Genomic DNA, 51,446 nt, shown 5'->3' on the forward strand with positions numbered 1-51,446 from the left:
AGAGCAGCCACTGAAAAGCCCTGCAAGGATAATCGAGCGACTTGACGCCGTTGAAGCACTCTACCGCAAGAGCGTTGTCCTTGCCGATATGACTGACCTGCTTGACAGAGTCTACGACCTGGAGCGCCTTATGACAAAGGTAATGTACAAGAGCGCTAATCCCCGTGACCTCAAATCGCTTTCGGCTACGGCAATGCAGCTTCCTCTTATCAAGCAGGAGCTGGCAAAGCTCTCTGATTCAAAGCTTCTGGCGAGATATAACGACGAGATATCCACTCTTGACGAGCTGGTGAACCTTGTTGAGAACGCTATCATGGACGAGCCTCCTATCTCCGTAAAGGACGGCGGCGTGATAAAAGAGGGCTTCAACAAGGAGCTTGATGAGCTCCGCCATATTATGAACAACGGCAGGAGCATTATCGACGAGATAGAGCAGCGCGAAAAGGAAAAGACAGGCATCAAAAACCTGAAAATAGGCTTCAACCGTGTGTTCGGCTACTATCTTGAGGTTACGCGCTCATACTACGACCTTATCCCCGAGGGCTGGATACGCAAGCAGACTCTCGCCAACGCCGAGCGCTTCATCACCGAGGAGCTGAAAAACGCTGAGAACTCGATACTCGGCGCAAAGGACAAGGCTCTCTCCCTTGAAGCCGATATTTTCGCAGAGGTACGCGACTTCCTTGCGACAAAGCTTGAAGCCGTACAGAAAACAGCCTCGGCAGTTGCCGCTGTGGACGTTCTCTGCTCCTTTGCGGATGTGGCTCTGCGGAATCAGTACGTAAAGCCCGATATCGCCATTGACGGCTCTATCGACATCAAGGCAGGCCGCCACCCTGTTGTGGAGCTTATGCTCACCGACGAGGTGTTCGTGCCAAACGACCTGTACATAGATACAAAGGCTGACCGTATGTCCATAATCACGGGACCTAATATGTCGGGTAAATCTACATATATGCGACAGGCGGCGCTTATAGTTCTCATGGCTCAGATAGGCTGCTTCGTGCCTGCGGATTCCGCTAAGATTTCCGTGGTGGACAAGATATTCACCCGTGTGGGAGCCTCCGACGACCTTACCGCAGGACAGTCCACATTTATGGTGGAAATGAGCGAGGTCTCGGATATACTGAAAAACGCCACCAAGGACAGCCTTGTTATCCTTGACGAGGTGGGCAGAGGTACTTCCACCTTTGACGGCGTAAGCATAGCCCGTGCAGTTGCGGAGTTCATCTGCAATTCCAAGAAGCTGGGCTGCAAGACCTTATTCGCTACTCACTATCACGAGCTTATAGGTCTGGAGGACGAGCTTGAGGGCGTGAAGAACTATAGTATCGCCGTAAACAAGCACGGCGGCACTATAAGATTTCTGCGTAAGATAGTCCGCGGCGGCGTGGACGAGAGCTACGGCGTTGACGTTGCGAAGCTGGCAGGACTGCCTGCAAAGGTAGTCGCCCGTGCAAAGGAGCTCCTTGAAGAAATGGAGCGTCAGCACGCTTCGGAGCGCCCTGCGGCAGAACGCGAGGAATCGGGACAGATAAGCTTCGGCAGTCTGGGGCGTGAAGCGGCACTGGAAATGCTTGAAAAGACTAATATAGACGAGCTTACGGACAGCGAATGCCGCGAGCTCCTCAGCGATATGCTGAAAGCTATTCAGTAGGGAACGCCGCCCTCGGCGTTCCGAGCCTTTAGCCGATTTAGAGCTAAGAGCTAAGAACTAAGAACTAAGAGCTAAGAACTAAGAGCTAAGTAGGGGCGACGTCCCGTCAACTCTCAACTCTCAACTTTAGAAAACGTGTAGGGACGACCAATGGTCGTCCGCAAATATAAAATTATGCATTATGAATTATGAATTGAAACAGAGGTGCAAATCATGCCTGCTTATTTTTCTTTGATAATGGAATACAGCCGCGCAGAGCTGGATTTTGACAATATGAAGGAGCTCACTGCATATATCAAACACGCAGGGCTCGAATTCAAAAACGGCGCATACCATGCCGAAAACGATACCATTGAGGACATCATGGAATGGAACCAGAAAAAGCTTGAAGAGGATTTCGAGCTGGGCTATGACGAGGACTCTTCCAACGATTACAAGCAGATGTGCTTCAATTACGGCGGCTTTTCCGAAGTCCGCGGCTTCATCATGAACGAGGATCCCATACGCGGCGAGTATACCTTTACCCTGCTGATACCGCAGGAGGAAGTTCATGTTGAGGGGGATACCTACAGGAAAGAAGCCGTTGAAAAGCTGAAAGCCCTTGCGGCAAAGCTGTGGATACTGCCGAAAACCCGTACTGTCCAGACTGAGCTGGAGCTGGGCGAGGGTATAGTTCCCGAAATGGATATCAAGGAGGGCGCAGAGCCAAGTGCCTGTCCATTTGCTATCGTATCGGAAAAGCAGTTCGGACGCATGGACACAGCAAAATATACCGCCGAGCATATCGAATACGGCGGAGTGATACTCACTCCCGAATGGGTAAAGCTGGTCTGAGCTGCTGACAGTCAGAAAGGAAGTAAACAATGCCCCCTATCAACGTCCTTAGCAAGGAAATATCAGAGCTTATCGCCGCAGGCGAGGTCATCGAGCGCCCCTCATCGGTCATCAAGGAGCTGGTTGAGAACTCCATAGACTCGGGCGCTTCTCATATCACCGTGGAGATAAAAAACGGTGGAACTACCTATATGCGCGTTACAGACGACGGCTGTGGAATGTCATTCGGCGACGTTCCCAAAGCCTTTCTTCGTCATGCCACAAGCAAGATAAGCGCAAAGGAAGACCTTGACAATATCCTTACTCTGGGCTTCCGCGGAGAAGCTCTTGCCTCTGTTGCCGCTGTAGCCCGTGTGGAGATAATGACCAAGCAGAAAGAGGGACTCTACGGCACTCTCTATACCATTGAGGGAAGCGTGGAGAAGTCCCACGAGGAGAGCGGCTGCCCCGACGGCACTACCGTCATAATCCGCGACCTTTTCTATAATGTCCCTGCAAGGCGCAAGTTCATGAAAAAGGATGTCACCGAGGGCAATGCGGTGAGCACTATCCTCCAGAAAATAGCCATGTCTCACCCTGATATCGCTTTCAGATTTATCCGCGACAACCGCACGGAGTTCAACTCCAGCGGCGACGGGGAGCTGTTTTCAGCGATATACGCAGTTTACGGACGTGATTTCGCCCGTGACCTCATGCCTGTGGACTATGAGTACGAGGGCGTAAAGGTAAGCGGCTTCGTTATCAAGCCACTGTACTCCAAGAATAACCGCGCTTTCCAGAACTTTTTCGTAAACGGCAGATACGTCCGTTCAAGGCTCTGTTCTGCGGCTCTGGAAAACGCCTACACAAACATGATAATGACGGGAAAATTCCCTGCCTGCGTACTGCTCATTGACCTGCCGCCCAGCACTATGGACGTCAATATCCACCCCACCAAGGCGGAGGTGCGCTTCACCAACGAGAAATCCGTGTCCGACGCGGTGTACTTCGCAGTAAAGAACGCCATGATGAAGGACGGTCTCATCTACGAATTCGAGCTGAAACCCCATGCGGACTGGACAAAGGCTGCTCCCGAGCAGGAGGAGATGAAGCAGCAGGAGTTCCTGTTCACTCCCGTTGACAAGATAGAGGAGACCGAGCAGAAGCTTGCCGAGACAACCAAGCCTGTCTATGAAGCTCCTGCCCCTGTGTACACAGCTCCAAAGCCCGCAGTTGAGGAAACTCCCATAACTGCGGATATTACGCCGAGCCCTGCCTATGACGAGCCCGTACAGGCGGCAGCTCCCGTGTATGAAAGAGAAGCGGAGACTGCTCCCGTACAGGAGCAGATACCCGAGCCCGTAAAAGCTCCCGAGTCTGTTTCTGAGCCCGAGCCGCCGAAGACTGTGGAGGGATTCAGCTACATCACACAGCAGGCATTCACCGCAGCGCCTGTTCAGAAGCCTGCGGAGAGCGAAGCTTCCAAGGAGTCGGTATGGACGGAAAAGCCGAAGATTCGCGTTATCGGCGAGGCATTCGGGCTTTACGTTGTTGCAGAGGTCGGCGACGACACCATGATAATGATAGACAAGCACGCCGCCCATGAGCGAATTATATTCGAGCGCTTAAAGAGCCGCAACTGCAAGCAGTACAGCCAGCAGCTCCTTACGGGAGTACGTGTGCTCCTTACAGGTGACGAGTTCAGCGCCCTTGAAACAAATCAGGAGCTCCTTGCGGATTTGGGATTCACCTTTGATTTCTCTGAGAAGCCCTGCGTTGTTGCAACGGCTGTTCCCACCTTCATAATGGAGCTGGATATGGAGGATATCATCTCCGAAATAGCAAACAATCTCCGTATGTACAGCCATGATCCACAGTCTCATGTGCTGGACGATATGCTCCACACAGTTGCCTGCAAATCGGCAATAAAGGGCAACGACAAGAACGATATCGCGGAGCTCCAATCCCTTGCGGAGCAGGTCTACTTTGACGAGAGGATACGCCATTGTCCTCACGGCAGACCTGTCATGTTCACCATGACCAAGAGCAATATCTCACATCAGTTCAAAAGAACCTAGGGAGGCACCATGAAACGAGCAGTTAAAGCATTATTCATCGCAGTATATTTTGCAGTACTTATTTATATTTTTGTCGGTATGGCATTGTCAGGGTACGTTGATTTTGACCATATGAATATTTACTTCGGAGAAGTGCCCGAGGGTACTGCTTTTGCGGATATACTCCTGAAGGACAGCAGTGATGAGCTCCGTCTTGATCTTGATATTAATACTAATTTCAACTATTGTGCGCTGGTTGGGCTGATACCTGACTTTGATATCGGCGAAAACAGCGAAATTGTAAGGTATAACGAGGACGATTATCGAAGCTTAATGTTCAATCATACTGATTATGGCTCTGTTTATCTGGAGGGGCTTGAGATCGCCCGAGGGGAAAATGACGATTATATGTGTTTCGGCGGTTATACTCAGCCAATATTAAAACACTTTCGTCACATAAAGGTCGCATACTGCGATAAGGACGGCAATATCCTCGGTATCACCAAGGAGATCAAGGTGAAAAAAACGCCGCTGAATGATGTTACATATGAAATAAAAGCAGACGGTGATGAACTCAGATGCAGATTTTTTAAGGCTCCGAAGTATTATCTGCTTGCACTTGTTCTTTGGGCAGCGGTACTCTTCGCAGTGTGCGCGGCTGTAATAATTATTAAAGAAAAAATTGCAGAAAGACAGTCCGCAAAAATGAGGATCCCAATACAGTCGGGAGAGGCTGATAATGAAAGTAAAAAACAGGATTAAAAGGACGGCAAAAGCTCTTATTGCGGTATATTTTGCGGTGTTCATGTGCGTTTTCGGCGGAACTGCCGCCTTTGCATGGGATGTTGATACATCTCATCTGGATATAAGCTTCGGGGAAGTTCCCGAGGGTACTGCTTTTGCAGATATACTGGTAAAAGGAAACTGGGAAGAGAACAATATGGATTTCAATGTGTATAATGGTTCGGTTCTCAGAGTTGACAGCAGCTGTGAGCTTGCAAAATATGACGAGGACGGCTATACAAGCCTGTTTCTGAAGCATAAGAGCATTACATTGGAACAAGTCGATCTTTCGCCCCAGTCGAAAAACAAGCACATGGAGTTTGCAGTGGAAGTGGGCACTGAAAAACTGTTCAACCATTACCGTCACATAAAGATAGCCTACTGCGATAAGGACGGAAATATCCTCGGTACTACCAATGAAGTCAAGGTGAAAAAGGTAACATGGGGTATGCCTGCCTATACCATAAAGGCAAACGGCAGCAGTCTGACCTGCGATGTGAATCAGGGACCTGCCTATTTTATGATAGTGCTTGTGCCTGTGATGTTTATAGCTCTTGCGTTAATTATAATCGTATTGGTCATCACAGCAAGGCTTAGCAAAAAGTTAAGGCTTAAAAAGAGCATAAAACGCATACAGTCGGGAGAAGTTGATAATGAACGAAAAGAATAGCAAGCCCTTTGTGCTTGCAGTTGTCGGTCCGACGGCGTCGGGCAAGACATGGCTGGGCGTTGAGCTTGCGAAGATATACGGCGGAGAGGTGATCTCCGCCGATTCCATGCAGATATACAAGGGCATGGATATAGCTTCTGCAAAGCCCACAGAAGCCGAAAAGCAGGGAATACCGCATCATCTCATGGGTATCCTCGACAGGGACGTGAGCTTCAGCGCCGCAGACTATGTACAGCTTGCAAACGAGAAGATACAGGAAGTGCTCTCCCGCGGAAAGCTCCCCATAATAGTGGGCGGAACGGGGCTTTATGTGGATTCTCTCCTTGAAAATGTGAAGTTCTCCGAGGGCGGCAGCGACGAGGCTTACCGCGAGGAGCTCTATGCCTTTGCCCGTGAAAACGGCAACGAGGCGCTCCACGCCCGTCTTGCGGAGATAGACTCCGAAGCCGCAGAGGGCATACACCCCAATAATCTGGTGAGAGTAGTCCGCGCTCTTGAGGTTTGTCATGTTACAGGAAGAAGATTCAGCGACCTCAAGCGCGAGAGCAAATTGGTGGGAAGTCCGTATAATTCCCTGATTATCGGGCTGAATTACGAGGACAGGCAGACTTTATACGACCGAATAGACCTGCGCGTGGACGAAATGGTCAAAGCAGGTCTTATCGAAGAAGCCCGTCAGCTCTGGCAGGAGAGCGGCATGAAGACCGCCGCCAATGCTATCGGCTATAAGGAGCTTATCCCATATTTCGAGGGAAAGGCGGAGCTTTCCGACTGTATCGCCATAATCAAGCAGGAAACGCGGCGTTATGCCAAGCGTCAACTGACGTGGTTTCGGAAAAACGGGCGTATAGAATGGCTTTTTTTGGACAGATTTAATAAAAATGAAGAAATATTAGAAAAATGCAAAAAAACTATAGCAAATTATTTTTAAATGTGCTATAATGAACTGTGTGTATTTCTGTGTACTGTATTTGGAAAAACATTTTACTCACAAAAATACGCAGGCAAACAAATATACCAGATAGGAGAATGTGTATGAACAAAACAATCAATTTGCAGGATGTATTTCTTAACCAGTGCAGAAAAGACAAGATAATGGTTACAATTATCCTGACCAACGGCTTCCAGTTCAAGGGAATGGTAAGAGGTTTCGACAGCTACGTTGCTATCTTCGACTGCGACGGCAAGCAGCAGCTTGTTTACAAGCACGCTATTTCCACTATTATCCCCGCAAGAGCAGTTTCTATCCTCGACGCTTCGGAAAAGAACGACTAAGGGTGATCTGAATGAGATTTGCCAAGTCGGATGGCAGCTTCATGGTCAAGGCGCTTAGAAACGTCGTCCTTGTGCTGCTTCTGATAGTTTTTGTCAGCATAGTTTATAACTTCCGCAACAGAGAGAGCAATACAGTCTCGGCTCTTATGGCGACCTCGGTTTCCTCAAAGGAATACAAGGGCGTATTTATAAGAGATGAAGAGATAATCCTCTACAGCGGAAACGGTGTGCTCAGCTATAATGTGTCCGACGGCGGAAAGGTCGGTAACGGCAGCGTTATCGCAGAAGCCTATCCCTCCGACGAGCAGCTCAGCATAAAGCACCAGAAGGCTGTGCTCAGCAAGGAACTGAATATCCTTGAAAAGATACAGAATCCGGGTACTCTGGAATCTGCCCAGCCTGCCAGCATCTCCGAGAATATCGATGAGAGCTACAGGAGCTTTATCTACTACAGGGATATGGGGGATTACGAAAGCCTTGACACAGTGAAGGACAATCTTCTCATACAGCTCAGTACTTATCAGATAATGACAGATGAGGCACAGGGCTTCGACCAGAAGATATCCGATATAAAGTCAGAGATCGCCAAGCTCGACGCAAAGACGCTCTCCTCCAGCGAGACCATAAAAGCACAGAGATCCGCTTATTTTGCCAGCTATATCGACGGCTATGAGGAGGAGCTCAGCAGCAAGACGCTGGACAAGCTCACCTGCGACGAGGTAGAGAGCATCACTGACAGAAAGTCAACAGCGCCAAATGTCGTCGGAAAGCTTATCGACGGCTACGGCTGGTATCTTGCCGTCGTTGCTGACAACTCCAAGAAGGAGTACGAGATCGGCAAGGATGTCATGCTGAAGTTTGATTCCTCCGCCGAGACTTACCCTGCTGTTATCTATGATATCCGCGATGAAAAGCCCGACAGGAGCCTTATCATCATTTCGTGCAGCAAGTTCAATTACGAGCTTGTCCAGCACAGAGCCGAGATAGTCGAGGTGATCTCCCTTATCGACAAAAATGAGCAGTGCGAGGGACTTAAGGTTCCCCGTGAGGCTATACGCTTTGCCGATATCAAGGAGACCTATACCGACGAAAACGGCAATGAAAAGGAAAAGACGATAAAAAGCAAGGGCGTTTATATCCGTAAGGGCGAGCAGGTGCTCTTCAAGAAGATAGATGTAAGATTTGAGGGAAATGATTACGTCCTCTCAAAGGTACATCCCGAAAGCGAGTATTTGCAGCTTTACGATGATATTATGTTAGAGGGAGTCGATAAAGATGACGAAAAAGAATGATCTCGCTTATATCGACGAGAACCTGCGCATAATAAGAGAGAGGTGCGCCGAAGCAAAGGACAGGTACCGAAGCTCCGACGATAATATCCGCATAATGGCGGTCACAAAGACCGTTGCTCCCGAGGCGATAAATCACGCCGTAGAGCTTGGGATAGACCTTCTCGGAGAAAACAGAGTGCAGGAGTACCTTTCAAAGGCAGATTTTTATGACAAGTCCGCCGAGGTACAGTTTATTGGACATTTACAGACCAACAAGGTCAAATATATCATAAATTCCGTAAGCATGATACAGTCCGTTGACAGCCTTAAGCTGGGACAGGAGATAAGCCGCCTCGCCGTTAAGAACGGCAGGGTAATGGATATCCTCTGCGAGGTCAACATCGGCGGAGAGGATTCCAAGAGCGGTATCGCTCCCGACGGACTTGACGAGCTTATGGACGGGCTCTCGGAGCTCGAAGGCATACGTATAAGAGGACTTATGACTATCCCGCCGCCCTCGGACAGCGATATCTTCCTCGGCAGAATGAAGGAGCTCTACGATAAGGTCTCCTCGGAGCGAAAGGGAATGGATACGCTCTCTATGGGAATGACTCACGATTACGCAGAAGCCATAAAGTACGGCTCGACACTGGTGCGTATCGGAACAGGTCTTTTCGGCGCAAGAGACTATTCAAAGTAACTCGCAGCGGAATGCTGAGATCAACACGGGATACTCCGCATTGATCCTGTGAAGAGAAATATAAAAAACAAATAATGCGGAGAAGGAGTATTAAGATGAAACTTTTTGACGGTATTAAGGATTTTTTCTTTGCTGCAGATGATGATGATTTTGAAGCTGATGTTCCCGTTCGTCACGAGCGTGAGCGCGGCGGTTTCCAGCCTTCCGACCAGGAAGACGCTCCCGTGAATGAGGGTGCACCAAACGGTCTTGGCGGCGGCGGCAGAAGAAACAAGGTCGTTAATATACAGACTACAGCACAGTTACAGGTAGTGCTTGTAAAGCCATCTGCTTTCACAGACGCTAAGCAGATAGCTGACCACCTCATTGCTAAGAAAACAGTAGTTCTCAACCTCGAGACAGCTTCTCCCGAGAACAAGAGAAGAATTATCGACTTCCTCGTTGGCGTTGCTTATGCAAACGGCGGAAGCCTCAAGCCCGTAGCTAATCTTACCTACATCATTACTCCTTATAATGTAGGATTCATCGGCGAGGACTTAGTCGGCGAGCTGGAGAATAACGGCGTATTCATCTGATGAACGAGCCGTCGGATAAGCTTTTTACCGCAAGGCTTGCGGATATGACAGCTCTGTGCGAAAGAAACGGCGCGGCGGTGTTCTCGTCTTTTTTTGACGAGAGACAGTGCGTTGAAGCCGAGGCTTGGTGCAAAGGTCATACAGGCGGGCTCAGGTATCGGCTCTGGGGCGGATACGATGACGCAAGACGGAAAATGCTTGCGGTCTATCCCGATTACTGCGAGGACTATGTGGAGGGGGAGTACCCCTTTGTGTGCCTGACCTTCACTTACCGAAGCGAGGACAAGCTCACCCACAGGGACTTTCTCGGCAGCTTTATGGGCTTGCAGCTCAAACGTGAGATAATCGGGGATATAGTTGTCTCCGAGGGTGTCACTCAGGCGTTTGTCACTGAGGTTGCTGCAAGGAGCATAACCTCTTCTATATCAAAGATAGGCAGAGTCGGCGTGAAAATTGCCGATGACAAGCCCTTTGAACTGGAAAATGCTCAGAAGTTCCAGACTATCAGCGGTACGGTGGCTTCTCTGCGCCTTGACTGCGTGGTGGGACTTGCCGCTCATTTAAGCCGTGAAAAAGCGGCGGCGCTTATCCGTTCAGATAAGGCAGAGGTCAATCATCTGCCTGTTTCATCTGTCTCCTACGAACTCAGGGGCGGAGATGTATTGTCAATTAGGGGAATTGGAAGATTTGTGCTTTCAGATATAAACGGCTCTACTAAAAAGGGACGCATACACATTGATCTTAAAAAATATATTTAGAGGTGAATGAAATGATAACTTCAAAGGACGTCAGAAATAAGAGATTTGAAAAGGCAGCTTTCGGCTACAAGCAGGAGGAGATCGACGAATTCCTCTCACAGCTGGAGGCAGAGCTCGACGAAATGGAGCGCGAGCGTGCAGAGGCTAACAGCAAGATACAGGTGCTCGCTGATAAGGTAAGAGAATATATGAGAGACGAGGACGCTCTCAAGGACGCTCTCCTCGGTGCTCAGAAGCAGGGACATCAGGTCCTCAACGACGCTAACGAAAAGGCTGAGCAGATCATCGCAGAGGCTAAGGAAAAGGCTGCTGCTCTCGAGGACGAGGCTGTTCGTCAGCACGCTGAGGCTATGGAAAAGAACCGCGAGGAGATCGCTAAGGAAAAGGAAGCTCTCATCGAGGCTCAGCAGCAGGTAGCAGACTTCAAGAAGAGCCTGTTCGATATGTACAAGAGCCACTTAGAGCTCATCTCATCTATGCCTGAGACATTCGACAACGAGACAGCTGAAGATGAGACAGAGGACAAGGCTGAAACAGCAGAGGAGATCGCAGCTGCTGTAGCGGCAGAGGTCGAGGAATAATCAAAAATTAAAAAGATCGAAAGGAGGATCCCTCAGTCTTTTGTAAGAGGGATCGGATAGTATGGCACAGGATTATAACAGTACTCTTAATTTACCGCAGACAGAATTCCCGATGCGCGGAAATCTGCCTAAGAGAGAGCCTGAAACTCTCAAAAAATGGGAAGATGAAAGACTCTACTACAAAATGGTAGAGAAGAATAAGGGCAAGCCCTCATATGTTCTCCATGACGGACCTCCCTATGCAAACGGCGAGATCCACCTCGGTCACGCACTTAACAAGTCCCTCAAGGACTTCATCGTTAAGTATAAGAATATGAACGGTTTCTGTGCTCCCTACGTTCCCGGCTGGGACACCCACGGTCTTCCTATCGAGCTGAAGGCTATGAAGGCTATCGGCGTTGAGAACGGAGCTATCCCTGCGGTAGACCTCAGAAAGCACTGCCGTGAGTACGCTATGACTCAGGTCACTAACCAGATGAAGGGCTTCAAGAGACTGGGCTCACTGGGCGACTATGACTATCCTTACTTGACACTTCGTCCCGAGTATGAGGCAAAGCAGGTAGAGGTATTCGGCTCAATGGTAAAGAAGGGCTATATGTACAAGGGCTTGAAGCCTGTTTACTGGTGCCCTGACTGTAACACAGCTCTCGCTGAGGCTGAGATCGAGTACTCTAACGATCCATGCTATTCTATCTATGTAAAGTTCAACGTAACTGATGACAAGGGCATCTTCACAGGACTTGGACTTGACCTTTCAAAGATATATTTCGTTATCTGGACAACAACTACTTGGACTATCCCGGGCAACCTTGCTATCTGCCTTGGTCCTGAGTACAACTATACACTTGTTCACGTAGGCGACGAGTACTACGTAATGGCTGAGGAGCTCGTCAAGACCACTATGGAGACAGCAGGTATCACTGAGTATACCACTGAGCATATCTTCACAGGTGCAGAGCTCGAAGGCATGAAGACAAAGCACCCGCTCTATGACCGTCCGTCACCCATAATCGTAGGCGACCACGTTACTCTTGAAAGCGGTACAGGCTGCGTACATACAGCTCCCGGCTACGGTGTTGAGGACTTTGAGGTGTGCAAGAAGTACGACGATATCGGTATCATCGTATGCGTTGACTCAAAGGGCAGGCAGACTGCTGAAGCAGGCGAATTCGAGGGCATGGACACAGATCAGGCTAACAAGGCTATCGCTGCAAAGCTCACAGAGCTTGGCGCTATGCTGGCTACACAGAAGATCGTCCACCAGTACCCACACTGCTGGAGATGTAACAGCCCTATCATATACAGAGCTACAGAGCAGTGGTTCTGCTCCGTAAACGGCTTCAAGGACGAGGCTATCAAGGCTATCGAGTCCGTTCAGTGGATCCCTGAGTGGGGCGAGGACAGAATCAAGGGCATGGTACGCGACAGAAGCGACTGGTGTATCTCACGTCAGAGAACATGGGGCGTTCCGATACCTGTTGTTTACTGTAAGGACTGCGGCAAGCCTATCTGCAATGACGAGACTATCTCTGCTATCTCGGAGCTTTTCCGCAAGGAGGGCAGCGACGCATGGTGGATAAAGGATACAAAGGAATTTATCCCTGCAAGCGTTAAGTGTGAGTGCGGCTGCGGCGAGTTCACCAAGGAATACGACATCATGGACGTATGGTTCGACAGCGGTGTATCCCATACATCTGTTATGGAGGGCAAGGACTTCCCGAGCCTTTCATGGCCTGCTGACCTCTATCTCGAGGGTGCTGACCAGTACAGAGGCTGGTTCCAGTCATCGCTCCTAACATCAGTCGTATACAAGGGACAGTCACCATATAAGGCTGTCTGCACTCACGGCTGGGTCGTTGACGGCGAGGGCAAGGCAATGCACAAGTCCCTCGGAAACGGTATTGATCCAAGCGAGATAACAGACCAGTACGGCGCTGATATACTCCGTCTGTGGGCAGCTTCTTCGGACTACCACAGCGATATCCGTATCTCAAAGCCAATTCTCGGTCAGCTTTCCGACGCTTACAAGAAGATAAGAAATACTGCTCGTTTCATTCTGGGCAATCTTGGAAACGGTGCAGGCTTCGATCCCGACAAGGACAGCGTAAGCGACGACCAGCTCACAGAGCTGGACAAGTGGGCTCTCATGAAGCTGGATAACCTTATCGACACAATGAAGAAGGGCTACGACGCATTTGATTTCCATATTGCGCTCCACGCTCTCCACAACTTCTGCGTAATAGATATGTCAAACTTCTACCTTGACATAATCAAGGACAGACTTTACTGCGAGAAGGAGGATTCAGTTCTCCGCCGCGCAGCTCAGACGGCAATGTACCGCATAATCAGTGCGATGACAAGACTTGCCGCACCTATCATTTCATTCACAGCCGAGGAGATATGGCAGTTCATGCCTCACTCCGCAGGCGACGACAAGCTCAGCGTATTCCTCAACCAGATGCCTGAGAAGAGCGGTATCGAGTTCACCGACGACTTCAAGGACAAGTGGGAGTTCATCTACAATACACGTCTCGGAGCTAACAAGGCTCTTGAGGACGCTCGTAACGAAAAGACTATCGGTAAGTCTCTCGAGGCTAAGATAATCATCAAGAGCTCTGACGCTGACTACGACAGATATGCTTCACTGGCAGACCAGCTCAAGGATATCCTCATCGTTTCAGGCGTTGAGGTAGAGAAGGCAGGCACAGCCGAGACAGCATTTGCTGTAGCAAAGGCTGAGGGCGACAAGTGCGAGCGCTGCTGGTGCTTCAGCAAGTACGTTGGCACAAATCATAATCACCCCACACTCTGTGAGAGATGCGCTATAGCTGTAGAAGCTTAAAATATCATTCTTTGCCTGTCGGCTTTTTGGTCGACAGGCAGTCTTATTGAAAGGATACACACTTGTTGATAATACTTGCTTTGCTGGTGGCTGTCCTTGTAGGAGCTGACCAGCTCGTGAAATACTGGGCTGTACATGAGCTCAAACCCGTAGGTACTATGGACTTTATCCGTATCGGAGACTTCAAGATATTCGACCTTACCTACCTTGAAAACGACGGCGCTATCTTTGGAAGTATGTCGGGACAGAGGTGGTTCCTCATCGGCTTTACGAGCCTTGTTGTGCTGGCAGGCATAGTGGTGCTCTTTAAGGTACACCGCCGCTCGAAGTTCCTCAGCACAGCCATTGCGCTGTTTATTGCAGGAGGTATAGGCAACCTTATCGACCGTTTCCGCTTTGCTTATGTGGTGGATATGTTCGAGTTCAAACCATTCAAGTTTGCTATCTTCAACGTGGCTGACATCTGCGTTACCTTTGCTTTCATCATGCTTATCTGGTACGCTCTTTTCATCGATCCAAAGATAGAAAAAGCTAAGAAGGCTGCGGAAGCAGAGTCCGAAAAGGCGGAAGAAAATGAGTGAGCAGGTGATACTCACAGCGCTGCCCGAGGATAAGGGAAGCCGCATAGATAAGTACATTTCTGATAATATTGCGGAGCTTACACGCTCTGCGGTACAGGGGCTCATTGAAAAGGGACTTGTTCTCGCGGAGGGCAAGGCTGTCAGCAAGAACTACAAGCTCAGAGGCGGCGAGGAGATATCCGTCGAGATACCCGAGCCCGAGCCTATGGACGCTGTACCCGAGGATATACCCCTTGATATCGTCTATGAGGACGACGACCTGCTGGTGGTCAACAAGCCCAAGGGCATGGTTGTACACCCTGCACACGGCAATTATACGGGAACACTGGTAAATGCTCTGCTACATCACTGCGGAGACAGCCTGTCGGGGATAAACGGCGTTATCCGTCCGGGTATCGTACACCGTATCGACAAAAACACCAGCGGACTTCTCATAGTTGCCAAGAACGACGCTTCTCATCTGAAGCTTGCTGAGCAGATAAAGGAGCACAGCTTCACCCGTGAGTACGAGGCAGTCGCCTGCGGCTATTTCAAGGAGACCGAGGGAACTGTGGACGCTCCTATAGGGCGTCACAAGACAGACCGCAAGAAGATGTGCGTTACCACGGAAAATTCCCGAAACGCTGTTACTCATTACAGCGTAATAAAGCAGTACGGCGGCTACGCTCATGTGAGACTGCGGCTCGAAACGGGACGTACTCATCAGATACGTGTTCACCTCAGCTATATCGGACACCCCGTACTTGGGGACGACGTTTACGGAAAGCCCTACAAGGGCATAGAGGGACAATGCCTTCACGCCCGTAAAATAGGCTTTATCCACCCCACAACAGGGGAGTACATGGAGTTTACAAGCGAACTTCCCGATTACTTTGTATCCATACTTGCAAAGCTGGAAAAAATGTAGGAGTGATACCTTGTTTGAAGATATATCGAAAGTTGTCCTGCTCAGCGACATGGACGGAACTCTCCTCAACTCAAAAAAGGAGATAACCGACACCGACAGAGCCGCTATTGAGCGGTTCACAGCAATGGGCGGACGCTTTACCGTTGCGACGGGACGCACTATCCAGTCCTTTGACCAGTTCCGTTCTGTTCTGGGGCTGAAATATCCTATAATCATGTACAACGGAGCAGCTATCCATGACTATATCATGGGCGAAACGCTGTTCACACACCCTCTTCCCCCTGAAGCTAAGGCTTACACGGCAGAGCTCCTTGAGCTCATGCCGCAGGCAGGAGGAGAGGTGCTGAAAACTGAGGGCACTTACGTTTTCAGCAATACAGACTACCAGCAGCTCCATACAAAGCTGTGCGGTATAGTGCCGAATTATGCGGAGCTCTCCGACATTGAGGACGGCGGCTGGCTGAAAGTCCTGTTCTCGCTGTCTCCCGAGGACGTTGACCATATGGAGCTCCTTGTAAAACAGCTGCGCTATGAGGGCGTGGATTTTGTGAAGTCCTCGGAAATATTCCTTGAAATGCTCCCCAAGGGAGTAAGCAAGGGCTCGGCTCTTGCACAGTATCGCAGGCTCGGCGGCATGGAGGGCTGTACCTTCGTGTCTATCGGCGACTTCGACAACGATATAGAGATGATAGTCGAAGCCGATGTGGGAGCTTGTCCCGCCAATGCGGAGGAATCAGTAAAGGCAAAGGCGGATATCGTACTCTCACGCACCAACGACGAGGGCGCTGTAGCAGAGCTTATTGACTACATAATCGAAAGGTGCAAACAGTAGAACAATGAAGAAGAAGGCAGCAATAATCGTATACATAGTCGCAGTAATCATCGTGCTGGGACTTATCGGGCTGCTGGTTTACAGCAGCATGAACGGCAGGAGCTCAGACTCCGCCGCAAGCTTTACACTCAGCGATGTGGCAACGCTGGCGCTGGCGGTATTCGCAGTACCAATGTGGATAGCGTCGTTTTGCCTGATGAAGGCGCTGAGACTCAGGGGAACTCTCCACGAAAGGCAGAACAAGATGCTCATATCCGTTCCTGCCGTGGCGTGTACAGGCTTTTCAATATTTTATATAATTGTCATAGTAATGATGATTTTCAGGTGAAAGACATAATATGTTTACATTTACAGCAAAAAATGTCTTGCATTTACCCATTTTTTGCGGTATAATATGTGTGTAGCTATAATTGCAGGGGCGGGCGGCTGTCTGAATAATAATTATTAGGGGGCGACCGAGTCACCCGCCTACTGCTGTCAAACTTTATTAAACTTGTATAAAGCGGCGTTAAGCCGTTAAATTTTTGGAGGTCACTATGGACGCAAAGCTTAAAAAAGAATTGCAGAAAACAGCCTGCAAGGTAAGAATGGGCGTTATCGAAGGCACCTACAATGCCAAGTCGGGACACCCCGGCGGATCCCTCTCGATAAGCGATACTCTCACTTACCTCTACTTCAACAAGATGAACAACGATCCTAAGAATCCCGACGCTCCCGACAGAGACAGATTCGTTCTTTCAAAGGGACATACAGCTCCTGCTCTTTACTCGGTACTGGCTCAGAAGGGCTATTTCTCAGTAGAGGAGCTCAAGTCTCTCCGTCACATCGGCGCTCTTTTACAGGGACACCCATGTATCCATATCCCTGGCGTTGATATGTCAAGCGGCTCTCTCGGACAGGGCATCTCCGCAGCCTGCGGCATGGCTCTGGCTGGCAAGATAGACGGCAAGTCATACAAGGTATACACTGTACTCGGCGACGGCGAGATCGAAGAGGGACAGGTATGGGAGGCTGCTATGTTCGCAGCTCACAAGAAGCTCACTAACCTCGTTGCTATCGTAGATAACAACGGTCTCCAGATAGACGGTCCTATCAGCGAGGTATGCTCACCTGAGCCTATCACAGATAAGTTCGCAGCATTCGGCTGGCACGTTATCACTATGGACGCTCACGACTTCGACGACATCGACAGAGCATTCACAGAGGCTGATTCCGTAAAGGACAAGCCTGTGGCTATCATTCAGAAGTCCACAAAGGGCAAGGGCGTTTCATTTATGGAAAATCAGGTAGGCTGGCACGGCACAGCTCCTAACAAGGAACAGTACGAGCAGGCTATGTCAGAGCTTAACGCGCAGTTAAAGGAATTGGAGGACTAATACAATGGCAGATGTGATAAAAAAGGCTACCAGAGAAAGCTACGGCGAGGCTCTTAAGGAGCTTGCCGATGAATATAAGGACTTAGTAGTTCTCGACGCAGACCTTGCTGCTGCTACAAAGACAGGTATCTTCAAGAAGGCTTACCCAGACCGTTTCTTTGACTGCGGTATCGCAGAGGCTAACATGATGGGTGTTGCAGCAGGTCTTGCAACCTGCGGAAAGATCCCTTTCGCAAGCACATTCGCAATGTTCGCAGCAGGCAGAGCTTTTGAAATAGTAAGAAACTCTATCGGCTACCCACACCTCAATGTAAAGATAGGCGCTACACACGCAGGAATCTCCGTTGGTGAGGACGGCGCTACACATCAGTGCAACGAGGATATCGCTCTTATGAGAACTATCCCGGGTATGACTATCATCAATCCATGCGACGATGTTGAGGCAAAGGCTGCTGTAAAGGCTGCTCTCGACTTCAACGGTCCTGTTTATATGCGTTTCGGCAGACTTGCTGTTCCTGTTATCAACGACGCTGCAAGCTACAAGTTCGAGCTCGGCAAGGGCGTTGTTATGAAGGACGGTAAGGACGTTACAATCGTTGCTACAGGTCTCATGGTAAACGAGGCTGTAGAGGCTGCAAAGACTCTCGAGGCTGAGGGTATCTCCGCAAGAGTAGTCAATATCCACACTATCAAGCCTCTCGATAAGGAGCTCATCTGCAAGTGCGCTAAGGAGACAGGTCTCATCGTTACTGCTGAGGAGCACAGCATCATCGGCGGTCTCGGTTCTGCTGTTGCAGAGATAGTTACAGAGTGCTGTCCTGTTCCTGTTATCAAGATAGGCGTAAACGACGAGTTCGGACATTCAGGTCCTGCTGTTGACCTCCTCAAGGAGTTCGGTCTTTCAGCTGAGAACATCGTTAAGACAGTCAAGGCAAACCTTAAAAAGTAATAACGCAGGGGCGGATATTATCCGCCCCTTTTAATTCGTAATGCGTAATTCGTAATTGTTGTGTCCGCTCTGCGGACAAATTTGAGATTATAATAGTCGTTGTACCGATGACCCCTGTAGGGACGTCCGAAGGTGATGATGATGTATATTATGGTGCGCAAATGACGGAACGCCGCCCCACTACAAACTTAGTTCTAAATTCTAAGCTCTTAGCTCTGAGTTCTAAAGAAATTTTCAGAAACTACTTGACAAACATAAATTAATATGGTATAATTATCAAGCTGTGAAAAAACAGTATCGTATTCTAAAGACAGCTGGCAGAGCTAACGCTCAGTAAGTCCCGCCGAGGAATAGCAATTGATAGAATTATCATTGTCCATTCTGCGCTGTCGGAATGGGCTTTTTTATTGCTCTCTGAATACGATGAAAATTCATTCGGAGGTGAATACACACTATGCCAAGCAATGCTGTACTCGAAGCAAAGAAGGCTAAGGTCGAGAAGCTCACCGAGATCATCAAGAACTCCGTTTCAGGCGTTCTTGTTGACTACAAGGGTATCACTGTTGAAGAGGATACCAAGCTCAGAAAGGAGCTTCGTGAAGCTGGCGTTCACTACTTTGTAGAGAAGAACACAATGCTTCTCCGCGCTTTCAAGGAATGCGGTATCGAGGGCTTTGAAGAGGCTCTCAACGGCACAACTGCTCTCGCTGTTTCTAACGACGATCAGACTGCTCCCGCAAGAATCCTCGGTAAGTTCGCTGAGAAGGCAGGCGACGAGAAGTTCAACCTTAAGGCTGGTTACGTTGAGGGTGAGATCTATGATCAGGCCGGAGTTGTTGCTCTTTCCAAGATCCCTTCAAAGGACACTCTTCTCGCTCAGCTCGTTGGCTCTCTCCAGGGCCCACTGCAGAAGCTTGCTGCTACACTCAATGCTGTTGCAGACAAGAAGAAGGAGGAAGAAGCTGCTTAATTGCCGCTTGAACTTCCATTACACATTTGCGGAGACAAGCTCCGCAGCTTAATTAAACCATAGCCCATAAGGGCAAATACTATTAAAAAGGAGATTATTATCATGGCTTCTGAGAAGATCACAAAATTTGTTGAAGATATCAAGACTCTTTCCGTTCTTGAGCTTTCTGAGCTCGTAGACGCTATCCAGGAGGAATTCGGCGTAACAGCTGCTATCGCTGCTGCTCCTGCTGCTGGCGGTGCTGCTGGCGGCGCTGCTGCTGCTAAGACAGAGTTCGACGTAATCCTTGCTTCCTTCGGCGACGCTAAGATGGGCGTTATCAAGGTTGCTAAGGAAGTTCTCGGTCTCGGCCTCAAGGAGGCTAAGGAGATCGTTGAGGCTGCTCCTAAGGCTATCAAGGAAGGCGTTTCTGAGGCTGAGGCTAACGAACTCAAGGCTAAGTTTGAAGAGGCTGGCGCTACAATCGAGATCAAGTAATTTATTACGGATTGTATACTATACAGGGAGTTGTACTATATGGTACAGCTCCCTTTGTTTATTGTGCAAAATCAGGGGCTGCACTTACTGTGTAAAGTGCGGAAAATCGTACAGCCTGTTGACTTGACCTACAACTTATGATATAATAATCTTAGACAGTTGGTAAACATTATGTATAATATTTATCAGCTTCGCAGTTTTTTTCAGCTTTAAAATATAAGAAGTGAAATGCATGGTTTTGGGGGAAATATGCAGAAACGGAGTGGTTTTTTATGAAAAAGCTTTTGGCGTCTGTAATTTCAATAGCTCTGACTATATCGGCTATGCTGCCGATAACAAGTTTTGCTGCCCCTGATACTGCATTTGTGCTCGGTGACAACATAGTAGAGGCTTCTTCAGCAAATGCCGACGCTTATGCTGAGCAGGTAGTTAAGCTTGTGAACAGCGAGAGAACAAAGAACGGCGTTCAGCCTGTTAAAGCTCTCGTATCCATGAATAAGGCGGCTTCTATCCGCGCAAAGGAGATAGTAAACAAGTTCGACCATGTACGTCCTGACGGCAGAAAAGGTATGAGCGCTATAGATGACGCAGGTCTCAACTGGACATATGTTGGCGAGAATATCGCTATGGGCTATACCTCTCCCGAAGATGTTATGGACGGCTGGATGAATTCCCAAGGTCACAGGAACAATATCCTAAAGCCAAGATATAAGTACATCGGCGTTGGTTATTATTATGCCAACGGCTATGAGTACTGGGTTCAGCTGTTTATGGACTCGCCTGTGGAGTACAAGGATTTTCCGACTGTTAAGGTCCAGAGCGGCGACAAAAACAGCGGTACTCTCGAAAAAGGTGACGTCAACGGTGATAAGGCGATAAACGCCATTGACGCTTCCGAAGTGCTTACGGAGTACGCAAATGTTTCCTCGGGACGAGGCTCACATTTTTCCGCAGCTCAGATAACTGCCGCTGATATGAACACAAACGGCACAGTAGACGCGGTGGACGCGTCCATAATACTCGGCATATACGCATCTAATGCCACAAAATAAAACGAAATAGGCTGTGCCTGTGAAAAGACACTGATATAGAATTTTTAGCCATAGTATTTCTGATGAAAGTCAGAAGTACTGTGGCTTTTTTATTGACATTTCAGCTTTATCATGCTATAATTTGTACTAATATAAATCGGAAGATGCGGAGCTGATAAACTGTGACAATAGAATATAGAAAAGCGGTATCAGAAGATGCGGAAATGCTGGTAAATATCTACAATGCTGCTTTTTACAGCGATTACATGAGATATGGCGCGTGTCCGGGGTATGGCAGAACGACAGAAATGATGAAAGAATCAATAAGAGAGTATCCGAAATATATCATACTGTGCGATAATAAGCCTGTTGGCTGTGTTTCTTGCAAAATGCAGGAAATGAGAGTATATGAGATAACTTGCCTGTCATTGTTCCTGAGTATCAGGGCAAAGGATTAGGTACTAAGGCAGTTCAGTTTGTGAAGGAGCTTTATGATGATTGGGAGAAGCTCACTTTAGTAACGCCTTTGGATAAGAAGGAAAATGTTAAGTTCTATACCGAAAAATGCGGATTTCGTATAGTATCCATTGAAACAGACGGCAATGTTGAGCTTGCCCGATTCGTTACAGAAAGATAAATACAATGCCCCTGAGCGTTTTCAAATACGCTCAGGGGCAAAACTTTATATGTTGCAGTTTTTTATCAGAGACTTGAGTGGAATGTTCTTGAAATAACGTCGTCCTGCTGTTCTTTTGTAAGCTTTACGAAGTTTACTGCGTAGCCCGAAACTCTTACGGTGAGCTGTGGGTACTTCTCAGGATGAGCCTGAGCGTCAAGGAGAGTTTCACGGGTGAAAACGTTTACGTTGAGGTGGTGTCCGCCCTTTTCAACGTAGCCGTCAAGCAATTCGATGAGGTTGTCTACCTGTTTCTGATTATCCATATTTATCCTCCCTGCAGCGTGACGCTGCACCCTATCCACGTTGCCGCTCGCTCACTTTTTATTAAGCCGCTGCCCGTACATCGCTTACGGCAGTTTGATAGGAAAATGCGATTTATGCGTATGACAATTAAAATTCGTCGTCCTCGGGCTCAAGCTCCGTGGGCTGACAGCAGGCGCCCTTTGTGCCGCAGATATCCGTGCTTTTAACGGTATCGACTTTCAGCTCCGAGCCGTTTCCGACTATATTTACATGACCGCTTCCCTGCGCCATGAGCTGGTCTATCAGGTCAGCAAGCTCCTCAGCGGAGCTTTTGCTTTCGGGTGCGCACATATTATTCGCCTCTGAGCTTGTCAAGGTCGAGGTCTCCTGCGAATACCTCCATGTCCTTGCCCAGTGCATTAGGAACGATCGAGAATGTGTTGGAGATACCGTCCTGTGCGTGTCTGAAAGGCAGCTTAGCTACAGATGAGAGTGAAGCTACAGCACCGTGAGTGTCTCTGCCGTGCATCGGGTTAGCTCCCGGAGCAAGCGGAACTCCCTGCTTTCTTCCGTCAGGAGTATTTCCCGTCTTCTTACCGTAAACCACGTTTGAAGTGATTGTAAGGATAGACATTGTAGGCACGCTGTCACGGTAGGTGTGATGCTTTCTTATGCAGTCCATGAACTTGCGGACTACAGTTACCGCTATCTGATCGACACGGTCGTCATTGTTGCCGTACTTCGGGAAGTCTCCCTCTATCTCATAGTCGACTACCACGTTCTTTGCAATGCTTGTGACATTGCCTGCCTTGTCCTTTATTTCGATATCCTTGCGGATAGGCTTTACCTTTGCGTACTTGATAGCGGAGAGCGAATCTGCAACAACTGAAAGTCCTGCGATACCTGTTGCGAAATAGCGCTTTACATCTCTGTCGTGGAGAGCCATTTGCAGTCTCTCATAGCTGTACTTGTCGTGCATATAGTGGATAACGTTGAGGGTGTTGACATAGAGTCCAGCCAGCCACTCCATCATATCCATGTACTTCTCCCAAACATCGTCGAAGTCGAGATACTCGCTGTCAACAGGTCTGTACTTAGGACCTACCTGAAGTCCGAGACGCTCGTCCACACCGCCGTTTATAGCGTAGAGCAGGCACTTTGCAAGATTGGCTCTTGCGCCGAAGAACTGCATTTCCTTGCCCACACGCATTGAGGATACACAGCAGGCGATAGCATAATCGTCGCCGTGGACCACTCTCATCATGTCGTCGTTCTCGTACTGTATCGATGAGGTCTTGATAGACATCTTAGCGCAGTATTCCTTGAACTTTCTCGGGAGCTTCGTTGACCAGAGAATAGTCATATTCGGCTCGGGAGCTGTTCCTAAGTTTTCGAGAGTATGGAGATAACGGAAACTGTTTTTTGTAACGAGGTGATGACCGTCAACGTCAACGCCGCCGATAGACTCTGTTATCCATGTGGGGTCGCCGGAGAAGAGTTCGTTGTACTCAGGAGTACGAGCGAACTTTACGATACGGAGCTTCATGATGAAGTGGTCGATGAGCTCCTGTGCCTGTTCCTCGGTGAGTATGCCCTTATCAAGGTCACGCTGAATGAATATATCGAGGAAAGTTGAGGTACGTCCTAATGACATAGCCGCGCCGTTCTGCTCCTTGACTGCTGCAAGATAGCCGAAGTAGAGCCACTGAACTGCTTCCTTAGCGTTTGCGGCAGGCTTTGAGATATCAAAGCCGTATATCTCGCCCAGCTTCTTCAGATCCTGCAATGCGCGGACCTGCTCTGCAAGCTCCTCGCGGAGACGGATGTTCTTGGAAGTCATTCTTACCAGTGAAGTATCTATCTGGTGCTTCTTGTCCTCGATAAGGAGATCAACACCGTAGAGTGCTACACGTCTGTAGTCGCCGATGATACGGCCTCTGCCGTAAGCGTCAGGAAGTCCTGTCAGGATAGCCGAATGACGTGCAAGTCTCATCTCGGGAGTGTATGCGTCGAAAACGCCCTGATTGTGAGTCTTTCTGTACTTTGTGAATATCTCGACTACAGAGGGATCGACCTCATAGCCATACTCCTTGCAAGCCTGCTGAGCCATTCTGATACCGCCGAAAGGCTGTAATGCACGCTTGAAAGGCTTGTCCGTCTGGAGACCTACTATCTGCTCCAGATCCTTTTCAATGTAGCCTGCGCCGTGTGAAGTTATTGTTGATATGATCTTGGTGTCCATGTCAAGGACTCCGCCTGCTTCGCGCTCCTGTCGGGAGAGATCCATGACCTTGTCCCATAGCTTTTTTGTTGCCTCGGTAGGAGGTGCGAGGAAGCTTTCGTCGCCCTCATAAGGAGTGTAATTCTTTTTGATAAAGTCTCTGACGTTTACAGAAGTATGACTCCAGCGTCCCTCTGTAAAGCCGTCCCATTCCTTTTGCCATGTATTGATCATAACACATTACTCCTTTACAATGATCTAAGATAATATTACCACATTGTTTAAATTTTGTCAATCTCCCTATTAACGTCGGTTAACGGAAAAATACCGTTTTTCGTTTTATCAGATTACAAAATGTCAGCTGTCCCCTGAGGCAGCTTAGGTCTCCCTGCGGAGAATTGGAGCATTCGGCTCATGCCGAATTGATCGGTATCAAAAATGTGTGAACTTGTTTGGCTTATTTGTGCATTAGATAGAACTTAGAACTAAGAGCTAAGAACTAAGAGATAAGAACTAAGAGATAAGAACTAAGAGCTAAGTAGGGGACGCCGTCCCCTACAAACTACTCACTACTTACTACTTTCTACTCACTTTTTTAGGCTTCTGGGGTTTCTTGGTTTTTTCGGGCTTTTTGGGCTTCTTGTCCTCGGGAGGTGCAATGCCCTCTGCGGCTTCTTTTGCTTCGAGCACGTTGAAGCTGAGCTTATACAGTGTAGCCGCCAGCGGTACGCCGAGTATCATGCCGAAAATACCGAAAAGTCCGCCGCCGAGAGTAACAGCCGCAAGAGTCCATATACTCGGCAGTCCTACAGAGCCGCCAACTACCTTTGGGTAGATGATATTGCCCTCGAACTGCTGGAGCAGAACTAAGAATATCAGGAAAATCAGCGCATGCATGGGACTTTCCGTCAGGATAATGAACGCGCTTATGCCTGCACCGATGAATGCACCAACGATAGGGATAAATGCGGTAACTCCTACAAGAGTTCCCGACATTGCGGCGTAGGGGAGTTTCAGTATCTTCATGCCGATGAAGCACAGTGAGCCGAGGATAATAGCCTCCACGAACTGTCCAACAAAGAAGCTCTGGAATGTCTCGTTTGCGGTGTGGAAGATCCGTGAGAATCTCGCGTTGGATTCCTCGCTGAAATACGCCCGTCTGATACGGTTTCCGTCGCGGAAGAGCTTATCCTTGCGGAGAAGAAGATAAATTGCGAATATCAGTCCCAGCACAAGGTTCGCCACCGCTGAGGTAAGTCCGCCGATAATGCCCATTGCGGAGCTGAGTATGCCTGCAAGCCCCGATGTGAGAAGCTTCGAGCCCTTTTCGGCAATGGTAGTCCAGTCAAATTCAAGGGAGCTTATCTGCTCTTGTATCTCGGGGTACTCGCCAAGCTTTCCGAGAGCGAAGTCACGGACTTGGGTGAACGCAGGCGGTATCTCGGCGTAGAGAACTCCGAAAGCCTTGGCTATCTCGGGAACGATGATATACATCACGAGGATTATCATTGCTATGGCAATGGCGAACGAGCACACCAGACACACAGGTCGCCGTGTAACTGCGGCGGCTTTTGATGTGCTTTTGGGGAAGTAGTGCTTCTCGAAGTAGTTCATGAGGATATTGAAGATGTAGGCTATCATAAATCCCATGACAAGGGGCTTCATAGCGCCCAGCACCAAGGATACGAAGTTTGCCAGTACGTGGAAATTCTGGCTTATAACGCATACTGCTATTGCCAGTGCCGCGATAAAGATATATTTTTTTATGTCGTTTTTGTTCATAGTGAGCCGAAAAAACGGCAAGCCCTCCAATCATATATCATGTCTGTATTGTACCGCGTAAGCGGAACGTTGTAGTATAATTGCCCGATATGCAGGGAGCAGATCTTTGATCTGCGTATCTGCAAGAGCTTTTTTAATAAAGTATAGTATCATCTTTAATGATATTATACATTATAAATGCGATTATGTCACGATATTAAATGTTAAATTTGTGTGAACAATTGCGGTGGGGAGAATACAAACTCTGTTTTTAAGGGGCGCATGCTAACGGCTAAAGGCTAAGGGCTCGGGCGGATAATATCCGCCCCTACAGGCTTAATAGGTTCTGACCTGTCTGCGCTTTTACGCTATAAGCGCGGAGCCTTTTTCACGCTGAAAAAATAAAAATTGAAATTTTTAGCCGCGTGTGTTGCTATTTTCGTATTTTTATGATATAATACTTTTAGCTTATTATAAATTACAGGACGGAGGTATATACCATGCCAGGTTTAGACGATTACGCTCCTGCTGTCAGAAAGGTCATGACTCTTTTCTATGTCATTGACACTTCGGGAAGTATGCAGGGCAGCAAAATAGGACAAGTAGAATCAGCTCTTGAAGAAGTTATGCAGACATTACAGGAAATAAGCGACGAAAGCGACGACGCTGAAATAAAGATCGCCGTTCTGGAATTCTCCACAGGCGCTTCATGGGTTACTCCCGAGCCTGTTTCTCCCGAGGGATACCGCTTCAAGACCTTTGAAGCCTGTGGCGTTACCGATCTGGGCGCTGCCTGCAAGGAGCTGGACAAGAAGCTCTCACGAAATGAATTCCTACAGACTGCCGCAGGTGCATATCCGCCTGTAATTCTCCTTTTCAGTGACGGCGGTCCTACAGATAACTGGGAGAGCGGTCTTGACGCTCTCAAGAAGAATAACTGGTACAAGCGCTCTATCAAGATAGCATTCGCTATCGGCGATGACGCTGACAAGGACGTTCTTGCACGTTTCTCGGGAAGCTCCGAGACAGTTCTTGACGTCAAGAACAAGGATCAGCTCCGCCTTATGATAGAAAAGGCAAGCGTTATCACCAGCGTATTCGCAAGCCATTCAAGCACAGTTGACAGCGACACAGATCCTGTTGAAATATCAAAGAAGCTGGCTGAGGACGTTCAGACTCAGACTTCAGAGGCTCTCAGCGACGCCAATACCGCCGATTGGGACGAATCGGACTGGTAAGGTGAGGCTATGGATAAAATTCTTTCCTTTGCTCAGACAACTGTAGGCGCTTCACATCTCAGCAGGGACATCGTTTGTCAGGACAGCTCCCTTGCCGCAGACCATGAGAAGTACTCATTCGCGGCGGCGGCTGACGGTCACGGAAGTCCATGCTATCTGCGTACTGAAAGAGGCTCGAAATTTGCAGTTGAATGTGCGGCGGAGTGTGTAGGGGAGTTCCTTGATGGTATCGAGAATGCCGCTGAGGTGCTTGCCGACGAGAGACAGCGCGAGGAGCTCTTCAATCAGCTCTGGCGCAGTATCATCGCACGCTGGCACGACAAGACAGAGCAGGATTTCAGGAACGAGCCCTTTACCGAGGAGGAGTACAGCCGTATCCCCGAGAAGTTCGCGTCCTATATAACGCGATATGAGAGCGGCGAGTATATCGGCGCTTACGGAACTACGCTGCTGTTTGCGGTAGTCACTGAGGACTATGCCTTCGGCGCTCAGATAGGCGACGGAAAATGCGTGGTCATCGACGGCGACAGCAATGTATTTGCGCCTATTCCCGAGGATCCGCGCTGTTATGAGAACGTTACCACTTCCATGTGTCAGGACGACGCGGCGTTGTCGGCAAGATTCTTCTATCTGCCAAAGGGACTTATGCCTGCGGCGGTATTCCTTTGTACTGACGGCGTGGAGAACTCCTACTGGAACGAGGAGCAGCTTTTCAGCTTTTTCCGCGGACTTGCTCTTACAATAGTTGAAAACGGCATGGAGGACGGCGTGGCACAGCTGGCGGACTTCCTGCCTGCAATGACGAAAAAGGGCAGCGGCGACGACGTTACCTGCTCGGGTATAATCAATATGCCGAAGCTGGGCGCTTGCTCGGACGGCATACGTGAGGATCTGGAGGCTGCTGCGGCGGCTATCTCCGAGGAGACATTGCCCGAGGATATCGAATATTCCGACGAGGAATCACAGCAGGTCATCTCAGACGTTGTGACTGAGCCTGCCGAGAGCGAAGAAGCGGCAGAAGAAGCTCCCGAGGAGCAAACAGAGATCAGTGAATAGTTATTAGTAAGGAACGCCTGTCGGGCGTTCCTTTTTTGCGTAAAACGGGCTTAATTCTACTCTATGCTTACTATCAATGCTTACTTGCGGGCGGCGAAACGCCGCCCCTACAAGCTAATGGCTAACGGCTCAAAATTTTTTCAAAAAGGTCTTGACAAATAAGAACAGATGTTCTATAATATAATCACAAGGAATGGAACGTTAGTTCTTAAAGCTATCTTATCAAGGGTGCAGCATATGCTGCTCGTGCTTCTTTTTCTTAATAAGGGGGCAAATCATGACACAGCTTATCAAAAACTACACCAACAGCCGCGACCTCGTAAAACAGCGTATCACAGAGCTTTCCGAGCTTCGGAGAGCCCTGCTGAAAAGGGGGGATAACGCAAAAGTCTCGGAGCTCGACCTCGACCGCCGCATTCAGGTGCTCTATGAGGAGCACGGCGAAATGCAGGCGATCATCTCTCATCTCACTTCGTACAACAGGAGGCGTGAGAGCTTTGGCAAGATGTGATATCAGGTATTCTGACAAAATGAGCGGCAGGGAGGATATGGGCATTAAGCGTATCCTCAGCCGCGGTGAAAAGGACAAAAATGCGTCAAGGCTTCGCAGTATTATGTTAAAAATAATTAATAATGAGCTGACACCGAGACAAAAGGAAATAATTATGCTATACTATTTTAAGAACGCAGATGTAGCGGCTATAAGCGAAAAGCTGGGAGTGTCCCAGCAGGCGGTCTATGCGGCTATGTCACGCGCTAAAAAGACAATGTACGGTATACTGAAATATTACATCTGAGGAGGTTTTATGGATACTCCTGTATATGATTTTTTGCGGAGCTACGCCGCTTCGGGAACTCTGAGGGCTCATATGCCGGGGCATAAGGGGAATGCCGCGGCTGAGCTTGGGGAGCTTTTCAAGCTCGACATAACGGAAATAAAGGGCGCGGACAGTCTTTTTGAAGCTGAGGGCATAATCGCGCAGAGCGAGCACAATACCGCGAAGCTCTACGGCAGTAAGGCTTCGGTTTTCTCGGCAGGGGGCTCTACGCTGTGCATACAGGCTATGCTGGCTCTTATGAAGCAGGAGCGCCGCCGCGTTATAGCGGTCAGGAACGTTCACCGCGCTTTTCTCAATGCGGCGGCTTTGCTTCGTCTGGACGTCCAGTGGATAATGCCCAGATACAGCGGCGGTATCCTGTCGGGCGAGCTTCAGCTCGCCGACGTGGCGGCGGCGCTTGCCGCCGACCACACGCCAGCCTGCGTTTATGTGACCTCACCCGATTACACGGGCAGGCTGGCGGATACCGCCGCACTGGCTCGGCTATGCCACAGCTATGGAGCGAAGCTCCTTGTGGATAACGCTCACGGAGCTCATCTGGCTTTCTTTGAGGAGAGCCTGCACCCCATAGCTCTGGGAGCAGACCTGTGCTGTGATTCAGCGCATAAAATGCTGCCTGCTCTTACGGGAGCGGCAGTTCTGCATACCTCCTGCGAGGAGTATGTCCCGAAGCTGAAACAGGCGATGAGCCTTTTCGGTTCGACGAGTCCGTCCTATCTTATTATGGCTTCGCTTGATCTTTGCAACCGTTATATCGCAGAAAGGATACGTGACGACATCGCCGCGGCTTTGCCGCGGATAGCGGTGCTTCGCGCCGCCTTGTCGGACAGGCTTGTTTTTGCCGAAAGCGAGCCCTTCCATATCACAGTAAAAGCCGCTGAAAGCGGCTTCTGCGGCACGGAAATAGCGGAACTCCTCCGTGAAAGGGGAGTTGAATGCGAATACGCCGACGACGAGCTGGTGATACTTCTCATGTCCCCTTTTTCGGCGGCGGAGGACTACGGGCGGCTTCAAGCCGCGCTGGAAAGCGCGGCGTCGGGAGCTTCGCCGAGAAATAGGAAGTGCTTTGGTTTTCAGCCGAAGCTCCCGCAAATGGCTTTAGCCATTTGTGAAGCCGCCTTTGCGGAGACCGAGGAAATTTCGGTTGAGGACGCCGAAGGACGTATCTGTGCGTCGGTAAAGGTACCCTGTCCGCCTGCAATACCAATAGTGGTAAGCGGCGAGGTCATCGACAGGCAATGCGTGGAGCTCTTCCGCACATACGGCATAAAAACTGTTCTCGTGGTGAAAAATTAACGCAGACTATTGCATTTTGCCTGCATATGTGATAAAATATAGTAAAATATTATTGCGGAGGTAAAGCCATGAGCGATATGAACGAAAAAGAACTCGACGAGCTTGAGGAAGAGGATGAAATAGAGAACTACATCACTCTCACCGATGACGAAGGCAATGACGTATCTTTTGAGATAATCGGCAATGTTGAGTACAAAGACCACCTTTACGCAGTTCTTCTGCCATTCGACGACGAGGACGACGAGGTAGTCATTCTTGAGGTCATTCCGGGAGAGACTCCCGAGGAAGATGACTTTGTTTCCGTTGACGACGATGAGCTTCTCGGCAAGGTTTTCGAGGAATTCAAGAAGAATTACGACGGCGAGTACGAATTTGAATAATTGATTTATGAGCTTCCATGTATTTTGCACGGAAGCTTTTTTTGTCAAATCTTCCAAAGAGTACTGCTTTTCATTGTTCAAAGCTACAAATTGATTCTGTTTGTTTGACTCGTTCACAATTTGTTCTCAATTTTGAGAAAAAAATATGATATTATTTATTATATACATTATGATATAAACTGCTGTAAAAAGCTGTTTTTTGAGGATATGTTTTATTATTGATTTTAACTTGCATGAAGCTATGAAAGCTTCGCAAATAACATTTTAGGGGGACTCGTTATGGACAATTTTAATGTAAACGAGATGACATTAGAAAAAGCGATCGATTTCTTCAAGGACAACGTTGGCGCCCTTGTCATTGCTGACAGTAAAACCAATTCCTACAAGCCCGTTGTCAGAAGAGGTATTTTCAATAAGCTTGTTGCAGAATCAGGCGGCAAGTACCATGATCTCCTTGAGAAACTCTGGTATCATCTTAGCAAGACTTCTGACACTGTATCCGAGAAATATCAGTCGTTTGTCATGACGTCAGGTTCTTTTTCGGGAAAGTATTCCAGAAAAGTTGAAGTAATGGTAGAGGATATAGCCTACATTGTACAGGTATCTATATATCCGTTAAAGGAAAAGGAGACATACCTCTTTATACTTGATGAGCTTGACGACAGCCAGTCCATGGAAGAGACTCTGACTACACAAAAGGTAAAGACCTTCCAGAATACATACCTGTTTTCAATGTATATTGACCTTGTCAAGGATACTATCCACGGTATCAGCGTTACAGAGCTCTCTGACGACGTTATCAATCAGGAGCTTAAATATACTCAGTGGCGAATGATGATAGTTAATGCTATAAACAGTGATTATCGTGACCAGTTCCTTGAATGGAGCGATCCCGATTATCTCAAAGAAAAATTTGATCCGGGACAGACAGCTTCATTTGACTGCCTTATGACGAATCTTGAGGGCATCGAGATATGGGTAAAGCTCATATTCAGCCGTGTGGGAACAAGCAACCCCGACGACTACCGTTATATCTATATGGTGCAGAATATCAATGAAGAAGCACAGGAGCTTAGAAATACCCTTGCTCAGTACGCAGACCGTGCTTCAAAGGATCCGCTTACTGCGATATATAACCACGGAAGAATGGAAACAGAGATAAACAATGCCCTTATAGATAAGGTCGCAAAGGGAGAAGCTGTTTCGATAATGATAATGGATATCGACTTCTTCAAGCACGTAAACGATAATTACGGCCACGCTGTCGGCGATGATACGCTCAGGCACTTTGCGGCTTTGCTGAGCGATTATCTCAACAAGAACAATGGCGTAGTCGGACGCTGGGGCGGTGAGGAATTCGTGGCTGTATGCTACGGCGCAGACCGTGAGAAAGCTGCGGCGATCGCCGAGGATATCCGCCAGAAGGTGGCTGCCGAGAACTTTGCAGTTGTTGGAAATATCACCTGTAGTATAGGCGTTACGACGCTGAATACTTCCGACGATTTTGAGAGAGCCTACAGACGTATGGACAACGCGCTGTATGAGGCTAAATCCAGCGGAAGAAACTGCGTAAGACTTGCATAAAATATCAGGGCTGTACCCCCTTGGGTACAGTCCTTTTTCATATTTCAAGATTTTTTTGAAAAAAATTCAGAAAAGGGTGAGAGTTTTTGCTTTTTCAAACGTCTAATAAGTGAATAGTAAAAATAACAGGCTGTCTGTTTCCTGAAAGGGTTCTGCCCAGCAGACTGCCGTTTATTTACAAAAAGGAGGGTTCACTATGAATAAAAGGAAAATTCTGACGTTCATCACCGCGCTGACAATGAGTCTGACATCTCTGTCATTCACCCCTGCATATGTGGTTGCGGAGGACAGCACCGCAGCAGTTGCCGCTTCCGAGGAGAACAAGGGCATATATTATTCCGATAAGGAAGATGCTTCGATAAGAGTTGAAACTGGCTTCAACTCAGGCATATCGCTTCAAGGCTGCAATGACGATAAGTTTTACGAGATAGGCGAGTCTCCTGTAAAGTTCACCATTGACAACGAGAACATTGCAAAGATAACCCAGATACAGGGATATCTTGTAAATGTCAGGGGCGTATCAGCAGGCGAGACTGTGCTTCGTGCGGAAACTTCCGACGGACAGAAAGCTTCTGTCAAGATAGTCTCTGTCGTAACTCCCGTAACCACAACAACAGCAGTATGGACTAACACTACCACTGCGACTGCGACTTATGCTACAACATCTACCGTTATAGCCTGCTTTGAACCTACAGTAGAGTTTGACACATCTCCTATGAAAGTGGGCGAAGTACGTGAGGGAAAATTCTACAATCCCGAGACAAAAAAGACTGACGGCGGCTCTGTTTATGCTGTTTTTGAGACGGTAAAGGTTGAGTATACAGAGGGCAGCGACACCTTTAAGGTAACAGCTCTTGAACCCGGACGTGCGCATATCAACTTTGGTGCAAAGGGCTGCGCATTTATGGGCAGTGTTGAATTCAAGGTAGTTGATGAAAACGGAGACAGCCCCACAACTACAACAACTAAACAGGCAAATTCTCAGACCACATATCTTACCACTGCGACTACAACATCTACCTCTACTACTACTGTGATATATGATTTTTGGCCTACAGTAGAGCTTGACAAGTCTCCAATGCAGGTAGGCGAGGTGCGCGAGGGACGCTTCTACAATCCCGAGACAAAGAAAACCGAGGGCGGCTCTGTATATTCCGCAAGCGATAATATCATGATAGAGTATACAAAGGGCAGCGACACATTCAGAATAACCGCATTAAAGGCAGGCAAAGCAAGTATAACCTTCTCTGCAAAGGGCTGTGCGTTCAATAACTATGTCAGCCTTGAAGTAACAGGCGAAGATGTTCTTCTTCCCGATTTTGCTCCTACAGTGGATTTCGACACATCTGATATGAAGGTCGGCGAGACACGAAAGGGACGTTTCTATAATCCTATCTCCCAAAAGTCCACAGGCGGCAATATAAAGGCTTCGGACAATGTATCCGTTAAGGTGGAAAAGGACGGCAGCTTTGAGGTAACTGCTTTAAAGGCAGGCTCTGCGAAGCTTGAAATAACCGACAATGACTGTCCGTTCACAGGCTCTGTGTACTTTAATGTTGTTGAAGTAAGTAAGATGAAAGGCGATTCCAACTGCGACGGTCAAATGGATATGTCGGACGTAGTCCTCATTATGCAGGCTCTTGCTAATCCGAATAAATATGGCGAAAACGGTACAGCAAAGGTTCATCTTACAGCGCAGGGCAAGGAAAACGCCGATATGGACGGCAACGGTCTTACTGTAGGCGACGCTCAGAAGATACAGATGAAGCTTCTCGGTCTCGATGATGACAGCGAGCCTTTAACTCCTTTAGCACAGGCTGTAGGCGTTGATACTACCGACGAAGCAATAAAGCTTATCAGAAGCTATGACCTTAACGACTACAATGTAAACGCCCGCGAGACCATGAAGCAGATGTTCGAGAGCTTCAAAAATGACGGCTTTATCTATCGCTTTGCCGACGGCACAGGCGATGACGCAGTAAAGCTCCGTGACGACTATGTAAATCCGCCTGTCTTGCTCGGACCTTATGCGAATTTTGAGGATATAGTCATTCTCTATCATGTAAAGGCATATGACATGAACTATCAGTTATACTACTTCAACAGAGGCAAGGATTACGCAGGTCAGTCTATGTCTGATTATATCAAGAACCGCTTTGGCTTTAATGTAACAAAGGTCATCGACGATAAATACTTTATCTTCGACAGCAGCAAGGACGGTCAGAACGATATCAGCGTGATTTTCGCTTTAGACGACGGACATTACTGCAAGGTAAGATGCTTCGGCACAGAGGCAGAGCTTATGAAGCTTGCAAAGTCACTGAAAAGCGTGAAGCTCCCTCTCGGTGAGAAAAAGATAACCGACCTTAACGATGTAAACGCTCTTCTGATTGCCTATGAGACAGAGCACAAGCTCCCTGTTTCCATGATTACATCAATCAGTCAGGGTGACAAGCAGGTTTATGTATATCTGGGCACATTTGATATCAAAGAGCAGGAAAAGGTCATTGAACAGATGAAGAACTATATGAAGTTCATGAACATCGACGAGGAACTTGTATGTTTTGCAATTCCTCAGACCGTTGCAGACTGAAAGAAAACATGATAAATATAGAGAAAAAGAGAAAAGAAAAAGGGCTTCCCTCGGGAAGTCCTTTTTCGTTATATCAGCCCTGCTTGATAAGGAGCTTTCTAAGCAGTATCTCGTCGTACAGGTCTACGTTCTTGTCGCCGTTGAAGTCGAACTGGTCAGCGGCTTCTTTTGAACTGAAAGGCGAAACGCCGAGTATCATCTTGCGGAGTCTTACAAGCTGTGCCACCTTGTATACCTTGGCAGGCTTTGTGCCGTCGGGCTCAGTGCCGCCTACAAGCTTGCCGTCTGCGTAAACGCAAACGTTGTCACAGCGCTTTGCAAGCTCAACGCCGCTTACGATGTTGTCGTAGTCCTCGCCGACCTCATCAAGGTCTATCATGCCCTTTCGGCTCCAGTCGTTGGAGGAATCCCACTTCTCACCGAAGTAGTTGCCGATGATGAGCTGATACTTCTTGTTTGAGTTGGCAACTGCATAGTCAGGCCACGATATCTCGATGTAGTAGATATCGTCCTTGAACTGCTTTGGCTGTGAGAGCACAGCGGACTTGTCAGTCACCTCGGTCTCAACCTGGTCGTATGTCTTTTGCAGTACGAAACTGCCGGGGATAGTCTTGTTCTCAAATTCTTCAATGCTGAAATAGTAGCGTACAGAAAGGTCAGTGTGTGGCTCAAGGCAGTCCGTATTCACGAAGAATGTCAGCTTTGTAACGCCTGAGCCTGTAGCCTCGGGAGCTTCGGAGCAATAGCCCGATACCCAGAAATCATCGCCTGAGAAGAGCTGTGTGTCATCGACCTTTTCAGCAGGAGGGAAGTTCTCCTCGGGCTTCATGGTCTTGTCGCCCTTGTAGAGGTAAAGACCTGCCGCCGCGCCTACGATAGCCGCATTGTAGTCGATAGTAACCTCGTTGTATATCCAGTCCTTTGTTACGTCGTTGTGCTGGTCGTCGCCGTCGGGACCGCCTGCAAGAGCGCCGTAGAGAACGTGCTTGTGCTCGGCAGGGTCCTCAGCCATTGTAAGTCCCGAAGCCGCACGGTGGTGTGGATATTTTACGGAGTTCTCGCCGTAGCCCACAACATAGCTTCTGCCGAGAGGGTTATCGCCGATGATGTATTCCATTTGTCCCAGAGCCCAGTCCGAGAATGCATAGTCGGGGTTCTTGTCGTTGTACTTGTCCTTGCCCTTGTTGTATTTGTCGTATACAAGAGCCGTGAACTGTACCGCAGTATTGTATCTTGCACTGCCCCATGTATCGAGGTAGAAGTAGCCCGCAGGAGTTATCTTGCCCTTTTTGCCCTCCATAACGGTGTTTATAGCTTTGGCTTCCATTTCCCAGAAGTCGAGGACTTCATACTGACCTCTGCCGATAGCCACACGAGTTTCCTCGCAGACCTCGGGATACATATCCTGAATACGTCCGAAAAGTATGCCAACGCCGTTCCACATATCGTTCCAGCAGAGAACGTATCCGGGAGGCGCATAGTAGTCGATGTATTTCTCGCAGGCTTCGAGGTAGTCGTGGTCCTTTGTGATGAGGTAGAGCCAGCCTGCCGCGAAGCAGAAGTCGTCCTCCCACTTGTTGGAGGTGTAGAAGCTCATAGGACCGTCGCCGCCTGCGCCGACTTTCTTCTCGTTCTTGTTTGCAAATTCAAAGAGCGCCTTTGCGTAGTCGAGACACTTATCGGCGTACTCGGGATCTGTGTCCTTGAAGTTGTAGTAGTTTATAGCCAGAGCCGCCGCGCTCTCCGATACGTCGTCGGTGGTGGGGAGCTCAGATGTGGCAAAGAATGCAGGACGTCCCATAGCGTCTATTTCGGGAGACTGCCAGTATTCATGGTCAACGCTTCCGTCGCCTACCTGATAGCAGAAGGCGAGAACGTCGCCGTTTTTGTCGCGGAAGGTGCTCTTCATGAAGTAGTCGCAGAAGTAGCGGCATATGGTCTCGGCGTGAGCGTCCTGACCTGTTTCCTTGTAGGCGTCGCGGAATTCATAGTAGCCCCATGACACAACAGAAGCCGCATAAGCCTCGGGAAGTCCGAACTTTACGTGGTCGCCTGCGTCGTGGAATCCGCCTGCAACGTCGATGAAGCCGTCACCGTCGGGATCGAGGATATCCTTGTATTTTTCCATGAACGACTCGGGGAGATTAGTTCCGGAATGGTCGTCGTCAATGGGGTGCATAGGCACCTTTGCGTCGTATACATGGCAGTTTCCGCGCCATGAAAGGCGGTTGTTGTCGGCAACTCCCGTACCGCACATATTAGCGTCGTAGAAGTAAAGCGTGTATTGTAAAAGCTTAGCCCAGTTGTTCTCGGTCTCTTCGTAGTCGACAACATTGGGAGTAGCCTTTGCGAAAGCAGGCATAGCCGCCGCCGAAGCGGATACGGCAGTTACCGCCGCCGCAGTAAAAGCGGATAAGCGCTTGAATATCTTCATAAACTCAGTCCTTTCTGTTGGATAGCCGTTAGCCGTCAGCTATCGGTCTGATTTCATTTTACCCCATATCGGCGCAAATGTCAACGCATAACTTGCGGAGTTGTGTTAACAGTTAAATTTGTCGAGCCTATGAATGGGATTCCAAAGGGACTGTGTTCCTTTGGTCAGGTCAAGGGCTGACAGCCCTTGTGGGGTGTGGGGCAAGCTTAACAAGCCCGTCCCCTTTGTCGCCGTGCGACATCTCCCCACACTGTGGGGAGTAACCCCACAGTTACAAAGCGCTCCTAACAGGAGCGAGTACCCTCTGTCAGCAAAACTGACAGAGGGTGCCGAGCCCGATTAGGGGGCCCTGCAAGAGAGGGCGTCCCTTAATGGCAGGTGTATATTTTTTGACGGAACGCCGAGGGCGGCGTTCCCTACAGGCTAAAGGCTAAAGCCCGAATTAGCATAGCTAATTACGGGCTTTGTACCTCGCCATAAGCGACATAAGGTCGTATTTGCACATTTCGGGTTTGGTCTCCATGAGCTTCTGCTGAGTCACAAGGCAGGGATTTCTGCGGAACTTGTCGCTTCGCTCTCCCGAGCGCCAGCCTATGGAAGCCATATAGCAGCACCAGCGGCGGTGCTCCAGTGAAGCCAGTCCATAGGCGAAGCTGTCCTTTTTCAGCTTGGCAAGGACTTCCTCCTCACTGCCGTTCATCTGCCATGCAGTGCCCGTGTACTTCATAAGGGAGCCGTTTCTGCCGATAAGCTCTTCAAGCTTTGCACTGAGCTCCGCACCGTTTTCTGCGGCAAGCTTTGGTATGATATCGTTCTTGACCTCGTCGTGGTATGCGGCGGCTTTGCTTGAGGAGCGGCGGAAAAGTCTCAGTCTGTTCCATTCCTGCTCGGGGTCCTCCTCGGAGTTGTCCGCAGTACCCGTTTCGTCGGCGGTAATGAGCTTGATATTGTTGTAGAAGTGGTTGTAATTCTTGGCGAGCTTGTCTATTTCGCGGTTGATTATCATGTCGAGAGTAATGACAATGCTTCTGTCGTCAATGAGACTGACATCGGCAAGAGAGCTGTTTTCTGCGGAGATATAGCCTGCAAGACGTCTGTCGGTGTCCATTCGCATGAGAATAGGCAGTTTAAGTCCGCGCTCGTCAAAGAGCTCCTCCAGCTGTATAGCGCAGTGTACCGAAAGGTCGATATTTTCAAGGGCTATGACCGCATAGGTGTAGGGCTCGGCGTCGAGCTTCTCACGTACAGTGTCGTAGAAGCTGATATGTGAGATGTTCAGCTCGTGGAAGTTTATCTCCAGAAGTCCGTCTGCGGCGCTGCTTTTCATTGTGACCTTGTCATCGGTGATATCAAAGGTTTCACGGCTGAGCTGGTTGAGGAACACCGCCTTTTTCGCCTTGATATTGCTGTCGAAAACGTCGATGATTATGCGGTTGCTCTCGTGGACTACGCCGAGATTCATAGCCTGCAATACTGCCTGCTGACCGAGCTGTCCGAAGCCTGCTACCAGCAGATGAGCCGTCCAGTCCTTCAGCGGAGTATCCGTGCCGATGTATATGCTGTGGAGGGGGTGGTCGGAGTACATCTTGTGTATCTGCATTTCGGGAAGTCCCACTACCTCCAGATCGAAGTAAGCGTCAGTGCCTGCGGCACTGTTGTAGTATTCCGCGATAAGTCTGCCTATGCCCTCCTCCTCGCACCTGCACGATATCTTGGCTCCCTGAGTGAGCTTTATCCTATCGTCGGAGTCCTTTTCGTTCAGGCGGAAAAGCTGTAACAGGGAGAAGTTTCGTATGGACGATGTCTCAAAGAGTATGATATTTGTGGCTATTTCGATTCGTGTTTTGGCAAGAAGCGTCTGAAGCTCCGATTCTGCCGCTTTCAGGACGTCTGCGTAGTGCACCACATAGCCTGCCTTGTTAAGTCGGTATATCTCCTCGTTGTCGATAGACTCGGTAGTTACTATGTGTATGCAGGTCTTTTTCGGGTTTGACCTGTTGTTTTTCAGCATGGACTTGACGTCACTGTTATAGCCGAAAACCACGATATGACGGCAGTTTTTGTCCCTGCGGAAGAATATGATGAAGCGGAGCAGGCGTTCCAGAAATTTGTAGATGAATGAAATAGTGCAGTAGGGGGCGGTGAATACCGCTATACAGTAGGCATAGCCGATACCTTTGTTGAGCACCGAGGGATTATCCTTCATAAAGGCGACGGTGTCCTTTATAGTTACCGAAGCCTTGAAGCCGAATGCGTTGATACTGTTTTGCAGTACCAGCAGCACCTTGAAGAACGAATCGTAATTTTTATAGTATATGATACCCTGTGCAGTGGCTATCAGGAATGACAGCACTGCAAGTAGAAATATCAGCCGCGTCGTATTCTTACGACTTTTGTTGTTGCCCATTTGTCAGTCCTTTCATGCCTCGCTCAGAGCCGTGAGATAGTCCTTTGCGGCGCTGAGAAGCTGCTGAGTGGTGTATATCGGGAAGAAACCTGCTTTGTTTTGACCATCGTCGCTGATGAATACTGTATCGGCTTTTGCAGGAGCAGCGGCGAAATCGTCTATCCTGTAGCGGACAGTGAATCTTGAAGTATCCAGCAGCCAAGCCTGCGACTTGTCCCATACAGCGTATACACGGCTGCTGTCAGCTGAGGGCTTTGTCTCAAAGAGAGCCGCTGAGGTGCTGTCCGATTCGTAGATATCGTTGTCGTAATCGTTTTCAAAGTCAAGTCGGCAGCTTCTTCCTGTGAAGCCCTCTGCGTTCATTTCGTAAAGGTGAGAATCACGGCAGAGCACAGCAAATTTATCATCGCCGACTGCTGCGACGGATACAGGCTCCTGACTTGTGCCGTTAAGAGAAACTGTCGCCTTGCGAGGTCCCTTTTCTGCGTCAAAAAGACCAACTGTGCGGTCACTGAAAAGAACTCCCACAGTAGTGTCATTCTGCCAGAAGATACGCTGAATATCGGGGCTTGTATCGCTTTCGGCGTTGAATTCAAGCTTTGTATACTGACCTGATGAGAAGTCATGAACGATAAGGGCTGTTTTTTCCTCGTCGTCATCGCTGAGCTTAGCCAGCATAGCAGCCTTGCTGCCCGAAACAGCGCACAGCTCATCGACTATTTCTTTGTCCATGAGGATAGAGTTTTCTTTCTTCTGCGCCCATGACTTGAAGCTGCCGTCGGAGGAAACAAACACTAAATTCCTGTTGGTGTCTGCAAGGTAATAAGCTCCGCCCTCAGCGGGGATAAGCTGGGAGCTTCCGCGCATAGTCCCGGGAGCGTCCTTGACGTCGGTCACTTTGCCGTCAGCAGTGTTTATTATCATTATGCCGTCTTCGGTGGAGGTGCCCTTATATGCGTTCACTATGAGCTTGTCGCTGCCCACAAATGCAGCGGAGAGGGCTCTGCCGCCATTGAGTTCAGTCACCTCGGTGCATGAACCGTTTGCCGTATCATAGATGAACAGGTGGTCGGTAAGCTGACTTCCTGAATTATATTCACCGTTGGGGTAGTATGTGGAGATAACAGCAGCCTTTGTGCCGTCGTCGGAAACTGCAAGTACATTGCGGTCATACATGAATTCGCCTGCGTCGATATCCTTGTACGATGAGTTCATTTTAGGGTACTGGATATAGGCAGTGTTGGAGTAATTCTCGGCGGTGACGTACTTGCCGAGACTGTAGCTGCAAAGGGATATCTTTGTGGTCATGGTCTGGACTCTGTATGCGGACCTGTCTGACTCCTTGCCCGTTATTAAGCTTTTAAAGCTTATCGCGTATTCCTCTCCGCTGTCAAGAGTGAACATAACAAGTCCGTTCTGACTGAATGACGCGTCTATAATTTCACCGTCTATAGGGATAGACTTTATGAGCTTTCCGTTTTCATAGTCCACAAAGGAGACAGTGCGGTTTGTGGTTACTGCAAGAACGTCATGCTCATAGCCTGTGGTCTTGGCAGGCATGAGGAACATCTTTCCCTTGTTCTGATAGTTGACGGGGATAGAAGCAGTCCACTTCTTTTCCTTCATGTCCTTGTCATAGCGTGAGATATTAGTGGTGAGGTCAAATGCCATTACACTGCAAGCCGCTGTTACAGGCTCATCGTTGAAGAATTGCAGATAATTGGTGTTGATACCTGCTGCAACGGGATAGTTCAGCTCGACGCTGTTGATGAGCTTAAGAGCGTGGTCCTTTATCTCGTAAGCTGCCAGAATACCTGAGTCAAAGGCAGCATAAACGACTCCGTCACGGACTGCCTTTATCTCGAAGTCTAAGTACAGACTTGCGGCTTTGTTATTGAAGTCAAGCTTTACGGTGTCAACTTCCTTGCCTGTTTCGCGGTCGATTATCTCAAGGAAGATGTTGTCACCCATTATAGCCTTGCCGCTCACAAGCTCACGCTTGTCATTGTACATACGCAGAACGTACTCGTCGCCCACGATGAAGCTGTAACAATGGTAAGCATTATCGGGCTTGGGAGACTTCCACTTTATCTCGCCTGTAGCGCCGTCAACGCGCCATATGGACTTATCGGAGTTGGCGATATATACGTCGCCGCCTGTGCCCTGCTCGTCCTCTTCAACGGAGTGTATGTAATTGGTGTATATCTTATTGAAAATCGAGCTGTTTTCATAGGTGATACGGCTGGGAGAGCTTGCATTATGGAAATAGGTGCCTGTTTTGTCAAGGTTTACGTCGAAATATGCTGTCAGCTCATTGGAGCCGCTTGTTGAGGCAAATTCGCTGTCTGCTGCTGAAAGCTTCTTGATGAGCTTTCCTGTCTCGGCGTCCCAGAAGTAGACTCCCGTAGCGTCCTTGGAAACTACGGACTTTCCGCCGCCCATGAATGAGAGCTGCTCAACGGCGCAGTCGTGCTTCAATGAAAGCTGAGGCACCATTTGCGTATGTCTGAACATACCCAGCTCACGGGAGAGAGCGTACTCCGCCTCGGGGAGCACAGGCTTTTCCTCGCCCTCTGAGGGCAGAGCCGCTACTGCCTTTTTTATGGCAGGGATAAGACTGCTCTCTTTGTAAAGGTTCTCGGACTCAACAGCAAGGTGTCCTGCGTTCTCAACGAGAAGCTCGCTGTTCTTGTTCTCAATCTCGACATTCTGTTCCTTTATCTGGTCGTTCTGCTTCTGTATCTGCTTGTTCTTGCCGTTAATGGTGACTGCCGAAGCAACGCTGATGATGGAAATAAGTGAGAGTATACCCGAAACACCGCCGAAGATACGTCTTCTTTTTGCAGCCTCGCGGCGCTTCTCACGCTGGTACAGGTCGTTGAAATCGCAGCCCAGCAGGGGAGCGGCGATGCGGAGATACTCGGTGTTCAGCTTCTTCATGGAGTCCTTGATATTGTCCGCAACGATATTGGCGGCAAGTGGCTCGACGTCTACCTTTACCGTGACTTCCTCGCCCTTTTCATTGGTGGTGGTGACCTCGGCGTAGGTCAGCTCCTCGGGGAAGGACTCACGGGGATCGCCGTTTACCAGCAGGGTGATGATGTTGGTGTTCTTGTTGTCGTGGAGCTCGCGGAAACGGGTGAGCTCCTGTAAGCACCACTTGGACTCGGTGTACTGGGGCGAGCAGATAACTATGAGGTATTCCGAGGACTCGATAGCGTTCTTGATTATCTCGCTGAGGTCGCTGCTTGACTGGAGCTCCGAAACATCGCGGAAGATACGCCAGTTTTCCTTTTTTACGCCCAGTGACTTTGGGGGCTTGTAGGCTTCGAGGAGCTTTTGCAGTTTTTCAGCCGCCTGCATATCAGGCTCGATATGACGATAACTTATAAAAGCTTTGTATTTGTATTCCATCTCATTCTCCTTATACATATGAATTATATGAATTTCATATAAAGATATTGTATCACATAATCGCTCAAATAGCAATGATTAAGGTAAAAAAACGCGTCCCGTTGTTGTCGGGACGCGAATATGCTTGTTTGGACTGCCTATAGTGCGATCATACAGGTGTTACTTCCGGAACATCTGAAGGACGAGTAGTGGTTGTTGTAACCTTTGTGGTAGTTGCAGTAGTTGATGTTGGCTTAGCTGTAGTAGTTGTTACCTTTGTAGTAGTTGTTGTGGAAACAGGCTTAGCTGTGGTAGTTGTTACCTTTGTAGTAGTTGTTGCAGAAACTGGCTTGACTGTGGTAGTTGTTACCTTTGTAGTAGTTGTTGTAGAAACAGGCTTCGCTGTAGTGGTCGTAGTCTTAGCAGTTGTTGTAACAGTTGTGGTAGTTGTAGTTGCCTTTGGATCGGCATTCGGATTCTTTAAGTACTCAGGGAAACTGAGCTTTCCTCCCACAGATGTGTACGCATAATAGCTCAGTATAGTCGAAGCGTCAACAGCATTTACAGCTCCGTCTTTGTTTACGTCCTGTGTTGCAAGCTCGTATTCAGTGGGCTTGTCCTTTGATGTTGCGTATCTTGCGTAGTTTGACAGCGCAATTGAAGCGTCTACGGCGTTTATTGCGCCGTCGCCGTCTGCGTCGCCAAGCTTGATAGTGGTGTGAGCTGCGGCTTCGTCTGAATTAGCCTCTGCGGCATTGGCACACAGAGAAGTGCCGAAAACCATAGTGACTGAAAGTAATGTAGCAATAATCCTCTTTATCATAAAGAGCCTCCCTTAGTTATAGTGTATATAGATATTATAGCATTTTTATCTGATTTGTCAACGACTTGAAAAAATAAAACGCGATTCAGTTTCCTGAACCGCGTTTGTGTATGTGTTACAATATTGATACTACTTCATGCGCGGAAAAAAATTCGCGTCCCAATTATACTGAGACGCGAACTTGCCTGCGGGGGCTCCCCGCTGGAGCTGATGATCGGACTTGAACCGACGACCTACGCCTTACCAAGGCGTTGCGCTACCGACTGTGCCACATCAGCACCAACAGATAATATTATACACTAAAGCCGTGTAAAAGTCAATACTGCAGAATATTATTTTTTATGTTAACTAAAAATTTCTGAAATTTTTTTGAAAAAAGGCTTGACAAGCATTTTTTTTTCTGGTATAATATTAAAGCAGTCACGAAATACTGCAATGCGAGTGTGCTGGAATAGGCAGACAGGCACGTTTGAGGGGCGTGTGTCGAGAGACGTATGGGTTCAAGTCCCATTACTCGCACCAAGGGAAGCGTTTACCAAAGGTAAACGCTTTTTCTTTTGCTATATCTCAATATAAGGGAGCAAAAAACATGATTTATACAGTTACGTTCAATCCTGCTATAGACTATGTAGTTAAGACGGAGAAAATAGCTCTGGGCAGTGTCAACCGCGCCGCTTCCGAGCAGATATACTACGGCGGCAAGGGCATAAATGTTTCCGCTGTGCTTGCGGAGCTGGGCATACGCTCAAAGGCGCTGGGCTTCACGGCAGGCTTTACGGGCGAGGCTATTGAGCGAGGTGTCGAAGCTATGGGCATCGACGCGGACTTCGTAAGGCTGAAAGAAGGCACTTCCCGAATCAACGTGAAGATAAGAGCTGAGGAGGAGACCGAGCTCAACGGACAAGGTCCCCACATAGACGACGAAGCTCTTTCACAGCTTTTCAAGAAGCTGGACAGACTCAAGGACGGTGACACGCTTATACTTGCAGGAAGTATCCCGAACAGTCTGCCCTCCAACGTGTATGAGCGCATACTGGAAATGCTTTCAGACCGCGATATCCGCACTGTTGTGGACGCATCGGGAGAGCTCCTTGTGAACGTGCTGAAATACAAGCCTTTCCTCATCAAGCCCAACGACCATGAGCTGGGAGAGATATTCGGCGTTAACATCTCCACCTATGACGGAGTTGTTGAATACGCCGTAAAATTGCAGGCTATGGGAGCTCGCAATGTTCTGGTATCCATGGCTGGCAGCGGAGCTATACTCCTTTGCGAGAACGGCAGGCTCATCAAATGCGGAGTCTGCATGGGTACGGTAAAGAACTCCGTGGGAGCAGGCGATTCCATGCTGGCAGGCTTCGTGGCAGGCTCTGCGGAGAACGACCTCGACTACGCATTGAAGCTGGGAACAGCCTGCGGCGGTGCCACGGCATTTTCCGAGGGACTTGCCAAAAAGGAGCTCATATTCGAGCTGTTGAAGCAGCTAAAGACTATATAACTGTAGGGGACGCCGCCTCGGCGTCCCGAGACTTGTGTTGCAAATATAAATTGTGGCTTGTAGGGGCTGGCGTCCCCGACAGCCCGAAAAAACGCCCCGAAGTATAACCGTGGCACTTATATAGAAATTTATAGTTAATTATGGGGGAAACCTTTCTGAGGAAAGGTTCTCCCCCATACCCCTTTCCAAAGACTTTTATCTGGTTTTTTCACAGATAGGGCGCTCCATAAATAAAAAAACCTGCAAAATGCAGGTGCGCCCTATCTGCGAAAAAACAAAACGAAAGTTTTAGGGAGAGAGTTTGAGAGAAGCCCCTTTTTCAAAAGGGGTTCTCTCAATAATCAATTATAAAACTTCTATATGAGTATCGCGGATATACTTCGGGGTGCTGTTTTTATTCCTTCTGAAATTTCAGCTTTAGTCCGAGAAAAGCCGTAACTGCGGCATTTATCAGGATAACAGCCAGTGCCGCCGACTTGTTCTTATCACCGCCGCCTATGACCATTAAGAACCAATAGGCGGACATAAGCACAGTTCCCAGTATATCGAGGACAAAGCCTGTTATCTCTGCCCATTTTCTGCGCCCTGCTGCAAGGTAAAGGAGCTCCGCTGAAGCCGTAACGGGGAGCGTCGGAAAAAACAGAGCCATGAGCACAAGCAGCGCTCCGAGGGATTCAGCCTGCGGATAGTTTACTATGCAAAGGGCGATATACGCCGCAATGCATACCAGAAGCAGCAGTAAATTCTTGATTTGTTTCATGAGTGATTTCCTTGAATCGAAAGTGTTATTTCGGAATATTATCCGCCAATTGGCTAACGGCTTATCCTTATATTCGTAATAGCGCACTGGTCTCCCGTAAGAGCTGCATACAGCTTCGGGATGTCGTCGGTCACCGTTGTTATCGAGTGTATGGACAAACCGCAGTATTCCGTGGATATACCTATCTGTCCGCTTTTTATCTTAATAAGCAGTTCGCAGTCCTGACCTGCCTTGTTTTTCTCCTTGAAGCTGTTCCAGTCTGTGAAATCGTCCAGCTTGTTGACGTGAACTCTGTTCTCGGCGCGGTCGTCCTCCTCCCAGCCTTCGCCGTCAAGACGAACAACTGTGAGCTCGCGGTAATTTTTGCCGTTTACCTGTCCGTCCTCGGAGGTATAGATAACAATGAACGGACAGTGCCATACCAGTCTTGCGGTAGGCAGGCTCATTGTATGGAATGAGATACGTGTTCCGTTGGTTATCTCGAAGCCCTCGGAACAATCCGAGCGCCAGCCGTCCACCTGAACATTGGGGATATCGCCCTGCGGAAGGTTTATGTAGGTTATCTCCTCTGCGATACGGGGAATATAGCTCTCGCTTATCTTCTCGCCTGTCTTAGCTACGTCAACGTCCTCGATTATGCAGTTCTTGCCCGTAAGCGCCAGATAGCAGAACCTTGTGCTGTCGGGCAGAGCAAGTATTATCTCGTGGAATCGGTAGCAGTTCATAAGCCTGATGAGCACATGGTCCTTACAGCGCATAGCCTCGATATCGAATTCTATCTTTTCGCCGCGGAGCATAGCCTTTGTTTCGGCAGAAGCTCCTGCAGTCTCGTTTGTCCTGACTTGAGCGTTTCGGGTGCCCTTCTGCTCGACGACGCCGTCGGCGTGGATAGTGGCGTATTCGTAGTACAGCAGGTCTCTCTGCTTGCGCTCGCTGTCGTGCATTCTTCCGTCCAGCGAATCGAAAAGCACAAAGCTCGGGATATTTTCCTCGCTTCGCTCGTTGGACATATAGCTGGTCAGATGTATATGCACTATGCCGTTATTAAGCAGTATACCGTCAGAGCGCGTAGTGCGGTACGGTCCGCAGAGCAGGGTTCCTATAGCCTCGCCCTCGGAGGCGTCCTCGCTCTCCCTCATTATGTACTCGGAATCAAGGTCGATGAGGTGGAGCATTATTCTTCCGTAATTGGGATCAAACTGAGTGCCCAAGCCCTTTACGAACTCCTCGCGGACTATCTGCTGAGGGATAGGATCACGGTAGCTTCTCTTAGAGGTCATAGCGTCGTAGGCGTCGGCAACAGCGATTATACGGGCGATATCGGGGATATCCTCGCCCTTTAGTCCTGCGGGGTAGCCGTGACCGTCATAGCGCTCGTGGTGATAGTGAGCGCCTATGCTGAGATAGGGAGACTGGCTGATACTGGAAAGTATCTGCATTCCGATGACGGGGTGAGTCTTGATAGCTCCGTATTCCTCATCGGTGAGCTTGCCCTCCTTGTTGATGATACTGTCCTTTATGCCGATCTTTCCAACATCGTGGAGCAGTGCGGCGAAGTATATCTCCTCACATTCCTTTTCGTTCTTGCCTGCGCTTCTTGCAACTTTTACGGAGTACTTTGCAACTCGGCGCGAGTGACCGTGAGTGTACTTATCCTTGGCGTCTATGGCGTTTGCAAGAGCAGTAGCCGTCTGCTCGAACAGCAGGTGCATATTCTTCTGCTCTTCACGGACTACCTCTATTTCGTGCTTGTTGGCGCGTTCTATCATATAGTTCATATCAAGAAGCGCGAATACATAGAGCAGTACGACAAGTCCCACAAGAGTCATGCTCGTAAGGGAAACGCCGTATGTGAAAAGCTGTATTATCGAAGATATAAGCGGAACAATAGAGAAAAGCAGTATCGGTATGCGCATATGCTTGCTGATACGCTTGTAATGCTGTATAATTACCGACATATCAAGGACAAGTATTATCAGCGGTATGATATAGCATATCGGAAAGCCTGCTGAGCGCTGGTAGCAGTTCTGCTCGTCAAAGGTGTAGTAAAAGCCTGTAAACTGCGAGATAATAAGCATCACAAGTCCCAGAGCGCACATTATGCAGGATAGCTTCAGACGCACAGGCGGCTTTTCCATACCGCCCTCATTGATATAAACGTTTATGAGATACAATGTAAAGGTAAAAATAATGCCGAGAATAAGCCCAAATACGAGAAAATTGCTTATCCTGACCATGTAGTATCCTATCTGTCGGGTGTCGCCGCGGTAATGATAGGACATTCGCTCTGATATCAGCAGGAACATCGCACAGAGCTCAAGAGAGAGGATTATGTACTTTCGCCCGGGTATTATGGCCTTTGTTATAAAGACAAAAAAAGCCAGCATACCGCATATCAGGCTCAGTGCGAACATTATATTAAGCTGATATTCCTTCAGCAGTTCAATAATACTGTTCATATTTCAGATATGCCCCCTTTATTGTGCAAAACAGGCAGTATATGTTTTTAAGAATATATCAAAAAGTTTTCAGAATCTGCAATTATTATATGTATATTATACCATAAGAGGAGCAAAAATACAAGAGCTCCACAAAAAATTTACTTTTGAATAGAAAAATAAAAAAGCTCCGCGGCTGCGGAGTTGGGAAAACTGTAAAAATAAACTCCGGTGCGTTTGCATCGGAGTTTTTTGAGTTGGGGTGGAAGGATTTGAACCCTCGAAATAACGGAGTCAGAGTCCGCTGCCTTACCACTTGGCGACACCCCAATATGTTTACTGAATTATTCAGCTTTATTATTATATCACTGATAAGGCGACTTGTCAATAGGAAATATAAAAATTTATCATTTAACTATAGCTGCTTATGCAGAAGTCCCCCATGCGAGTAGGGGACCGCTGCATATGTATCACATTTTTCTGCCTTTCTTCTGTACTACCTTAGTTATAGAGTCTCTCTGCGAGTTTTGCCAGAGAGATGAGCTCCTCGGTCTTTTCGTCGAATGCCAGAGATGTTGCAGTTCTTGCAACGTAGTCGTAGCTTGAGCTGCCCTTGAACTCTGAATTTCTGAGAAGCATTGCGAACTCGGCTGCTGCTGAAGCCAGTTTTATGGACTCGGAAGGCTCGGAGTTGTATTTCTCCATTCCGAACAGCTGAGATTCGTAGATGTCTCCGTCCTCACCGACGGGCTTGTAGGTAACTGAGAGCTTGCAGAGCTCGCTTCTGCCGTTGTCAACGGGAGGCTCTGCTGTGTGCTCTGAGCTGAATTCCAGCTGAACGCCGCGGTATGTATCGCCTGTCTGTGCAAGCTCGACCTCATAGAGAGCTGTAACGCTGTGACCTGCGCCCACTTCGCCTGCGTCCTTGGTCTCGTCGTAGAAGTCCTCTGCGTTCATGAGTCTGTTATCATAGCCGATAAGTCTGTAGCTCTTTATCTGCGAGGGATTGAACTCCACCTGTATTTTGACGTCCTTGGCGATAGTGTAGAGAGTGCCTGCCATTTCCTGAACGAGAACGCGGTGAGCCTCGTCGACGGAGTCGATATAGCTGTAGTTTCCGTTGCCGTTATCGGCGATAGCCTCCAGCTTGTCGTCCTTGTAGTTGCCTGTGCCGAAGCCTAAAACTGAGAGGTAAACGCCCTTGTCTCTCTTGGACTCGATGAGCTTTACCAGCTCGCTCTCGGAGCTTGCGCCGATGTTGAGGTCGCCGTCTGTAGCGAGGATAACGCGGTTGTTTCCGCCCTCGATGAAGTATCTTTCAGCCAGTTTATAAGCCTGCTGTATGCCGCCCTCGCCGTTTGTGCCGCCGGAAGCTGTAATGGAGTAGAGAGCGTTTAGTATCTCGTCCTTATCCTTGCCGCTTGCGCCTTCAAGGATAGTATCGGAGTGTCCTGCATATGTAACGATAGATATACGGTCCTTTTCCGTGAGCTTTTCAGCCAGCATTGAGAAGGCTGTCTGCACCAGAGGAAGCTTGTCGTATGAAGCCATAGAGCCCGAAGAATCTATAAGGAAAACGATATTTGAGGGCGGAGTCTCCTTTTCTGGCATACGCTTGCCCTGTATGCCTATCATCATGAGCTTGTTTGCAGGGTTCCACGGACAGTCTGCAAGCTCAACGTAATCGCCGAAAACTCGTCCTTCCTCGGGATCGGGATAGTCATAATCGAAGTAGTTGATGAATTCCTCTGCACGGACAGCGTCCTCGGGGACTATAGTGCCGTCCTCAAGAAGTCTGCGTATATTTGAATAAGAAGCAGTGTCAACGTCAGCCGAGAATGTTGAGAGAGGCTCGGCTTTTGGATCCTTGAAGCCTGTTTCGATGTATTCCTTGTAGCTTTCATTGCGTGAAGCCTGAGTCGGACGCTCATAATATCCGCCGTCGCAGTCGTATTCGGGAGCGCAAACCGTAGCTTCATTTATATCCTCATGAACTATAGAGTTATTGTTCCTGTGCTCGTCCTTTTTGTAAGTACCGCCATTGTAATTGCTTGTTGTTCCATCGCCGCAGCTGCAAAAAGCGCTCATTATTACTGTACAGGCAGCAGCCATTGCTGCGTATCTTGTTAGCTTGGTATTCATAGATAAACCTCCCTGATGTCCCGAGGGACTTTATTTTTTTTAGGCAATACCACACAGAACTTGTGCTGAAGATGCGCAGTCAGATTTTTCGCCAGATCGTATAGAAATGTCGCAGGCATACTGTCGTATGTCAAGATATTTCTGTGCGAGATGGCGGAAAATATGCAAGCAGATTCAGTGCAAAGCCGTCAGGCGGGTTTTGTGCGGTTTTGTCTATAAGTTCTGCGGTGACTTCCGCAGCTCTTTTCTATGCTTTTATTATAGCTCCTGAACGGGCAGTTTACAACAACAGAAAAATGCCATTTTAAAGACGATTTGAAGTATATTTTTTTAATATCGGGTTTCATTTCCTTACAATTTATTGACATTCTTACAGCATTCTTGCAAATGTAAATAAAAAATGAAAAAATTTCACATCAGGTCTTTTCAAGTATCAACAAATGTGCTATAATAAATGCAGTGCATTTATTATAAGTATTAAAAGCCCTTGCAGATACGCAAATCAGAGATTTGCTCCCTGCAATCGGGCAATTATAGCACAACGCTTTGCTTATGT

44 protein-coding genes and 3 tRNA genes (1 of these 47 running past the window's edge) are annotated in these 51,446 nt (G+C 48.5%); 34 read left to right on the forward strand and 13 right to left on the reverse strand.

Annotated features, from left to right (window positions below; all coding sequences use genetic code 11):
- The 24 genes from mutS to BT105_RS15305 all read left to right on the forward strand — a co-directional run.
- A protein-coding gene (gene mutS / locus BT105_RS10150) for a DNA mismatch repair protein MutS (protein WP_072300642.1) crosses the window boundary here: on the forward strand, positions 1-1,657 show its 3' portion. 962 nt of this gene lie to the left of the window's left edge; only the last 1,657 of its 2,619 coding nucleotides appear in the window; its start codon lies beyond the left edge, outside the window; the stop codon is at positions 1,655-1,657.
- Between the two features lie 213 nt (positions 1,658-1,870).
- Positions 1,871-2,491 (forward strand): hypothetical protein, encoded by a 621-nt coding sequence (locus BT105_RS10155; RefSeq protein ID WP_072300643.1) that lies wholly within the window; start codon positions 1,871-1,873, stop codon positions 2,489-2,491.
- A gap of 29 nt (positions 2,492-2,520) precedes the next feature.
- A complete protein-coding gene (mutL, locus tag BT105_RS10160) occupies positions 2,521-4,548 on the forward strand; it encodes a DNA mismatch repair endonuclease MutL (protein WP_072300644.1) in 2,028 nt (675 codons plus the stop codon).
- Between the two features lie 9 nt (positions 4,549-4,557).
- The gene (locus BT105_RS10165; RefSeq protein ID WP_072300645.1) at positions 4,558-5,289 is read left to right on the forward strand and encodes a hypothetical protein; all 732 of its coding nucleotides are present in this window, start codon (positions 4,558-4,560) and stop codon (positions 5,287-5,289) included.
- Positions 5,267-5,980 carry a hypothetical protein gene (locus BT105_RS10170; RefSeq protein WP_072300646.1) on the forward strand — a complete coding sequence of 238 codons (714 nt, stop codon included), beginning with the start codon at positions 5,267-5,269 and terminating at the stop codon, positions 5,978-5,980. The genes BT105_RS10165 and BT105_RS10170 overlap by 23 nt, the downstream gene beginning before the upstream one ends.
- The gene (miaA, locus tag BT105_RS10175; RefSeq protein ID WP_072300647.1) at positions 5,964-6,911 is read left to right on the forward strand and encodes a tRNA (adenosine(37)-N6)-dimethylallyltransferase MiaA; all 948 of its coding nucleotides are present in this window, start codon (positions 5,964-5,966) and stop codon (positions 6,909-6,911) included. Before BT105_RS10170 ends, miaA begins: the two co-directional genes overlap by 17 nt.
- A 104-nt stretch (positions 6,912-7,015) precedes the next feature.
- A complete protein-coding gene (gene hfq, locus BT105_RS10180) occupies positions 7,016-7,255 on the forward strand; it encodes an RNA chaperone Hfq (RefSeq protein ID WP_019679069.1) in 240 nt (79 codons plus the stop codon).
- Positions 7,256-7,266: 11 nt separating this feature from the next.
- Positions 7,267-8,547, forward strand: coding sequence for a biotin/lipoyl attachment domain-containing protein (locus BT105_RS10185; RefSeq protein WP_072300648.1), 1,281 nt, complete (start codon positions 7,267-7,269; stop codon positions 8,545-8,547).
- A complete protein-coding gene (locus BT105_RS10190) occupies positions 8,531-9,226 on the forward strand; it encodes a YggS family pyridoxal phosphate-dependent enzyme (protein WP_028516111.1) in 696 nt (231 codons plus the stop codon). Before BT105_RS10185 ends, BT105_RS10190 begins: the two co-directional genes overlap by 17 nt.
- A 95-nt stretch (positions 9,227-9,321) precedes the next feature.
- A complete protein-coding gene (locus tag BT105_RS10195; protein WP_072300649.1) occupies positions 9,322-9,801 on the forward strand; it encodes a cell division protein SepF in 480 nt (159 codons plus the stop codon).
- Complete coding sequence (locus BT105_RS10200) at positions 9,801-10,559, forward strand: YlmH family RNA-binding protein (RefSeq protein ID WP_072300650.1); 759 nt, start codon at positions 9,801-9,803, stop codon at positions 10,557-10,559. Before BT105_RS10195 ends, BT105_RS10200 begins: the two co-directional genes overlap by 1 nt.
- A gap of 11 nt (positions 10,560-10,570) precedes the next feature.
- Positions 10,571-11,140, forward strand: a complete 570-nt coding sequence (locus BT105_RS10205; protein WP_072300651.1) for a DivIVA domain-containing protein — start codon at positions 10,571-10,573, stop codon at positions 11,138-11,140.
- A 61-nt stretch (positions 11,141-11,201) separates the two neighbouring features.
- Complete coding sequence (ileS, locus tag BT105_RS10210) at positions 11,202-13,982, forward strand: isoleucine--tRNA ligase (RefSeq protein ID WP_072300652.1); 2,781 nt, start codon at positions 11,202-11,204, stop codon at positions 13,980-13,982.
- A gap of 62 nt (positions 13,983-14,044) precedes the next feature.
- Complete coding sequence (gene lspA / locus BT105_RS10215; RefSeq protein ID WP_072300653.1) at positions 14,045-14,563, forward strand: signal peptidase II; 519 nt, start codon at positions 14,045-14,047, stop codon at positions 14,561-14,563.
- Entirely contained in the window at positions 14,556-15,470 is a 915-nt protein-coding gene (locus BT105_RS10220) for an RluA family pseudouridine synthase (protein ID WP_072300654.1), read from the forward strand. Before lspA ends, BT105_RS10220 begins: the two co-directional genes overlap by 8 nt.
- Before the next feature lie 10 nt (positions 15,471-15,480).
- A complete protein-coding gene (locus BT105_RS10225; protein ID WP_072300655.1) occupies positions 15,481-16,302 on the forward strand; it encodes a Cof-type HAD-IIB family hydrolase in 822 nt (273 codons plus the stop codon).
- Between the two features lie 4 nt (positions 16,303-16,306).
- Positions 16,307-16,630, forward strand: a complete 324-nt coding sequence (locus tag BT105_RS10230) for a hypothetical protein (RefSeq protein WP_072300656.1) — start codon at positions 16,307-16,309, stop codon at positions 16,628-16,630.
- Between the two features lie 208 nt (positions 16,631-16,838).
- Positions 16,839-17,678, forward strand: a complete 840-nt coding sequence (locus BT105_RS10235; protein ID WP_072300657.1) for a transketolase — start codon at positions 16,839-16,841, stop codon at positions 17,676-17,678.
- 4 nt (positions 17,679-17,682) lie between these two features.
- Positions 17,683-18,627 (forward strand): transketolase family protein, encoded by a 945-nt coding sequence (locus BT105_RS10240; protein WP_177243962.1) that lies wholly within the window; start codon positions 17,683-17,685, stop codon positions 18,625-18,627.
- 454 nt (positions 18,628-19,081) lie between these two features.
- A complete protein-coding gene (gene rplJ / locus BT105_RS10245; protein ID WP_072300658.1) occupies positions 19,082-19,597 on the forward strand; it encodes a 50S ribosomal protein L10 in 516 nt (171 codons plus the stop codon).
- Between the two features lie 102 nt (positions 19,598-19,699).
- Positions 19,700-20,074: a 50S ribosomal protein L7/L12 gene (rplL, locus tag BT105_RS10250; RefSeq protein WP_028516123.1), complete on the forward strand. Its 375-nt coding sequence runs from the start codon at positions 19,700-19,702 to the stop codon at positions 20,072-20,074.
- A gap of 272 nt (positions 20,075-20,346) precedes the next feature.
- On the forward strand, positions 20,347-21,126 hold the full coding sequence (locus BT105_RS10255; RefSeq protein WP_072300659.1) for a CAP domain-containing protein: 780 nt from the start codon (positions 20,347-20,349) through the stop codon (positions 21,124-21,126).
- Between the two features lie 161 nt (positions 21,127-21,287).
- Positions 21,288-21,563, forward strand: a complete 276-nt coding sequence (locus BT105_RS15300) for a GNAT family N-acetyltransferase (RefSeq protein ID WP_242940118.1) — start codon at positions 21,288-21,290, stop codon at positions 21,561-21,563.
- Between the two features lie 20 nt (positions 21,564-21,583).
- On the forward strand, positions 21,584-21,742 hold the full coding sequence (locus BT105_RS15305; RefSeq protein ID WP_242940119.1) for a hypothetical protein: 159 nt from the start codon (positions 21,584-21,586) through the stop codon (positions 21,740-21,742).
- Between the two features lie 65 nt (positions 21,743-21,807).
- Here BT105_RS15305 and grcA3 read toward each other — a convergent pair whose 3' ends face one another.
- From grcA3 to BT105_RS10280, 4 genes are all read right to left on the reverse strand, one after another.
- Positions 21,808-22,086 (reverse strand): autonomous glycyl radical cofactor GrcA3, encoded by a 279-nt coding sequence (gene grcA3 / locus BT105_RS10265; RefSeq protein ID WP_431767980.1) that lies wholly within the window; start codon positions 22,084-22,086, stop codon positions 21,808-21,810.
- An 88-nt stretch (positions 22,087-22,174) separates the two neighbouring features.
- Positions 22,175-22,378: a hypothetical protein gene (locus BT105_RS10270; RefSeq protein ID WP_072300685.1), complete on the reverse strand. Its 204-nt coding sequence runs from the start codon at positions 22,376-22,378 to the stop codon at positions 22,175-22,177.
- 1 nt (position 22,379) lies between these two features.
- Entirely contained in the window at positions 22,380-24,482 is a 2,103-nt protein-coding gene (gene pflB / locus BT105_RS10275) for a formate C-acetyltransferase (RefSeq protein WP_072300660.1), read from the reverse strand.
- Between the two features lie 342 nt (positions 24,483-24,824).
- A complete protein-coding gene (locus tag BT105_RS10280; RefSeq protein ID WP_072300661.1) occupies positions 24,825-26,030 on the reverse strand; it encodes an AI-2E family transporter in 1,206 nt (401 codons plus the stop codon).
- A 479-nt stretch (positions 26,031-26,509) separates the two neighbouring features.
- Between BT105_RS10280 and BT105_RS10285 the strand changes: the two genes are divergently transcribed.
- The 8 genes from BT105_RS10285 to BT105_RS10320 all read left to right on the forward strand — a co-directional run bounded on the left by BT105_RS10285 (position 26,510) and on the right by BT105_RS10320 (position 34,995).
- Positions 26,510-27,247 carry a vWA domain-containing protein gene (locus tag BT105_RS10285; RefSeq protein WP_072300662.1) on the forward strand — a complete coding sequence of 246 codons (738 nt, stop codon included), beginning with the start codon at positions 26,510-26,512 and terminating at the stop codon, positions 27,245-27,247.
- Between the two features lie 9 nt (positions 27,248-27,256).
- On the forward strand, positions 27,257-28,303 hold the full coding sequence (locus BT105_RS10290) for a PP2C family serine/threonine-protein phosphatase (protein ID WP_072300663.1): 1,047 nt from the start codon (positions 27,257-27,259) through the stop codon (positions 28,301-28,303).
- A 277-nt stretch (positions 28,304-28,580) separates the two neighbouring features.
- Complete coding sequence (locus BT105_RS10295; RefSeq protein WP_072300664.1) at positions 28,581-28,814, forward strand: hypothetical protein; 234 nt, start codon at positions 28,581-28,583, stop codon at positions 28,812-28,814.
- Entirely contained in the window at positions 28,801-29,100 is a 300-nt protein-coding gene (locus tag BT105_RS10300) for an RNA polymerase sigma factor (RefSeq protein ID WP_072300665.1), read from the forward strand. Before BT105_RS10295 ends, BT105_RS10300 begins: the two co-directional genes overlap by 14 nt.
- A gap of 9 nt (positions 29,101-29,109) precedes the next feature.
- Positions 29,110-30,438 (forward strand): aminotransferase class V-fold PLP-dependent enzyme, encoded by a 1,329-nt coding sequence (locus tag BT105_RS10305; RefSeq protein ID WP_072300666.1) that lies wholly within the window; start codon positions 29,110-29,112, stop codon positions 30,436-30,438.
- Positions 30,439-30,506: 68 nt separating this feature from the next.
- The gene (locus tag BT105_RS10310) at positions 30,507-30,818 is read left to right on the forward strand and encodes a DUF1292 domain-containing protein (RefSeq protein ID WP_072300667.1); all 312 of its coding nucleotides are present in this window, start codon (positions 30,507-30,509) and stop codon (positions 30,816-30,818) included.
- A gap of 279 nt (positions 30,819-31,097) precedes the next feature.
- Positions 31,098-32,402, forward strand: coding sequence for a GGDEF domain-containing protein (locus BT105_RS10315; protein ID WP_072300668.1), 1,305 nt, complete (start codon positions 31,098-31,100; stop codon positions 32,400-32,402).
- Between the two features lie 196 nt (positions 32,403-32,598).
- On the forward strand, positions 32,599-34,995 hold the full coding sequence (locus tag BT105_RS10320; protein WP_072300669.1) for a dockerin type I repeat-containing protein: 2,397 nt from the start codon (positions 32,599-32,601) through the stop codon (positions 34,993-34,995).
- Between the two features lie 73 nt (positions 34,996-35,068).
- Here BT105_RS10320 and BT105_RS10325 read toward each other — a convergent pair whose 3' ends face one another.
- The 5 genes from BT105_RS10325 to BT105_RS10345 form a co-directional block, all read right to left on the reverse strand.
- On the reverse strand, positions 35,069-37,429 hold the full coding sequence (locus tag BT105_RS10325; protein WP_072300670.1) for a glycoside hydrolase family 9 protein: 2,361 nt from the start codon (positions 37,427-37,429) through the stop codon (positions 35,069-35,071).
- 451 nt (positions 37,430-37,880) lie between these two features.
- The gene (locus BT105_RS10330) at positions 37,881-39,836 is read right to left on the reverse strand and encodes a hypothetical protein (protein ID WP_072300671.1); all 1,956 of its coding nucleotides are present in this window, start codon (positions 39,834-39,836) and stop codon (positions 37,881-37,883) included.
- A gap of 12 nt (positions 39,837-39,848) precedes the next feature.
- On the reverse strand, positions 39,849-43,250 hold the full coding sequence (locus BT105_RS10335) for a TIR domain-containing protein (protein ID WP_072300672.1): 3,402 nt from the start codon (positions 43,248-43,250) through the stop codon (positions 39,849-39,851).
- Between the two features lie 148 nt (positions 43,251-43,398).
- The gene (locus tag BT105_RS10340; RefSeq protein ID WP_072300673.1) at positions 43,399-44,052 is read right to left on the reverse strand and encodes a dockerin type I domain-containing protein; all 654 of its coding nucleotides are present in this window, start codon (positions 44,050-44,052) and stop codon (positions 43,399-43,401) included.
- 202 nt (positions 44,053-44,254) lie between these two features.
- A tRNA-Thr gene (locus tag BT105_RS10345) sits at positions 44,255-44,330 on the reverse strand.
- Between the two features lie 159 nt (positions 44,331-44,489).
- On the opposite strand from BT105_RS10345, the gene BT105_RS10350 reads away from it, so the two are divergent.
- Positions 44,490-44,574: transfer RNA gene (locus tag BT105_RS10350), tRNA-Leu, on the forward strand.
- A 67-nt stretch (positions 44,575-44,641) separates the two neighbouring features.
- The gene (pfkB, locus tag BT105_RS10355) at positions 44,642-45,550 is read left to right on the forward strand and encodes a 1-phosphofructokinase (protein WP_028516139.1); all 909 of its coding nucleotides are present in this window, start codon (positions 44,642-44,644) and stop codon (positions 45,548-45,550) included.
- Between the two features lie 394 nt (positions 45,551-45,944).
- Here pfkB and BT105_RS10360 read toward each other — a convergent pair whose 3' ends face one another.
- The 4 genes from BT105_RS10360 to BT105_RS10375 form a co-directional block, all read right to left on the reverse strand.
- The gene (locus BT105_RS10360) at positions 45,945-46,310 is read right to left on the reverse strand and encodes a hypothetical protein (protein ID WP_072300674.1); all 366 of its coding nucleotides are present in this window, start codon (positions 46,308-46,310) and stop codon (positions 45,945-45,947) included.
- Between the two features lie 53 nt (positions 46,311-46,363).
- On the reverse strand, positions 46,364-48,769 hold the full coding sequence (locus BT105_RS10365; RefSeq protein ID WP_081367859.1) for an HD-GYP domain-containing protein: 2,406 nt from the start codon (positions 48,767-48,769) through the stop codon (positions 46,364-46,366).
- Between the two features lie 236 nt (positions 48,770-49,005).
- A tRNA-Gln gene (locus BT105_RS10370) sits at positions 49,006-49,078 on the reverse strand.
- Positions 49,079-49,249: 171 nt separating this feature from the next.
- Complete coding sequence (locus BT105_RS10375; protein WP_072300675.1) at positions 49,250-50,890, reverse strand: vWA domain-containing protein; 1,641 nt, start codon at positions 50,888-50,890, stop codon at positions 49,250-49,252.
- Between the last annotated feature and the right edge of the window lie 556 nt (positions 50,891-51,446).

The sequence above is a fragment of the Ruminococcus flavefaciens genome (genome assembly GCF_900119075.1).
GTDB classification, from domain to species: domain Bacteria; phylum Bacillota; class Clostridia; order Oscillospirales; family Ruminococcaceae; genus Ruminococcus; species Ruminococcus flavefaciens_Q.

Bases quoted from the DNA above. Each gene is read 5' to 3' on its own strand.
- BT105_RS10285 (WP_072300662.1), top strand. From the start codon at position 26,510: ATGCCAGGTTTAGACGATTACGCTCCTGCTGTCAGAAAGGTCATGACT.
- BT105_RS10240 (WP_177243962.1), top strand. From the start codon at position 17,683: ATGGCAGATGTGATAAAAAAGGCTACCAGAGAAAGCTACGGCGAGGCT.
- BT105_RS10195 (WP_072300649.1), top strand. From the start codon at position 9,322: ATGAAACTTTTTGACGGTATTAAGGATTTTTTCTTTGCTGCAGATGAT.
- BT105_RS10270 (WP_072300685.1), bottom strand. From the start codon at position 22,378: ATGTGCGCACCCGAAAGCAAAAGCTCCGCTGAGGAGCTTGCTGACCTG.
- BT105_RS10305 (WP_072300666.1), top strand. From the start codon at position 29,110: ATGGATACTCCTGTATATGATTTTTTGCGGAGCTACGCCGCTTCGGGA.
- BT105_RS10290 (WP_072300663.1), top strand. From the start codon at position 27,257: ATGGATAAAATTCTTTCCTTTGCTCAGACAACTGTAGGCGCTTCACAT.
- BT105_RS10335 (WP_072300672.1), bottom strand. From the start codon at position 43,250: ATGGAATACAAATACAAAGCTTTTATAAGTTATCGTCATATCGAGCCT.
- rplL (WP_028516123.1), top strand. From the start codon at position 19,700: ATGGCTTCTGAGAAGATCACAAAATTTGTTGAAGATATCAAGACTCTT.
- rplJ (WP_072300658.1), top strand. From the start codon at position 19,082: ATGCCAAGCAATGCTGTACTCGAAGCAAAGAAGGCTAAGGTCGAGAAG.
- BT105_RS10375 (WP_072300675.1), bottom strand. From the start codon at position 50,890: ATGAATACCAAGCTAACAAGATACGCAGCAATGGCTGCTGCCTGTACA.
- BT105_RS10165 (WP_072300645.1), top strand. From the start codon at position 4,558: ATGAAACGAGCAGTTAAAGCATTATTCATCGCAGTATATTTTGCAGTA.
- BT105_RS10360 (WP_072300674.1), bottom strand. From the start codon at position 46,310: ATGAAACAAATCAAGAATTTACTGCTGCTTCTGGTATGCATTGCGGCG.
- BT105_RS10340 (WP_072300673.1), bottom strand. From the start codon at position 44,052: ATGATAAAGAGGATTATTGCTACATTACTTTCAGTCACTATGGTTTTC.
- BT105_RS10325 (WP_072300670.1), bottom strand. From the start codon at position 37,429: ATGAAGATATTCAAGCGCTTATCCGCTTTTACTGCGGCGGCGGTAACT.
- BT105_RS10315 (WP_072300668.1), top strand. From the start codon at position 31,098: ATGGACAATTTTAATGTAAACGAGATGACATTAGAAAAAGCGATCGAT.
- BT105_RS10155 (WP_072300643.1), top strand. From the start codon at position 1,871: ATGCCTGCTTATTTTTCTTTGATAATGGAATACAGCCGCGCAGAGCTG.
- BT105_RS10190 (WP_028516111.1), top strand. From the start codon at position 8,531: ATGACGAAAAAGAATGATCTCGCTTATATCGACGAGAACCTGCGCATA.
- pflB (WP_072300660.1), bottom strand. From the start codon at position 24,482: ATGATCAATACATGGCAAAAGGAATGGGACGGCTTTACAGAGGGACGC.
- BT105_RS10185 (WP_072300648.1), top strand. From the start codon at position 7,267: ATGAGATTTGCCAAGTCGGATGGCAGCTTCATGGTCAAGGCGCTTAGA.
- BT105_RS10170 (WP_072300646.1), top strand. From the start codon at position 5,267: ATGAAAGTAAAAAACAGGATTAAAAGGACGGCAAAAGCTCTTATTGCG.
- BT105_RS10365 (WP_081367859.1), bottom strand. From the start codon at position 48,769: ATGAACAGTATTATTGAACTGCTGAAGGAATATCAGCTTAATATAATG.
- BT105_RS10235 (WP_072300657.1), top strand. From the start codon at position 16,839: ATGGACGCAAAGCTTAAAAAAGAATTGCAGAAAACAGCCTGCAAGGTA.
- BT105_RS10310 (WP_072300667.1), top strand. From the start codon at position 30,507: ATGAGCGATATGAACGAAAAAGAACTCGACGAGCTTGAGGAAGAGGAT.
- hfq (WP_019679069.1), top strand. From the start codon at position 7,016: ATGAACAAAACAATCAATTTGCAGGATGTATTTCTTAACCAGTGCAGA.
- BT105_RS10295 (WP_072300664.1), top strand. From the start codon at position 28,581: ATGACACAGCTTATCAAAAACTACACCAACAGCCGCGACCTCGTAAAA.
- BT105_RS10280 (WP_072300661.1), bottom strand. From the start codon at position 26,030: ATGAACAAAAACGACATAAAAAAATATATCTTTATCGCGGCACTGGCA.
- BT105_RS10220 (WP_072300654.1), top strand. From the start codon at position 14,556: ATGAGTGAGCAGGTGATACTCACAGCGCTGCCCGAGGATAAGGGAAGC.
- BT105_RS10330 (WP_072300671.1), bottom strand. From the start codon at position 39,836: ATGGGCAACAACAAAAGTCGTAAGAATACGACGCGGCTGATATTTCTA.
- mutL (WP_072300644.1), top strand. From the start codon at position 2,521: ATGCCCCCTATCAACGTCCTTAGCAAGGAAATATCAGAGCTTATCGCC.
- miaA (WP_072300647.1), top strand. From the start codon at position 5,964: ATGAACGAAAAGAATAGCAAGCCCTTTGTGCTTGCAGTTGTCGGTCCG.
- BT105_RS10320 (WP_072300669.1), top strand. From the start codon at position 32,599: ATGAATAAAAGGAAAATTCTGACGTTCATCACCGCGCTGACAATGAGT.
- ileS (WP_072300652.1), top strand. From the start codon at position 11,202: ATGGCACAGGATTATAACAGTACTCTTAATTTACCGCAGACAGAATTC.
- BT105_RS10230 (WP_072300656.1), top strand. From the start codon at position 16,307: ATGAAGAAGAAGGCAGCAATAATCGTATACATAGTCGCAGTAATCATC.
- pfkB (WP_028516139.1), top strand. From the start codon at position 44,642: ATGATTTATACAGTTACGTTCAATCCTGCTATAGACTATGTAGTTAAG.
- BT105_RS10255 (WP_072300659.1), top strand. From the start codon at position 20,347: ATGAAAAAGCTTTTGGCGTCTGTAATTTCAATAGCTCTGACTATATCG.
- BT105_RS10205 (WP_072300651.1), top strand. From the start codon at position 10,571: ATGATAACTTCAAAGGACGTCAGAAATAAGAGATTTGAAAAGGCAGCT.
- BT105_RS10200 (WP_072300650.1), top strand. From the start codon at position 9,801: ATGAACGAGCCGTCGGATAAGCTTTTTACCGCAAGGCTTGCGGATATG.